Origin of the sequence: Paraburkholderia sp. Ac-20336, assembly GCF_017105025.1 — a bacterium.
Taxonomy (GTDB): Bacteria; Pseudomonadota; Gammaproteobacteria; order Burkholderiales; family Burkholderiaceae; genus Paraburkholderia.
Window position 1 is genome coordinate 1 of record NZ_JAAGPS010000061.1, and the last position, 42,602, is coordinate 42,602.

43 protein-coding genes and 2 pseudogenes are annotated in these 42,602 nt (G+C 58.9%); 29 read left to right on the forward strand and 16 right to left on the reverse strand.

Annotation, left to right across the window (positions count from 1 at the left end; genetic code table 11):
- Window positions 1-109: 109 nt before the first annotated feature.
- The 5 genes from GXB81_RS18050 to GXB81_RS18070 all read left to right on the forward strand — a co-directional run bounded on the left by GXB81_RS18050 (window position 110) and on the right by GXB81_RS18070 (window position 4,516).
- Window positions 110-1,267, forward strand: coding sequence for a VanZ family protein (locus GXB81_RS18050; RefSeq protein ID WP_205989934.1), 1,158 nt, complete (start codon window positions 110-112; stop codon window positions 1,265-1,267).
- 302 nt (window positions 1,268-1,569) lie between these two features.
- Window positions 1,570-1,890, forward strand: a complete 321-nt coding sequence (locus GXB81_RS18055) for a ferredoxin (protein ID WP_167042453.1) — start codon at window positions 1,570-1,572, stop codon at window positions 1,888-1,890.
- 49 nt (window positions 1,891-1,939) lie between these two features.
- Window positions 1,940-2,584, forward strand: coding sequence for an alpha/beta hydrolase (locus GXB81_RS18060; RefSeq protein ID WP_205989935.1), 645 nt, complete (start codon window positions 1,940-1,942; stop codon window positions 2,582-2,584).
- 332 nt (window positions 2,585-2,916) lie between these two features.
- Window positions 2,917-4,146 carry a D-alanyl-D-alanine carboxypeptidase family protein gene (locus GXB81_RS18065; protein ID WP_205989936.1) on the forward strand — a complete coding sequence of 410 codons (1,230 nt, stop codon included), beginning with the start codon at window positions 2,917-2,919 and terminating at the stop codon, window positions 4,144-4,146.
- A gap of 100 nt (window positions 4,147-4,246) precedes the next feature.
- Window positions 4,247-4,516 (forward strand): DUF493 family protein, encoded by a 270-nt coding sequence (locus tag GXB81_RS18070; protein WP_167042459.1) that lies wholly within the window; start codon window positions 4,247-4,249, stop codon window positions 4,514-4,516.
- Between the two features lie 42 nt (window positions 4,517-4,558).
- On the opposite strand, the gene GXB81_RS18075 is transcribed toward GXB81_RS18070, so the two are convergent.
- Entirely contained in the window at window positions 4,559-5,563 is a 1,005-nt protein-coding gene (locus tag GXB81_RS18075; RefSeq protein WP_205989937.1) for a transcriptional regulator GcvA, read from the reverse strand.
- Window positions 5,564-5,661: 98 nt separating this feature from the next.
- Here GXB81_RS18075 and GXB81_RS18080 point away from each other — a divergent pair, with 98 nt between their 5' ends.
- From GXB81_RS18080 to GXB81_RS18110, 7 genes are all read left to right on the forward strand, one after another.
- Window positions 5,662-5,988 (forward strand): DUF2917 domain-containing protein, encoded by a 327-nt coding sequence (locus GXB81_RS18080; protein WP_205989938.1) that lies wholly within the window; start codon window positions 5,662-5,664, stop codon window positions 5,986-5,988.
- A gap of 77 nt (window positions 5,989-6,065) precedes the next feature.
- Window positions 6,066-6,800 carry a lipoyl(octanoyl) transferase LipB gene (gene lipB / locus GXB81_RS18085; protein WP_205989939.1) on the forward strand — a complete coding sequence of 245 codons (735 nt, stop codon included), beginning with the start codon at window positions 6,066-6,068 and terminating at the stop codon, window positions 6,798-6,800.
- Between the two features lie 13 nt (window positions 6,801-6,813).
- Window positions 6,814-7,824 carry a lipoyl synthase gene (gene lipA / locus GXB81_RS18090; protein WP_205989940.1) on the forward strand — a complete coding sequence of 337 codons (1,011 nt, stop codon included), beginning with the start codon at window positions 6,814-6,816 and terminating at the stop codon, window positions 7,822-7,824.
- A 252-nt stretch (window positions 7,825-8,076) separates the two neighbouring features.
- Complete coding sequence (ugpQ, locus tag GXB81_RS18095; RefSeq protein ID WP_167042470.1) at window positions 8,077-8,844, forward strand: glycerophosphodiester phosphodiesterase; 768 nt, start codon at window positions 8,077-8,079, stop codon at window positions 8,842-8,844.
- A gap of 353 nt (window positions 8,845-9,197) precedes the next feature.
- On the forward strand, window positions 9,198-10,478 hold the full coding sequence (locus GXB81_RS18100) for a dicarboxylate/amino acid:cation symporter (RefSeq protein ID WP_167042472.1): 1,281 nt from the start codon (window positions 9,198-9,200) through the stop codon (window positions 10,476-10,478).
- 272 nt (window positions 10,479-10,750) lie between these two features.
- Window positions 10,751-12,700: an ATP-binding protein gene (locus GXB81_RS18105; protein WP_241016420.1), complete on the forward strand. Its 1,950-nt coding sequence runs from the start codon at window positions 10,751-10,753 to the stop codon at window positions 12,698-12,700.
- 30 nt (window positions 12,701-12,730) lie between these two features.
- Complete coding sequence (locus GXB81_RS18110) at window positions 12,731-14,080, forward strand: sigma-54 dependent transcriptional regulator (protein WP_167042474.1); 1,350 nt, start codon at window positions 12,731-12,733, stop codon at window positions 14,078-14,080.
- Window positions 14,081-14,221: 141 nt separating this feature from the next.
- On the opposite strand, the gene GXB81_RS18115 is transcribed toward GXB81_RS18110, so the two are convergent.
- Window positions 14,222-14,749, reverse strand: a complete 528-nt coding sequence (locus tag GXB81_RS18115) for a TlpA disulfide reductase family protein (protein WP_205989941.1) — start codon at window positions 14,747-14,749, stop codon at window positions 14,222-14,224.
- A gap of 338 nt (window positions 14,750-15,087) precedes the next feature.
- Between GXB81_RS18115 and GXB81_RS18120 the strand changes: the two genes are divergently transcribed.
- Entirely contained in the window at window positions 15,088-15,675 is a 588-nt protein-coding gene (locus tag GXB81_RS18120) for a hypothetical protein (protein ID WP_241016421.1), read from the forward strand.
- A 332-nt stretch (window positions 15,676-16,007) separates the two neighbouring features.
- Here GXB81_RS18120 and GXB81_RS18125 read toward each other — a convergent pair.
- Window positions 16,008-16,877: pseudogene (locus GXB81_RS18125) on the reverse strand (ATP-binding protein); the annotation flags it as partial.
- A 101-nt stretch (window positions 16,878-16,978) separates the two neighbouring features.
- Between GXB81_RS18125 and GXB81_RS31915 the strand changes: the two are divergent.
- Window positions 16,979-18,814, forward strand: a complete 1,836-nt coding sequence (locus GXB81_RS31915; protein WP_205989942.1) for a recombinase family protein — start codon at window positions 16,979-16,981, stop codon at window positions 18,812-18,814.
- A gap of 89 nt (window positions 18,815-18,903) precedes the next feature.
- On the opposite strand, the gene GXB81_RS18135 is transcribed toward GXB81_RS31915, so the two are convergent.
- Entirely contained in the window at window positions 18,904-19,128 is a 225-nt protein-coding gene (locus GXB81_RS18135; RefSeq protein WP_205989943.1) for a hypothetical protein, read from the reverse strand.
- 218 nt (window positions 19,129-19,346) lie between these two features.
- Between GXB81_RS18135 and GXB81_RS18140 the strand changes: the two genes are divergently transcribed.
- The 10 genes from GXB81_RS18140 (at window position 19,347) to GXB81_RS18185 (ending at window position 28,514) form a co-directional block, all read left to right on the forward strand.
- Complete coding sequence (locus GXB81_RS18140) at window positions 19,347-20,093, forward strand: hypothetical protein (RefSeq protein WP_205989944.1); 747 nt, start codon at window positions 19,347-19,349, stop codon at window positions 20,091-20,093.
- Between the two features lie 175 nt (window positions 20,094-20,268).
- Entirely contained in the window at window positions 20,269-21,009 is a 741-nt protein-coding gene (locus tag GXB81_RS18145) for an H-NS histone family protein (RefSeq protein WP_241016422.1), read from the forward strand.
- Between the two features lie 80 nt (window positions 21,010-21,089).
- Complete coding sequence (locus GXB81_RS18150) at window positions 21,090-21,560, forward strand: ribonuclease E inhibitor RraB (protein WP_205989945.1); 471 nt, start codon at window positions 21,090-21,092, stop codon at window positions 21,558-21,560.
- A gap of 23 nt (window positions 21,561-21,583) precedes the next feature.
- Window positions 21,584-22,039 (forward strand): hypothetical protein, encoded by a 456-nt coding sequence (locus GXB81_RS18155; protein WP_205989946.1) that lies wholly within the window; start codon window positions 21,584-21,586, stop codon window positions 22,037-22,039.
- Between the two features lie 181 nt (window positions 22,040-22,220).
- A complete protein-coding gene (locus tag GXB81_RS18160; protein WP_205989947.1) occupies window positions 22,221-23,189 on the forward strand; it encodes a hypothetical protein in 969 nt (322 codons plus the stop codon).
- The gene (locus GXB81_RS18165) at window positions 23,186-25,342 is read left to right on the forward strand and encodes a plasmid replication protein, CyRepA1 family (RefSeq protein ID WP_205989948.1); all 2,157 of its coding nucleotides are present in this window, start codon (window positions 23,186-23,188) and stop codon (window positions 25,340-25,342) included. Before GXB81_RS18160 ends, GXB81_RS18165 begins: the two co-directional genes overlap by 4 nt.
- Before the next feature lie 667 nt (window positions 25,343-26,009).
- Window positions 26,010-26,603: a site-specific integrase gene (locus GXB81_RS18170; protein ID WP_205989949.1), complete on the forward strand. Its 594-nt coding sequence runs from the start codon at window positions 26,010-26,012 to the stop codon at window positions 26,601-26,603.
- 42 nt (window positions 26,604-26,645) lie between these two features.
- Window positions 26,646-26,840 (forward strand): hypothetical protein, encoded by a 195-nt coding sequence (locus tag GXB81_RS18175; protein ID WP_205989950.1) that lies wholly within the window; start codon window positions 26,646-26,648, stop codon window positions 26,838-26,840.
- 94 nt (window positions 26,841-26,934) lie between these two features.
- Complete coding sequence (locus GXB81_RS18180; protein ID WP_205989951.1) at window positions 26,935-27,648, forward strand: hypothetical protein; 714 nt, start codon at window positions 26,935-26,937, stop codon at window positions 27,646-27,648.
- Between the two features lie 245 nt (window positions 27,649-27,893).
- Window positions 27,894-28,514 carry a hypothetical protein gene (locus GXB81_RS18185; protein ID WP_205989952.1) on the forward strand — a complete coding sequence of 207 codons (621 nt, stop codon included), beginning with the start codon at window positions 27,894-27,896 and terminating at the stop codon, window positions 28,512-28,514.
- Window positions 28,515-28,612: 98 nt separating this feature from the next.
- Here the strand turns inward: GXB81_RS18185 and GXB81_RS18190 are convergent, their stop codons facing one another.
- The 9 genes from GXB81_RS18190 to GXB81_RS18230 form a co-directional block, all read right to left on the reverse strand.
- A complete protein-coding gene (locus GXB81_RS18190; RefSeq protein WP_205989953.1) occupies window positions 28,613-29,530 on the reverse strand; it encodes a Kiwa anti-phage protein KwaB-like domain-containing protein in 918 nt (305 codons plus the stop codon).
- On the reverse strand, window positions 29,523-30,116 hold the full coding sequence (locus GXB81_RS18195) for a hypothetical protein (RefSeq protein ID WP_205989954.1): 594 nt from the start codon (window positions 30,114-30,116) through the stop codon (window positions 29,523-29,525). The genes GXB81_RS18190 and GXB81_RS18195 overlap by 8 nt, the downstream gene beginning before the upstream one ends.
- A 177-nt stretch (window positions 30,117-30,293) precedes the next feature.
- Window positions 30,294-31,115: a Sir2 family NAD-dependent protein deacetylase gene (locus tag GXB81_RS18200; protein ID WP_205989955.1), complete on the reverse strand. Its 822-nt coding sequence runs from the start codon at window positions 31,113-31,115 to the stop codon at window positions 30,294-30,296.
- A gap of 5 nt (window positions 31,116-31,120) precedes the next feature.
- The gene (locus tag GXB81_RS18205; RefSeq protein ID WP_205989956.1) at window positions 31,121-31,807 is read right to left on the reverse strand and encodes a hypothetical protein; all 687 of its coding nucleotides are present in this window, start codon (window positions 31,805-31,807) and stop codon (window positions 31,121-31,123) included.
- Between the two features lie 14 nt (window positions 31,808-31,821).
- Window positions 31,822-32,145 (reverse strand): hypothetical protein, encoded by a 324-nt coding sequence (locus GXB81_RS31485; RefSeq protein ID WP_241016423.1) that lies wholly within the window; start codon window positions 32,143-32,145, stop codon window positions 31,822-31,824.
- Window positions 32,146-32,249: 104 nt separating this feature from the next.
- Entirely contained in the window at window positions 32,250-32,504 is a 255-nt protein-coding gene (locus GXB81_RS18215) for a hypothetical protein (RefSeq protein ID WP_205989957.1), read from the reverse strand.
- A gap of 7 nt (window positions 32,505-32,511) precedes the next feature.
- Entirely contained in the window at window positions 32,512-33,015 is a 504-nt protein-coding gene (locus GXB81_RS18220; RefSeq protein ID WP_205989958.1) for a hypothetical protein, read from the reverse strand.
- A 60-nt stretch (window positions 33,016-33,075) separates the two neighbouring features.
- The gene (locus GXB81_RS18225) at window positions 33,076-34,668 is read right to left on the reverse strand and encodes a hypothetical protein (RefSeq protein WP_205989959.1); all 1,593 of its coding nucleotides are present in this window, start codon (window positions 34,666-34,668) and stop codon (window positions 33,076-33,078) included.
- Between the two features lie 157 nt (window positions 34,669-34,825).
- Window positions 34,826-35,209 carry a hypothetical protein gene (locus GXB81_RS18230; protein WP_205989960.1) on the reverse strand — a complete coding sequence of 128 codons (384 nt, stop codon included), beginning with the start codon at window positions 35,207-35,209 and terminating at the stop codon, window positions 34,826-34,828.
- A gap of 249 nt (window positions 35,210-35,458) precedes the next feature.
- Here GXB81_RS18230 and GXB81_RS18235 point away from each other — a divergent pair, with 249 nt between their 5' ends.
- Complete coding sequence (locus tag GXB81_RS18235; protein ID WP_205989961.1) at window positions 35,459-35,806, forward strand: helix-turn-helix transcriptional regulator; 348 nt, start codon at window positions 35,459-35,461, stop codon at window positions 35,804-35,806.
- Window positions 35,807-35,845: 39 nt separating this feature from the next.
- On the opposite strand, the gene GXB81_RS18240 is transcribed toward GXB81_RS18235, so the two are convergent.
- Window positions 35,846-36,262, reverse strand: coding sequence for a very short patch repair endonuclease (locus tag GXB81_RS18240; protein ID WP_205989962.1), 417 nt, complete (start codon window positions 36,260-36,262; stop codon window positions 35,846-35,848).
- Between the two features lie 118 nt (window positions 36,263-36,380).
- Between GXB81_RS18240 and GXB81_RS18245 the strand changes: the two genes are divergently transcribed.
- Window positions 36,381-37,238, forward strand: a complete 858-nt coding sequence (locus GXB81_RS18245) for a hypothetical protein (protein ID WP_205989963.1) — start codon at window positions 36,381-36,383, stop codon at window positions 37,236-37,238.
- A 39-nt stretch (window positions 37,239-37,277) separates the two neighbouring features.
- On the opposite strand, the gene GXB81_RS18250 is transcribed toward GXB81_RS18245, so the two are convergent.
- Both GXB81_RS18250 and GXB81_RS18255 read right to left on the reverse strand, forming a co-directional pair.
- Complete coding sequence (locus GXB81_RS18250) at window positions 37,278-38,585, reverse strand: DNA cytosine methyltransferase (RefSeq protein ID WP_205989964.1); 1,308 nt, start codon at window positions 38,583-38,585, stop codon at window positions 37,278-37,280.
- Window positions 38,586-38,819: 234 nt separating this feature from the next.
- Window positions 38,820-39,677, reverse strand: a complete 858-nt coding sequence (locus GXB81_RS18255; protein WP_205989965.1) for a DUF5677 domain-containing protein — start codon at window positions 39,675-39,677, stop codon at window positions 38,820-38,822.
- 684 nt (window positions 39,678-40,361) lie between these two features.
- Between GXB81_RS18255 and GXB81_RS18260 the strand changes: the two genes are divergently transcribed.
- The 3 genes and pseudogenes from GXB81_RS18260 to GXB81_RS18270 all read left to right on the forward strand — a co-directional run.
- Window positions 40,362-40,778 (forward strand): hypothetical protein, encoded by a 417-nt coding sequence (locus GXB81_RS18260; protein WP_205989966.1) that lies wholly within the window; start codon window positions 40,362-40,364, stop codon window positions 40,776-40,778.
- Between the two features lie 445 nt (window positions 40,779-41,223).
- Complete coding sequence (locus GXB81_RS18265) at window positions 41,224-42,267, forward strand: ParA family protein (RefSeq protein ID WP_205989967.1); 1,044 nt, start codon at window positions 41,224-41,226, stop codon at window positions 42,265-42,267.
- Window positions 42,268-42,476: 209 nt separating this feature from the next.
- Window positions 42,477-42,602, forward strand: a pseudogene (locus GXB81_RS18270) (magnesium chelatase domain-containing protein); the annotation flags it as partial.

Below are 42,602 nucleotides of genomic sequence, written 5' to 3' on the forward strand. Positions count from 1 at the left end.
TGCCAGCGACGACCTCGTCGCGCAGATCGTCGCATGGCTCGGCTCGCAGGCGCTCGCCGCCGCGCAGTGACGGGCGGGTAGCGCACGAGCGCACGGGAGGGAGCGCTGCATGAGCGAACGACCCTGGTTGCGCCGTCCGTCGGGGCTCGCCCGGCAGGCGCTGCTGCTGTATGCGGCGCTGATCGTCTACGGTTCGTGGTATCCGTTTTCCGGCTGGCGCTCGCTCGGCATCGCGCCGTTTGCCTATCTGTTCGATCCGATGCCGCAGTATCTGACGGCGTTCGACGTCGTCACCAATGTGCTCGGCTATATGCCGTTCGGCGCGCTCGTGGTGCTCGCGGTGTATCCGCGCTGGCGCGGCGCCGTGGCCGTTGCGCTGGCGTTCGGGCTCGGCGCTCTGCTGTCGGGCACGATGGAAGCGGTGCAGACTTATCTGCCGACGCGCGTCGCGTCCAATCTCGATCTCGCCGCCAACACGCTCGGCGCGCTGCTCGGCGCGGCGATGATGTCGCCCGCGACCGGCGCGCTGCTCGATCGCGGCTTGCTCAGGCGCTTGCGGCTGCTGTGGTTCGAGCGCGGCCGCGCGGCGCTCGCGTGTCTCGTCGCCACCTGGCCGTTCGCGACGATGTATCCGGCGCCGCGTCTGTTCGGCCTCGGCAACTGGCCGCGCATGCTGTGGCTGCGCGTCGATCCGGTGACCCAGGACGCGTTGCTTGCGTGGACGCCGTCCGCGTGGCACGTCGGCGCATGGCCGGCGGCCGCCGCTGCGTGGCTACCCGACGACGCCTGGGAAGCGCTGATCACGACGCTGAACCTGTTCGCCGCGCTCGTGCTCGCGTCGCTGCCGGCGCGCCGGCATGCGCCGCGCGTGCGTCTCTTGCTGGTGTTCATCGTCGTGACCTTGGGCGTGAAGGCCGGCGCGACGTTTCTGCAATCGCAATCCGGCCTTGCGTTCGACTGGGCGACGCCCGGCGCGTTGAGCGGGCTCGCGTGCGGCACGCTCGCGGCACTCGCTGCGTTGCCGTTGCGCCGCCGCGTGCGCGCGGCGCTGGCGGCCATCGCGCTCGTCGTTGCGCTCGTGTTCGTCAATCTGCTGCCGGTGAATCCGTATTTCGACGTGGTGCTGGCCGACTGGCGGCAAGGGCGGTATCTGCACTTCAACGGTCTCGCGCGCTGGCTCGCGTGGGTCTGGCCGTACGCGGCGCTGGTGTGGCTCGCGTTCGCGGTCGAGCAGGCGTGGCTGAAGCGTCGGGCGAAGCGCGCGTGAGACCGGGGAAAACGAGGCGAGGGTGCATCGGGCGGACAGGCGCAGGCAGTGCGCCCGATGGGCCGGGTTCGCATCGGCCCGGGCGAAAGAGGCTCGCACGAAATGCAGCGGGCCCGCGTCGGATACCATGCAAGCGCACGTGAAGCGCCATGCGGTGCTGCCGAAGCGCCGGCCTTTCCGGCCAGCAGACCCCGGCGGCCGCCTGGCCCGCTCGTTATAATCGTCCGCACCACGGGCGCCGCGGCATACCGTGTGCTGACAGCGCCATTGCACTCCCTTTCAGTCTCGCTCTCCCGGACATCATGGATTCCTTCTACAAGCATCACGTCTTCTTCTGTCTCAATCAACGCGAGCCCGGCGCCGAGCGTCCGAGCTGCGCCAACTGCAACGCGCAGGCGATGCAGGAATACGCGAAAAAGCGCGTGAAGCAGCTCGGCCTCGCCGGTCCCGGCCAGGTGCGCATCAACAAGGCGGGCTGCCTCGACCGCTGCGAACTCGGCCCGACGCTCGTCGTGTATCCCGAGGGCGTCTGGTACACCTACGTCGACGAGAGCGACATCGACGAGATCGTCGAGTCGCATCTCGCGAACGGCAAGGTCGTCGAACGTCTGAAGATCGATTAATAACGCGCGCCGTCAGGCGCGAATCACAAAACGATCGACAGGCACCCTCATGAACGTCAACACGAAGAAATATCTGATCGACGGCCCGGTCGGCAAGATCGAGGTCGCGCTGGACCTGCCCGACGACGTGCGCGAAAAAGGCGCCGCGCCGCGCGGCATCGCGCTTGTCGCGCATCCGCATCCGCTCTTTGGCGGCACGATGGACAACAAGGTCGCGCAGACGCTCGCGCGCACGCTCGTGCAACTGAACTACGTCACGTATCGCTCGAATTTTCGCGGCGTCGGCCAGACCCAGGGCGAGCACGACGCGGGCGTCGGCGAGCGCGACGATCTGCACGCGGTGCTCGAACACATGCGCGCCGATGCGCAGTACGGCGCTCTGCCGCTCGTGCTCGCGGGCTTTTCGTTCGGCACGGTCGTGCTCTCGCATGTGGCCGCGAAGCTGCGCGAAGAAGGCCGGGAGATCGAACGCATCGTGTTCGTCGGCACCGCGGCGAGCCGCTGGGACGTCGCGCCCGTGCCGGAGAGCACGCTCGTGATTCACGGCGAAGTCGACGAGACCGTGCCGATTCAATCCGTGTACGACTGGGCGCGGCCGCAGGAACTGCCGGTGGTCGTGATTCCGGGCGCCGAGCATTTCCTGCACCGCAAGCTGCACATCCTGAAGCGGATCATCGTCGAGGCGTGGCGGTAAAAACGCGCGCCGCGCTTCGTCCCGCGGGCCGGCATGCGCAAACGTGTGCGAATCGCCATCCTGCGACCGCTCCATGCGCGAAGCCGGCCAGGTAGCGCGCGTATAATGGGCGCTCTTTTTTTGGGCGCAGCGCCGCCCATCCGGCAGTTCGCGCGCCGCGGAGTTCCGCTTCGCGCGCAGCGCGGCCGGGCGGGAAGCGCTGCGTTCGCGAACCGATTGCGCCGCCGGAAGTCCAATGGGCGCCGTGCCGTTTTACGGCCAGATGCCCGCCGACCGGCTCCCCCAACTACGCGTGCTCTCGCGCAACGTATTTTTCTGCCTCCATCGACCCTATGCGTTTCTCCTCTTCTGGCCGTACGTCATTCCCGTCCGTCGCCTCGTTCGTTCCCGTCTCGCTGAATCGCGCCCTCACCCTCGGTCTCGTGCTGCCGGCCGCGCTCGCCGCCTCGGGCGCGTTCGCGCAGGTGCCGCCGCCGGCCGTGAATGCGCGCTCGTGGGTGCTCGTCGACGCCACCAGCAACCAGGTGCTCGCGTCCGGCAATGCCGAGGAGCGCGTCGAGCCGGCCTCGCTCACCAAGCTGATGACCGCCTATCTCGTGTTCGAGGCGCTCGACACGAAGAAGATCACGATGGATCAGACCGTCATGCCGAGCGAGGCCGTGCGCCGCGTGAAGACGGACGAATCGCGCATGTTCATCGAGGCGAACAAGCCCGTCACCGTGCACGACCTCGTGTACGGCATGATCGTGCAGTCGGGCAACGACGCGGCGATCGCGCTGGCCGAACTGGTCGGCGGCAGCGAGGCGCAGTTCGTCAACATGATGAACACCGAAGCGCAGAAGCTCGGCATGACGCACACGCATTTCGCCGACGTGAACGGCATGCCCGACCCGCAGCACTACACCACGGCGGGCGATCTCGCGGTGCTGTCGGCGCGGCTGATCCGCGATTATCCGGACTACTACAACATCTTCTCGGTCAAGGAATTCACGTACAACAAGATCAAGCAGCCGAACCGCAACCGTCTGCTGTGGATCGACCCGACCGTCGACGGCCTGAAGACCGGTCACACGCAGGCGGCGGGCTACTGCCTGATCGCGAGCGCGAAGCGTTCGCTGCCGGGCACGACCGACGCGTCGCGCCGTCTCGTCTCGGTGATGATGGGCGAGACCAAGGAGCACGACCGCGTGCAGGACAGCCTGAAGATGCTGAACTACGGCTACACCGCTTACGACACGACGCGTCTGTACAAGGCGAACCAGGTCGTGGCCACGCCGCGCGTCTACAAGGGTGCGCAGGACAGCGTGCAGGTCGGCGTGAAGAGCGACCAGTACGTCACGCTGCCGAAGGGCGCGGGCGACAAGGCGAAGCCGCAGATCGAGCTGAACGATCCGCTCGTCGCGCCGATCGCGAACGGCCAGCAGGTCGGTACTGCGAAGTTCGTTGCCGACGGCAAGGTGCTCGCGCAGTTCCCGGTGGTCGCGCTGCAGCCGGTGCCGCAGGCCGGTGTGGTCGGCCGCGTGTGGGATTCGCTGATGCTGATGTTCAACAAGAAAAAGTAAGGGCTACGTTGCAATCACCGTTGATGCCGCGGCGCGTTTCGCCGGCTGCGGCATCGGCAAGCCGAGGCCGCTGAGGCCGTGGTGCGGCAAGGAGTAAAGAATGAGTACCGAGAACGACTCGCTGTTCGAGTTTCCCTGCGATTTCCCGATCAAGATCATGGGCAAATCGCATCCAGAGTTTGCCGAGACGATCGTCGCGGTGGTACGCCAGTTCGATAACGACGTCGACGCCTCGCGCGTCGAAACGCGGCCGTCGAGCAGCGGTACCTACACGGGGCTGACCGTCCACGTGCGCGCCACGAGCCGAGCGCATCTCGACGACATCTATCGCGCGCTGACCGGCCATCCGATGGTCAAGGTCGTGCTGTAAGCGGCGCGCGATTCTTCGCCTGCTTTCTTCACACGACTCGGCTTACGGCGTGGCGCGCAATGCGTGCGCCGCCGCTTCCGGCGTCGCTTCCGTCGTCACCTCCGCAGCGAGGCGCGCGCTGGCCGCGGGACCGGTCTCGCAGGCGAGGTCGAAGCGCTGCCTGAAGCGTCCCACCTCGTCGAACACCCAGTCGCGAAACGCCTTGACCCGCGCGGTTTCGAGCATTTGCGGCGGACAGATGAAATAGTATTGCCACGGGCTCGGCCCATCCACGTCGAAGAGCCGCACGAGCCGGCCCGCCGCGATTTCGTGCATCGCGAGCGAGCGGCGCGTGAGTGCGACCCCTTGGCCGTCGATGGCCGCCTGCAGCAGATTCGACGAATCCTGATACAGCACGCCGCGCTTCGGCTCCGGCCAGTCGGTCAGGCCGGCTGCGTCGAACCACGGACGCCATAGCTCGTCGTCGGAGCGCAGCAGCGGGACTTTGGCGAGATCGGCCGGGGTTTGCGGCAGCTTGCCGCCGTTGAAGTTCGGCGAGCAGGCCGGAAAGAAAATCTCGTCGAGCAGCAGTTCCGCGTGCAGCCCCGGATATTTGCCGAAGCCGAAACGGATCGCGAGGTCGACGTCGTCGCGCGCGAAATCGGTGAGCGCGTTGGTGGACAGCAGTTCGAGGTCCCACTGCGGATGCGCCTCGATAAAGCTGCCGATGCGCGGTGTCACCCAGCGCGCCGCGAACGACGACAGCATCGACACCACGAGGCGCCGCTCGCGGTCGCCGGCACGGATCGCGCGAGTGGCGTCGGCGAGTTCCATCAGTGCGGCGCGCACCTGCGCGGCATAGCGGCGGCCGGTTTCGGTCAGGCGCACGCGCTTGCCGTCGCGCGCGAACAGCGACACGCCGAGCTCGGCTTCGAGCGCGCGGATCTGGTGGCTGACCGCGCCGTGGGTGACGAACAGCTCGTCGGCGGCGCGCGAGAAGCTCTCGTGGCGGGCGGCGGCTTCGAACGCCTTGACCGCGTTCAGGGCGGGGAGTTGCCTGAGGTCCATTGCAATATTTCTCACATAGCCGTGAAAATTGATCGTTTTGCGCAAGCCCTTGCTATGTCTACGATTTTAGCCATGAAACGATTTTTGGCGAGGGCATCATGCGAGAAATTTCCTCTAGCATTGCATACGAAGTCCGCACGGGCGAAACCTTGCCGTTGCGGGTGGCGCGCAGCACGAAGCTGACGGTGCGCGGCGGCGCGGTCTGGATCACGCGCAGCGACGACACGCTGGACTACTGGCTGCAGCCCGGCCAGACGCTGCATCTGCGGCGTGGCGAGCGGCTCTGGCTCGGCGCCGAAGGGGCTCAGCACGCGAAGGTCACGTTCTCGGTGCCGACGCGTTGCGACGAGCGCGCGCTGAACTGGCTCGCGCGCGTCGGCGAACGGCTGGTCATGCGGATGCGGGGCGGCTGGCGCACGGTTTGAGGACGGTGCGACGGGCAGGCCGCTCGGCCTTTCCCCGTCGGGCGCGGTTTCCGAGATTTCGGTAAACTGCCACGATCATGTGCGCCACCCCGGTTTCTCCGTCTCCCTTGCCCGCCGCTACGGCGCCTGCGTCGCCCACGCTGCGCTGGCTCGGCCGCGAATCCTACGAAGCCAGTTTCGACGCGATGCGCGCATTCACCGATGCTCGCACCGCCGACACCCCCGACGAAATCTGGCTCGTCGAACATCCGCCCGTCTTCACGCTCGGCCAGGCCGGCGATCCGGCCCACCTGCTCGCCGCCGACAGCGCCATCCCGCTCGTCAAGGTCGACCGGGGCGGGCAGATCACGTACCACGGGCCGGGGCAGGTGGTCGCCTATCTGCTGCTCGACCTGCGCCGGCGCAAGCTGATGGTGCGCGAGATGGTCACGCGGATCGAGCAGGCCGTGATCGACACCCTGGCGGCGTATAATCTCGCCGGAGAACGCAAGGCGGGCGCCCCCGGCATCTACGTGGCGCCCGGACCCGATGCCGGGTCGCATGCCGGTGCCAAGATCGCGGCGCTGGGCCTGAAAATCCGCAACGGCTGCAGCTATCACGGCGTGAGCCTGAACGTGAACATGGACCTGCGGCCGTTTCTCGCGATCAATCCATGCGGCTACGCGGGGCTCGAAACCGTCGACATGGCAACGCTCGGCGTTGCCGCCGGCTGGGACGACGTGGCCCGTACCCTTGCAGCACGCCTCACCGCAAACCTCGACGGCAATCCCGCGGCCGTCGCCCAACCGCAGGCCGGTGCGCTCACCGCCTGACTGGATCGAACGAATGACTGACGTAACCGCGAATCCCGCAGCAGCCACCCCCGTGCCCGAGGGCGCGCCGGTGTCCCCCGCCGCTTACGACGCTACCGCGAAGCAGAAAGCGCAAGCCAAAACCGCGCGCATTCCGATCAAGGTCGTCCCGGTCGAAAAGCTCAAGAAGCCGGACTGGATTCGCGTCAAGGCGGCCACGGGCAATTCGCGCTTCTACGAAATCAAGCAGATCCTGCGCGAACACAACCTGCACACGGTGTGCGAAGAGGCGAGCTGCCCGAACATCGGCGAATGCTTCGGCAAGGGCACCGCGACCTTCATGATCATGGGCGACAAGTGCACGCGTCGCTGCCCGTTCTGCGACGTCGGCCACGGCCGTCCCGATCCGCTCGATGCCGACGAACCGGCCAACCTCGCGCGCACCATCGCCGCGCTGAAGCTGAAGTACGTCGTGATTACGAGCGTCGACCGTGACGATCTGCGCGACGGCGGCGCGGCGCACTTCGTCGAATGTATTCGTCAGACGCGCGAGCAGTCGCCAGACACGCGCATCGAAATCCTGACGCCGGACTTCCGCGGCCGGCTCGACCGCGCGCTCGGCATCCTGAACGCCGCGCCGCCCGACGTGATGAACCACAACCTCGAAACGGTGCCGCGTCTGTACAAGGAGGCGCGCCCCGGTTCGGACTACGCGCATTCGCTGAAGCTGCTGAAGGACTTCAAGGCGCTGCATCCGCACGTCGCGACCAAGTCCGGCCTGATGGTCGGCCTCGGCGAAACCGAAGAGGAAATCCTGCAGGTCATGCGCGATCTGCGCGAACACGACGTCGACATGCTGACGATCGGCCAGTATCTGCAGCCGTCGGAGCACCATCTGCCGGTGCGCGCGTACGTGCATCCGGACACCTTCAAAATGTACGAGGAAGAGGCGTACAAGATGGGCTTCACGCATGCGGCCGTGGGCGCGATGGTTCGTTCGAGCTATCACGCCGACGTGCAGGCGCATGGAGCCGGTGTGGTCTGAGACTCGCGGTAGCGGTTGCAATCGTGGAAAAGCCCGCCTTGAGCGGGCTTTTCTTTTTGTGCCGGTCCGCAGCGCTTGGGCCGCTCGTCGTGTGACCCGCGCGACCTACCGCGGTGTTTCTTCATACGCGATACTACGCGTGGGACTTGCGCTTGCGGCCAGCGAAACCACGCGGTGGACACGCGGCAAACACACGCAGCAGGCAAGCGTCGGCCGCACACTGAACCGCTCTATCTGGAAGGGTAACGAGACGTGGCAAACGGGATCGATCGCGGGACATCCGCACAATGGCCTTATCCGCGGCTGGTTGCGCATCGCTGCGGCGGCACGCTGGCGCCCGAAAACACGCTGGCCGGCTTCGACGCATGCGTGCGCTACGGCTATCGCATGGTCGAATTCGACGCGAAGCTCTCCGCCGACAATCAGCTTTTCCTGCTGCACGACGACACGCTCGACCGTACGACCAGCGGTCACGGTCCGGCTGCCGCGCACGCGTGGCAACAACTCGCCGCGCTCGATGCCGGTGCGTGGCGCGGCGCGCAATTCGCCGGCACGCGTTTGCCGACGCTCGCCGAAGCGGCCGAACGCTGCGCGCGCGACGGCATCGCCGCCAACATCGAGATCAAGCCGTGTCCGGGCCGCGAGGCGATCACCGGCACGCTGGTCGCTCGCGGCGCGCTGAGCTTGTGGCACGGACCGACGCCGCCGCTGCTGTCGTCGTTTTCGTTCGACGCGCTCGCCGCCGCGCGCGATGCCGCTCCCTCGCTGCCGCGCGGCATGCTGTTCGAGGAACTGCCGGCGGACTGGCTGCGCATCGTGCGCGAACTCGACTGCGTGTCGCTGCACGCGAGCCACCGCTATCTGAGCGAGCCGCTCGTCGCCCAGGTCCGCGCGGCCGGACTGCGCGTACTCGCTTACACGGTGAACGACCCGGCGCGCGCGCAACGGCTCGCGCAATGGGGCGTCGACATGATCTGCACGGACCGCATCGATCTGCTCGCGCATGACATGCTGGCCTAGGCGGAAACCCCTGCGGGTTTCCCCGCAATCCCGCCCGCGCCCGATTCCGGATTCCCCGACGGCCTTCGTCCGGATTTCCGGAATCCCGGACGGCGCGCGGCCGGTATCGCCAGAAAACCCATAGAAATCAAGGCTTCCAGCCCTGCATCGATCTGGCATCGACCTTGCAATTCAGAACGCGCGGCCGCAACGGCCCGACAACTAAAGCAAGGAGACAACGATGTCCGATTTCCCTTCCCGGTATTTCTGTATTCGTCGTCTTATCGCGCCCTGATGCCGTACTCGCGCGACGACGATCCGTTCGCGCGCGGCGTGCCGCAGGTCATGAGCTCATCCCCCTCGCAGGAATCATCGTGAAGAAACCTATCCATAAAGTGCTGTACGTCCAGGTGATCGTGGCGATCATCATCGGCATCGTACTGGGGCATTTCTACCCGAACCTCGCCGTCGACATGAAGCCGCTCGGCGACGGCTTCATCAAGCTCATCAAGATGGTGATCGGGCCGATCATCTTCTGCACGGTGGTGACGGGCATCGCCGGCATGGAAGACATGAAGAAGGTCGGGCGCGTCGGCGGGAAGGCGCTGCTGTACTTCGAGATCGTCTCGACCTTCGCGCTCGTGCTCGGCCTCGCGGCCACGCACCTGCTGCGTCCGGGCGCCGGCTTCAACGTCGATCCGGCCTCGCTCGACAGCCGCGCGGTCGCGTCGTACGCGGCTAAGGCGCACGGCCAGTCGAGCGTCGACTTCCTGATGCACATCATTCCGGACACGATCTCGTCGGCGTTCGCGCAGGGTGAAATCCTGCAGATCCTGCTGGTCGCGCTGCTGTTCGGCGCGGTGCTCGCGACGGCCGGCGAGAAGGGCAAGGTCGTGACGAACTTCATCGACAGCCTCTCGCACATCCTGTTCGGCATCGTGCGCATCATCACGAAGCTCGCGCCGATCGGCGCGTTCGGCGCGATGGCCTTCACGATCGGCAAATACGGCATCGGCTCGCTGCTGCCGATGCTCAAGCTGATCGGCACGTTCTATCTGACCTCGATCGTGTTCGTGGTGGTCGTGCTCGGCATCATCGCGCGCCTCGTGGGCTTCAACATCCTGCGCTTCGTCGCGTACATCAAGGAAGAGATGCTGATCGTGCTCGGCACGAGCTCGTCCGAAGCCGCGCTGCCGCAACTGATGCAGAAGCTCGAAAATCTCGGCTGCTCGCGCTCGGTGGTGGGCCTCGTGGTGCCGACCGGCTACTCGTTCAACCTCGACGGCACCAATATCTACATGACGATGGCGGTGCTGTTCATCGCCCAGGCGACCAACACCGATCTCACGTGGACGCAGCAGCTCACGCTGCTCGCGGTGACGATGCTGACCTCGAAGGGCGCGAGCGGCGTGACCGGCGCGGGCTTCATCACGCTCGCGGCGACGCTCGCCGTCGTGCCGACGATCCCGCTCTCGGGCATGGTGCTGATTCTCGGCATCGACCGCTTCATGAGCGAATGCCGCGCGCTGACCAACATCGTCGGCAACGGTGTCGCGACGGTCGTCGTGTCGGCCTGGGAGAAGGAGCTCGACCGCAGCCGGCTCAGCGCGGTGCTGCGCGGCGACGTGGCGGTCAAAGAGCCGGCCGGCGTCTGAGCGGCGCTTGGGGCTTCGGCTGTTTCTGTCGTCATGAGCGCGGACGCCTGCGTATGAAACCGGCGTCCGCGCATTCTTCCGAAGAGCCTGCTCGCGCGTCTTCTTCGGCACATCCGGAGCATGCGGGGCATCCGGCGGGCGAAACCCGCAGCCCGGTGTGCGGCGAAATTCGCGGCGCAACTTGCAGCGCAACTCACAGCAAAGCGCGCGGCAAAGCGCCAGGCGAAACCCGCGGCCAGTCCGGCCGCGAGCCCGTGCCGCCTTATGCCACAATGTCCGATCCCTATCGATCGGACCTTGCCAACGTGACGCGCCGCCTGCTGATCTTCTTCGCGCTGCTGGCCGGGCTCGTGGCGGCATGCGGGCTCACCTACGGTATCGCGTGGCGCAGCGGCGTCGACACGCTGCGGAGCAACGCAGCGGTGCGCGCCGAGCGCACCGCGAGCGCGCTCAAAAGCACGCTCGAACGCTACGAATCGCTGCCTTATCTGCTCGCCGAGCATCCGATCGTGCAGGATGTGCTTGTCGATCCGAGCCCGGCCAACGTCAAGCGCGCCAATCTCTATCTCGAAGACCTGAACCGCCACGCGCGCGCGACGGTCACCTACATCATCTCGCTCGACGGCTATTGCGTCGCCGCCAGCAACTGGCGCGGGCCGGGCAGCTTCGTCGGCGCGGGCTACCAGTTCCGGCCGTATTTCGTCGATGCGGTCAACGGCGGCGTGGGCCGCTTCTTCGGCATCGGCACGATTTCGCAGGCGCCGGGCTATTACATTTCGCAGCCGGTGCGGCGCGACGGCAAGATCGTCGGCGTGGCGGTCGTCAAGCTCGATCTCGAATGGTTCCAGGGCGTCGATGCATCCGAGCCGCTGCTCGTGACCGACGATCATGGCGTGATCTTTCTCTCCTCGGTGCCGGCCTGGAAATACCACACGATCCGTCCGCTGCCTGGACAGGTCGCTGATTCGATCTACCAGGCGCGGCAATACGCACAGCAGCCGATCGCGCCGCTGCCGGTCACGATCGAGCGCACGCTCGAAGGCAATGCGCAGATCGTGCGCATCGGCGGCGGGCGTCTCGCGCCGCGCTATCTCGCGTCGCGGCGCGGCATGGGCGAACCCGACTGGCATCTGATTACGTTGTCGCCGGTCGATCCGGTCGACGCCGACGCGCGCAAGGCAACCATCGTCACGGGCTTCGGCTATATCTCGCTCGTGCTGCTCGCGTTCTACTGGCGCATGCGTCGCGCGCGCGTGCGCGAAGTGATGCGCAGCCGCGCGCTGCTGCAGAAGGCGTATGCGGAGCTGAACCAGCGCGTTGCCGAGCGCACCGCCGATCTGTCCGAGGCGAACGAGCAGTTGCAGAAGGAAGTGGCCGAGCGCACGCGCGCCGAACAGGAATTGCGCGCCGCCCACGACGAGCTGATCCAGGCGAGCAAGCTCGCGGCGCTCGGCCAGATGGCGGCCGGCATCACGCATGAACTGAATCAGCCGCTTGCCGCGCTGCGCAGTTTCTCGGACAACACGCGCGTGCTGCTCGAACGCGGCGATCAGGCGTCGGCGCGCGAGAATCTCGAAGCGATCGCGGCGCTGACCGAGCGAATGGGCAAGATCACGAACCAGTTGAAGCTGTTCGTGGGCCGCGCGCGGCCGCGCAGCGCACGCGCGCCGGTCGTGCGGGCCTTGCGCAACGTCGTCGCATTGCTGCAAAAGCGCTTGCAGGGCGTCGAACTCGGGTTCGTGCTGATCGATGCGGATGCAAGTGCCGATGCCGGCGCCGATGCGCTTGCCGGTTGGCGCGCACCGCTGAGTCTTGCGGACGATCATCCCGAACTGGTCGCGCATTGCGATGATCTGCGGCTCGAACAGGTGCTCATCAACCTGCTCGGCAACGCGCTCGACGCGACCGCCGGCATGAGCGCGCCGCGCATCGCGGTCGAGGTCGAAGCGAGCGACGCGAATCTGTCGATCGCGGTTGTCGACAACGGCCCCGGCATTGCCGACGACGTGCTGCCGCGCCTCTTCGAGCCGTTCTTCACGACCAAGGAAATGGGCCAGGGGCTCGGCCTCGGCCTCGCGATTTCATCGTCGATCGCACGCGACTGCGGCGGTTCGCTCGTCGCGCGCAACACGCCGCACGGCGGTGCATCATTCGTGCTGACGCTGCGCCGCGCGCGCGTGCCGACGAACGCCGGGCACGACTCGCCGGGCGCGGGCTCCTGACATCACACGAAGCCTCACACGGAACACGCCATGAACGACGGCCTGCAGGTGCTATATATCGAAGACGATGAACTGGTGCGCCGCGCGAGCGTGCAGAGCCTGCAACTGGCGGGCTTCGACGTGATCGGCCACGCGTCGGTCGAGGCGGCGGCGAAGCTTATCAGCGCGGACTTTTCCGGCGTGATCGTCAGCGATATCCGGCTGCCCGGCGCGAGCGGGCTCGATCTGCTCGCGCAATGCCACGAGCGCGCGCCCGACGTGCCGGTGATTCTCGTCACCGGTCACGGCGATATCTCGATGGCCGTGCAGGCGATGCGCGACGGCGCCTACGACTTCATCGAAAAACCGTTCGCGTCCGAGCGGCTGATCGAGACCGTGCGGCGTGCGCTGGAGCGCCGCAAGCTCGTGCTCGAAAACCTCGCGCTGCGCCGTGAGCTGGCGGAACAGAACACGGTGGCGCCGCGCATCATCGGCCGCAGTCCCGCGATCGAGCAGGTGCGGCGGCTGATCGCCAACGTTGCGCCGACCGATGCGTCGGTGCTCATCAACGGCGATACCGGCGCGGGCAAGGAACTGATCGCGCGTAGCCTGCACGAGCTGTCGCCGCGGCGTGACAAGCCGTTTATCGCGGTGAATTGCGGCGCGCTGCCCGAGCCGATGTTCGAATCGGAGATGTTCGGCTACGAGCCGGGCGCGTTCACGGGCGCGGCGAAACGGCGGATCGGCAAGCTCGAACATGCGTCGGGCGGCACGCTGTTTCTCGACGAAATCGAGAGCATGCCGCTCGCGTTGCAGGTCAAGCTGCTGCGCGTGCTGCAGGACGGCGTGCTGGAGCGGCTCGGCTCGAATCAGCCGATTCGCGTCAATTGCCGCGTGGTGGCGGCCGCGAAGGGCGACATGGCCGAGCATGTCGCGGACGGTTCGTTCCGGCGCGATCTGCTCTACCGGCTCAACGTGGTGACGATCGCGCTGCCGCCGCTTGGCGAGCGCCGCGAGGACATCGTGCCGCTGTTCGAACACTTCGTGCTCGATGCGGCCGTGCGCTATCAACGGCCGGCGCCGATTCTCACCGATCGCCAGCGCGCGAGCCTGATGCAGCGCGACTGGCCCGGCAACGTGCGCGAGTTGCGCAATGCCGCCGACCGCTTCGTGCTCGGCATCGCCGACGAACCCGCGCTGTCCTTCGCCGACGAGGACGCGGCCGCGCAACCGCTCAAGGAGCGGGTCGAGCAGTTCGAGCGGGCGATGATCGCCGAGGCGCTGGAGCAGGCGGGCGGCGTGGTCGCCGTGGCGGCCGACCGGCTGCAACTCGGCAAGGCGACGCTCTACGAGAAGATCAAGCGGTATGGCCTCGCGGCCAAAGGGGAAGGGGAGCGCTGAGAGGGCTAAAAGCAAAACGCCGGCCGCGTCAGGCGGCCGGCGTTTCGTTCGAGGCGGGGTTGATGCGGTTCCTTGATGCGGCTCTTTTTAACCCGGGCCGGGCCTGGCTTGGTGGCCTGCCCGGCGCCGCTGCGGCAGGCGTCAGGTCTTGAGCGCCTTTTCGAGCAACTGGTCGAGTTCCGCGAACTGCGGTTCGCCGACATAGCGCTTCAGAATCTTGCCGTCCTTGTCGATGACGAACGTGGTCGGCGTGAGCTGGACGTTGCCGAACTGCTTGGCGGCCGAGCCGTCGTCCATCGCGACCTTGAACGGCAGCTGACGCGTTGCCGTGTAGTTGGTCACGTACATCGGTGCGTCGTAGTTCATGGCCACCGCGACGAATTCGAGCCCCTGGCCCTTGAAGCGGTTATAGGTCTGGACCATCTGCGGCATTTCCTTCATGCAGGTGTCGCAGTTCGTCGCCCAGAAATTGACCAGATAGACCTTGCCTTTGAGATCGGCGGTCGTGAGCTTCTTGCCCGACAGCAGCGTGAAGGTCGCGTCGGGCACGCGTTGCTGGCCCGCGAACGCGAAGTAACCGGCGACGGCGAGCGCGACGACCACGATTGCCGCAATGATGTAGCGAAGCGGGTTCGTGCGCTGGGCGGCGGTTGATGAATTGGAGCTCATGAACGGAACCTCGTGAGTCGCGCGGGGCGCGCGGAACAATGGGGCAGGGTGGCACGTCGGGCCGGTGCTGAATAGCCCGGCTATTGTAGCTCCATTGGTGCCGTTGCGTCCGCGCGGCACGCCAGCGGGAGCGAAACCCGCCGTGGATCAGCGGATAATAGGGCTTTACGTTCCTGTCAGCCCGATCTTCCGTTTCCATGTCCAGAACTGCCTTTTGTTGCCGCTGGTTGCTTGTGCGTGTGTTGTGTCGTCTTGCCCCGTTGGGCCGCTTTCCGGCTCGCTTTCCAGTCTGGTTGCCGCTTTGTCTGCCTCTGCCGCAGCGCTTGCGGGAGCACAGTATGCTGCTCGGCTCCGACCGCATTCTCCCGCGCCTGCCGTACCCCCGAACCCGAACCGTGCTCGGCACGGCGGCGGCCGCGCTTGCACTCGGCGTCGCGTTGAGCGCCTGCTCGCCGACATTCGACTGGCGCACTGTCATGAACAACGACGACGGCTACACCGTCGACTTTCCGGCCAAACCGGGCAAGGACCAGCGCGCGGTGCAGATCAACGGCGCGCCGGTGCAGATGGCGATGCAGACGGCCGAAGCCGGCAACGCGGTTTTCGCGGTCGGCACGGTGATGCTGCCCGACGATAGCGACGCCACCCAGCGCGCCGCGCTCGATTTCCTGCGCGCGGGTTTGGCCCGCAACGTCGGCGCGGCACCCGATGCGCACGCGGTGCAAATTCCGCTCGCCGCGGGCGGCCATACCCCTGGCCTCGAGATGAAGGTGAGCGGCGAGGCCGGCGCACAGCACGAGACCCGCATTGTCTACGCGCGGCTCGTCGCACACGGCCGGCACGTCTATCAGGCGGCGATCATCGCCGACCAACCGCTGCCGCAGGACCAGGTCGACCAGTTTTTTTCGTCGTTCCAGCTTTATTGAGCGCGGGGCGTTTAGGCCGATGCGGCGCAAGGAGAGTGCCGCGCGAAGTGAAAGTTCCTTCGCAGCTTTGTGCGCTAATTCCCGGTTTACGTTGAAGTTTTGGCGATAAGCCCCGTTCCTGTGGATAACTCTGTTGAGAAGTCGGCCTGATTTGCCGCAAAAGCCCGTCCGGCGGGGATTTCGTCAGAATTCACTGATGTGGTGGGTTTTATAAAAATCAATTAAATCAAAGGTTTATTGGTTTATGCTTGGGCGGGCTTCGGAATTGTTTCAAAATTTGTCAAAAGCGCGAAGATGTGCATAAGTCAAGTCTTGACAGTAGATTTTTCTCCTCATAGTGAGCCCAAAGCCCTGCGATACTGGATCGCTTCGGCGATTTGCGCGGCGCTCGGCATCGCCGCGCCGGCGAGGTCGGCGATGGTCCGCGCGACCTTCAGCACGCGGTAGTAAGCACGCGCCGACCAGCCGAAACGCTCGCCCGCTTCGCGCAGTATCGCTTCGCCGGCCGGGTCCGGGCGGCAGACCTCATCCACTTCCCGGCCATCCAGTTCACGGTTGGTTTTGCTCTGGCGGATCAATTGCCGCTCGCGCGCGGCGCTGACCCGTTGCGCGATAACTGCGCTCGCTTCACCCGTGGTGGCCGCGCGGGCTCCGAGTTCGGCGGGTGTGAGCGCCGGCACTTCGAGCTGGATGTCGATCCGGTCGAGCAGCGGCCCCGAGAGCTTGCGCAGATAACGCGTCGCGATTTCCGGCGTGCAACGGCAGCGCCCGCCGGGATCGCCGCGCCAGCCGCACGGGCACGGGTTCATCGCGGCAATCAGTTGGCAGGCGGCCGGGAAATCGGCCTGCAACGCGGCGCGCGAGATCGTGATGCGGCCGGCTTCGAGCGGCTCGCGCAGCGTTTCGAGCACGACGCGATCGAATTCGGGCAACTCGTCGAGGAACAGCACACCCAGATGAGCGAGCGTGATCTCGCCCGGCTGCGGCGGATTGCGTCCGCCGACCAGCGCCGCCGCGCTCGACGAATGATGCGGCGCGCGAAACGGCCGTTGCCGCCATTGCGACGGCGTGAAGCCGATCCGGCTCGCGGACAGCAGCGCGGCGGAAGTCAGCGCTTCGTCGTCGGTCATGGGCGGCAACAGCCCGGGCAGACGCGCGGCGAGCATCGACTTGCCGGCGCCGGGCGGCCCGATCAGCAGAACCTGAGGCCAAATAAACCCAACAGGCCAATTTAACCCGGCCGGGCGGCTATAGCATATGGCCTTGTGATAGATTAGCCCTCCCTGTTTCCGCTACCTGTGCCGTGCCTCCTCCCAAGACCCCGAAGGCGTACTCGTATATCCGCTTCTCCACGCCAGAACAACAGCACGGGGATTCGTTCCGGCGGCAATCGGAACTCTCCCAGAAGTATGCGCAGGCTCACGGCCTAACGCTTGATGAAAAACTAACGTATCGCGACCTTGGGGTTTCGGCTTTCGACAAGTCGAATGTTAGGAACGGCGAACTCGGTGCGTTTCTTCGCGCCGTCGATTCGGGTGCAGTCGAACCGGGATCTTATTTGCTGGTGGAGTCCCTTGACCGGATTTCTCGCGCACAGCTTATGGATGCGCTTGAGATTTTCATGTCAATCGTCAATCGCGGAATTCGCATCGTCACGTTGGCGGATGGTAGGGAATACGGGAAGGAGGAAGACTCTGGCAAGCAGTTCACGGACTTGCTGATGTCAATCGCCATCATGTCTCGTGCACACGAAGAATCGCTGACAAAGAGTCGGCGGATCAGAGAGGCGTGGAAGGCAAAGAGAGGCAAAATCGGCGATGAAAAGCTGACCGAGATAGCCCCTGCGTGGCTGAAGCTTAATGCCGACAGGACAGCTTATTCACTCGTACCGGATCGCGTCGAACTCGTGCAGCGCATGTTCCAATGGTCGAAAGACGGGATCGGTTCGGAAACTGTTGCACGACGACTGAACCAGGAGGGCTTGCAGACTTGGGGAACGCGGTCGGCCGACCGGTGGCACGCGTCGTACATCAAAAAAATCCTCGACAACCGGGCAGTCTTGGGAGAATTCCAGCCGCATACGCTTGTAAACGGCAAGCGTGTTCCCGAGGGCGATCCGGCTTTAGACTATTTCCCGCGAATCATTTCCGACGAAGATTTCGTTCTCGCTATGACAGCGCGACAATCGCGTCGCACGAACAGTGCGGGCCGCAAAGGGCAGACTTTCTCAAATCTGTTTTCTGGCATTCTCCGCTGCGGCTACTGCAATGGATCGATGGTATACGTTAACAAAGGTCACGGTGGTCCGCGTGCGAAATTGCTGGTATGTGCGCGGGCGAAAGCGGGAAAGGGTTGCCACTACGTACCGTGGGAGTATCCGCAGTTCGAGCGTAGCGTTCTGACGTATTGCAAGGGTCTAGACTTCGACGCTTTCCTTCAGACTCGCGATACGGTCAAATCAGAACTCGCCGCTCTTGCCGCGCGTATCGCAGTGCTCGAATCGACCATCGTCGATAACGAGCAAAAGCAGACAAACATTCTCAAAGCTATCGAATCGGGAATGAGATTTCAACAGTTCGAAGCGCGCATGGTCGAATTGGAACAGGAACGGAATGCGCTCAACGCCGAACTGGCTGAGACACGGCAGAAATACGATCTCCGTGCGAATGCGACTGTTGACGTGACGGCCGTTCGCGCATCGATTGACGGATTGCTCCAGCGGCTCAGTGAACTAGAAAGAAATGAACTGTACGACGTACGTGCGCGGCTGAGCCAGCATATAAAGCGGCTCATCGTTCGAGTCGCAATGTACCCCGGCGGCTACATTGAGAAACCGCACTTCGTGGAGAAACTGCGCGCGCATCTGGTAAACATTGGAACCGATCCGAAGGCGGCAGATGAACACATCACAAGCAGACTAAAGCTGGCGCCGACCGTAAACGAGCGATTCTTCACGATGATTTCCCGAAGTGACACCATTCGCACGATTCGGCCAGATCTCGAAAACCCTGAGTTGTTGCACCTTGAAGTCCCGCGGGACGCGCATGGGTTGGCCGCATACGTAACGACGTTCGGCGCGCTGGAGCGGCTGAAGGGGCTCGCATCTACATCGCAGGGTACGGAAAGAGAGGGCGCATGACAGCACCGCATACAGTCGGTGCCCACGTCCCCCACTAATCGCTAAGCGGCTTGCTTCAACGGCTGTGCCGATCAACTCCGTTTCGCGAGCTACGATACGTCGGTCACGGCAAACACCGCTCCCGTTTCTGCGACGGCCCTCTGGAATTGCCTCCACGCAAATGCGGTGTGCCACACGTGCCATGCTTCTTCGAGCTCCCAGAACTTCTTCGTAATTGGGTGTTCTTGATCGGCAGGCGGTACGAATCCATATCGTGCCGTCCATCGTTCGTGGTATGCCTCGTCAGCTTCCTGTTGCCGCTCCAGTTCGTTCATGTTTTCTCCGCTTCGCGCTCGGGATTGTTGTTCGAGCATTAAAGTATTTATCGACGATCCTTAACCACCAAGGCGGCTGGATTGCGCCAGCCCCTTGCTGGGATTCAACACCTTACGTTAGATTCTTCGCTTTCGAGAGGCTAGCGGAGCTGCGAATCCCGAACAGATGGCGTCGATGTTCCGTATCGCCGCCCGACACGTTAACGAAGCGAAGTACGATGACCTTACAAATTGACGACGATTGGCACGATGCGATCGACTATTCGACCCTGAGTAACGCCGAAATTTACGACCGCTTGCTTCATCGCTGGTTCTCATTTTTTCGACAGAACGAGGTCTTCGAATCGTATTGCGCGTCGAAGCGCGCTGGCGACGCTGGTGCTACGGAGTGTGTCGAACGAGAGGCGAAGCATCCGTGCATCGCCGAGTTGTACGAGGATTGGGGTGACATTCACGCGCTACCAACAATCGCAGAGAACTCTGACGCATGGCACGAGTGGCTAGCGTCGAAGCGCCGCCTATTTTTCGGCGAAGGAATTCCTTCGGACGGCGCTATCGGCGACGAACCGAAGTACAGAATCGCTGCGATCAAGTCGCAGACCAACCTAAAGCTGCTGAATCGCTTGGATCGTGCTGATCTCGTCCACGATTTGCTTGACGGCTCGATAGATTATTCGGACCCGGACAGGCCGTTAGACTTCGAGTATTCACATCGTGAGATCGCTGCGCTTGTCCTGAAAATTCCGGCCATCGCCCGGGATTTCGGTTGGCATCCGTCTGATGACCTGGTTGGCCTATTGAATGCGGGTGCTGAGAACATTGCCCAGCTAGATTCATGCAAACAAACGATCCTCGAAGCTGACGCGTTCTATTGGGCGTGTGTCGAAGGCACGATAAACGGCGTTTTCCCTTCGGTCATTCCATCCGACCGGTCCGATCGGCAGTATACAAAGCGGTCGCGGTAGGAGGCTCGTCATCGAAGAAGGCCCGAAGCTGGCAATCCAGCTTCGGGCCTTTATATTTGCTGCACGTTTCCGCGTTTTACGCTGATCGAATAACGGGAAATCTACTCCCTACCTGTAGCACGATTCGTTCTGTCGCATCATTCGCCTACCGTCAATTAACCAAGGAGATGACGAAATGATGGAAACGAATATTACTGCGACTCTGGACCAGATCGACGCAGAAGAAGCCGCGCTTATGGCTCAGGTAATCGCGTTGCGAGGACGCAAGGCTGAGGCCCGCGAGCGCGAGCTTGGTTCGGCAATCGAACAAGTGCAAGCGTTGATCAATCGCTATGGGATTACCAACGAAAAGTTGACGTTCCCGGTGCCGCCTAGCATTCCGAAGTACCGCGATCCGCTTTCGGACGAAACGTGGAGCGGCAAGGGTAATGCACCGCTTTGGACAAAGGGCAAGCAGCTGGAACAATTCCTGAATCCTGAGTGGGTCGCCAAAAAGGCAAAGGACGAGCAGGCGAAAGCCGAGCACGAAGCGAAGAAGGCAGAGCGTGCAGCGAGGAAAGCCGAGAAAGAAGCCGCCACGGCGAACAAGTGCCGCGAGCAGATTGCTAATGCTGGTGGGAACGACGTAGCAGGCTATATGCACCAACCCGTTGTACGGGGAAGCTCCACTGCGACGAATGAAGCCAACGCATCGACGCTTACCAGGACTGGCCCGAGCGCGCAAACCGAAGCGACCGGACACAACGACGCTGCGCGCGTGCCGATGAACGACAACGATACGGTTCAGCAGGTCGGGAGTGTTGTCGTTGCGGATGCTACCCCGGCACCGATGGTCGCGCAGTCGGCCCACTTGGCCGCAGTCGATGTAGCGCACGCGGCTTCGAACGCCCTGAACGCGCCTATCGTTTCGAACTAAGCCAGATCCAGCAGGATTAACCAATCGGTGTACATAAGCGACAGTCGGTTAGTACACCGAATATTAGCAAGGAGAATTTCATGAATAAAGACGACTACGAGATCAAGGTGTACGCAGAGGTCAACGCTGACAAGGCCGACTATCCTGATCTTCCCGACGAGCTCTCGTATCTGAAGGAGCTGTATACGCCGGCTCAATTGACGTCCACGATTTTGACGCAAGCCTATATGGTCAGGGACGGAGATGTTTCCGAACGATTGCGCCGGGTTCGGCACTTTGCGTACTTCACCTCGAAGAAGGCCGCGCACCGTCTCGCGAAATTCGTCCACCAACAGGGGTACATCGAAACGCTTGCTATGCCCGTGAAAAACAAGCGCTGGCGAGTCGATTTCTGTTCTGGAACTCTGCCGAACATTGCCCACTGGGTAGGCGTTGTGCGAAAAATCGTAATAGATGCTGGTGGTGAGTACGACGGATGGGAGTCGCCGGTCATGCGTAAGGACGATCCTGACGATGTGAATATCGCAAAGAATTTCCACGGCGCGGCCTAACCAGATAAGAAAGGACAAAGAACATGCACCAAATTTCTGAAGCAGAGCATCATTCCGGAGAGAATTCTGAACTCCATGACTACTTTGATGGAATGCTTTTCCGCGCCAATCTGGATAACGAGGCGCCGGATGAACATGATGAATTCGTAGCAAAGCTGGCAGGAACCATCGCGGAACTCATCGAACAGAATGATGTTCCCAATCGCAATCGCTTCATTCGCCATTGTGCGCAATTCCAATCGAATCCGATTGCGAAAGACTTCGCAAAGTTCCTGATCGATGACGAAGGCTTTTTCTTTATTTCGGTCATCGCAATGGATGACGGAGCGCATTGTGTCGATTTCCATCACCTCGGACCTTCGACGTTCGGCTCCCTGATCGAGTACTGCGGATACGCCCGCCAGAAAATCATTGAGCACGGCGGCGAGTACACCGAATGGGACGTTCCGGCAGTTACTGAAGATGTGGAGCAGAAGTAGCAGATAAATAGAACTATCGCAAGCCAGCAGGGCGGTCGTCACCGCTTCGCGCCGTTACCAACGAAATGACGGCCTCCTGCTGACCTTTGCGACGGTCGATCTGGTAACTCGACCCATAACCTAGCGAAGCGGATCACCTGTGCGTGGTTCCGCGAATATCGCGTTTCTGCGAGGAATCAATGTGTCCAATTCTGCACTGCAAATCCATTACACCAATTTTAATAGCGTCTACGACAACGTAGTAAAGCCCGTGCTTGCGTCGTGGGACGAACTGGCATCGATGCTGGTCTCCAGCCATCCGGTTGTCGTTGGCGACAAGCTGGCGTTGCCTTCGTTCAGCGCATGGCGTTACAAGAGCGTTGATGATCCGGCTATCGATCACGGCACCGACAAGCATGGCAAGCCGCTCAAGTGTTTCAGCGAAACCCATGTCCGGCGTCTCAAATCGAACCTTGTCGAAATGTCGATGCTCGTTATCGACTTCGACGGCGGTTTGCCGCTTGACGAAGTGCAGCAGCGTTTCGGCGAGTACGAATACGTCTCCTTCACCTCAGTGCGTCATCGCCATGAAGACAAGGACAAGGCCCGGGTAGTGCTTCCGTTCACCGAGCCGATGCGGAAGGCCGAGTTTATGCAACGCAAATCAGCAATCGAAAGGTGGATCGGTCACGACGTAGCCGATGATGTGACGTATGAAGAAGGGCAGGTTTTTCTCCTTCCCGCCGTATATGAAAAATATGCGGCACATGCCCGCGCATGGCGAAATGAAGGGGCACTTCTGGACTGGCGCATGTTTGAATCGATTCCGCTACCGGCAGCGCAGCCGAAGACAGCGAAGGCAGCCGTCGAGCGCAACGGTCAAAGCGAGTTCCGCCTGATGCCCAACGACGTTCTGGAGACGGCGCATGGCCCGATCAAGGTAAAGGACATCGACCGGAAGATTTCGAAAGTCCGTTGCCCGTTCCCGTCTCACGGCGACGTAAAGCCGACCGAGTTCGTTGCGGTATCGAAGAGCAGGCGTCCCTATCTGGTGTGCAAGAAGTGCGGCACGGTCTATATGTGGCAGGCACAGGGCGACGGTATTGCCGAAGGACTGGCAATGATCGCAGAGCGCAAGCGCCTTCGCGAGAAATCGGAGGCGAAGCAATGAGCAAATCGCCGTTCCAGAAATACTCCGATGAAAATGTGTCGAAGTGGTGGCACGAAAACCCTGCATTGGTTCCGTACAAGCGTCCCTTTCAGCCGTTTGAAGACGCGGGGTTGTATGATGAAATGCGCGTTGATGCCCGTTACCTTGCTCAAGATGTACCAACGGATGATCGTCGCTTGCATGAGGCCAACATCATCATGGTGAAGGCCCCGAAGGGTACTGGCAAGACGCAATGGCTGGCGAAGTACCTGAAATCCATTCCGCGCCAGCGGAGCAAACTTCAGCTGTCTCACCGCCAATCGTTGGCGGCGGTTCTGTCGAACGAACTGGGGTTGCATTGCTATCTGGATGACAAGGAACCGCATTGGCGTTATTCCGTCAGTCTCGACAGTATTGAGCTGGTAGCGTACTGTGGCTATGACGTTCTTGTGATCGACGAATCTGAGCAGGTCTTCCGACATTTTATCGGCGAGACGACGGCAGCTAATCGAGAGGCGATCTTCAACGTTCTCGTCAAGCTGGCATGGCGCGCGAAGCAGATCATCTGTCTGGACGCCGATATGACCAGTGAACTCACTGGCTACGTGATATCGAAATTGCGGCGCAATTTCGAATCAGACCGGGTTGTGACCATCATCAACGAGTGGAAAACGGATCGTGCCATCGAAATCTATGAGGACAAGAATCACCTCATCGCCGAACTCATCACGGACATCGTCGATGGCAAGCGCGTGTACATTCCTGTCAGTGAACTCGGTGTTGCCAATAAGCTGAAAACCCTGTTGACCGGACTGGTTCGAACGGACGGCCAAAGGATCAACGTATTGATGCTGACCGGCGAAACGAACGGCGAGGATCGGCACCAAGCATTCTTCCAGAACCCGAACGAGGAGGCCCAAAAGTATCAGGTGCTTATTGCAACCTCTACACTCAGTACGGGCGTCAGTATCGATGTGGATTGGTTCGAAGCCGTGTACGGTGTCTTCAGCGGCAACATTTACACCTATCAGGATTGCGATCAGGCTATCAGCCGGGTTCGTAAGTGCGATACGGTGAAGGTGTGGATTCAAAGCGCCGGGCGGCGCGAACATACGTCAGAACGTGCCATTCGCAACGGAGTATTGGAGAAGGAGATTCGGACACAGAAGATCGTCTTCCCGGATGAGGAAGTGTCGATCACCAAAGCCGAGGACACATATCTTGATTTTTATGCCCGAACCACTTGGCTGAATCAGGAGTGGAAGATGCACCGCGTTGCGAAATTCCGTGATCTGAAAGCCGACGAGGGCTGGCGCGTTTCGTTGGTGGCCGTCGATAAGGCGATGAAGAAGGCCGGTAGCGAGATGCTGAAGTTCGGAGGTGATCCATACGGTACGAAAAAGGCTGACCTCATATTGGACGCAAAGAACATCGACTTCGAGGAAGCCGATGTGTTGCGTGCGAAAGATCGTGCCGATCTTTCCCGCGAACAAAATAGGTCGTTGACCAAGTGGTATGTCTGCGATTTCTTCGGCTTGACATCGCCAGCGCAGGTAACGCTGCAACAGATCCAGCAGTATCAATCCGACGAGGTGCGCGATGTATTGCGAAACGTTCGGCTTCTGCGCGATTCGAGGGGATTGGCAATCGAGCGCGACCAGTACGAACGAAAGAGTGATCGTGTTACCAAAGCTATGACCGAATATGAGCACCGCGTCGTCAAACGCGATCTGTTCAACGGTGCGCTTCAGGAGGCAGGCATCGACCGGAAAGAGGCTTTTCGACGCGCGGCGCGCTACAAGGAAGTCGAAAGCGAGTACGCGGAAGCAATGAGCGCCATCGGCGATTCAAATTCGCGTCGGGGTCGAGACGCATCGAAGCATCGGCGTGACCAATTGGCAAAGTTAGAGTGGGTTGTAACGAACGACATGGTCGATAACGTGGCGCGATACGCTTCGACGAAGATGAACGTGGTTAATGCCTACCTTGGAACCGATTTCGTCACGCCGGAAGCACCCGAGGCGAAAACGAAGGTCTTCAATGCACTACTGCGCCGTATCGGTATCGTGATCAAAAAGAATCGAAAGAAGGACTGCACCGGCTATGTCATCGATTACGAGGGCATGGCAAAGCTTTCGCCCGTGATCGATGATGCCGACGTTGCTGGCGTATAGGGCCGTCGTGTACAAAAATGTTGAGCTTTTCCGTAGAAATGTAGTAACACCTACGAATATCACCCTACTGGAAACCGCTGCAAATTTGTACACGTCCGGGCAGCGTCAAGGCATGGGCTAACGAGCGTCAGGCAAGACGATCAAGCTGGCTGTACAAAAATGTTGAGCTTTTCAGTGAAATGGTAGTAACACCAACGAATATTCATCTACTGGGGCTGGCTGCATTTTTGTACATGGTCTGGCGACGCTAGGCAAGACTGAGGCAAGGTGTGGGAGAGGCTGGGTCGAGGGTCGGGCTGGGCGCTGTACAAAAATGTTGAGCTTTCCAATGAAAAGGTAGTAACCCCTACGAATATCACTTACTGGGCTTGGCTGCATTTTTGTACATAGGCCTGACCCAGTGGACGGCGAATTCAGGGGCGGCGTCCCGGCCAGCCTGAATTGACCTGTTCGACCAGCCGCCCGACCGTCCCTGACGGCGTGCTGCGCGGCTAGCCTACCGCCCGTCCATGCCCGCCAGTTCAAACCGGCGGAATGTTTAGCAAATACAAGAAGTAAACATTCCGAATCCTGAGGCCATCCTACCAGTGTACGATCCCATCGAGGCTGGATAGAATGTTTATAAATTGTATGGATGACGAAATTTATAAACATTACGGGGTGCTCGATGCGAGAAGGGCAGGCGAAGGTTCTCTCCGATTCGGAGTTTCGTCGCGTCGTCAACGTAGTGAGGAAAGAAGCCCATGCGAAGCGAAACGTCGCACTTCTCTACTGTTCGTTCGGACTCGGACTGCGCGCGAAAGAGATGGCTTCGCTTCGCATCCGACATGTCCTCGATGACGATGGGAAGCTGCTGGACGAAATCAATCTCGATGGTTCGATGACGAAGGGCCGGAAGCAGCGGCATGTGTATCTGACGAACCCGAAGGTTGCCGATGCGATTCGCGACTACCTCGATGAACGGCGAAATGCCGAAGGCATCCTGTTCAACTACGATGCGCCGTTGTTCCGTTCGCAGAAGCGAGGACAGTTTTCGCCGAACACGTTGCAGCAGCTCTTCCAGCGCATATACTCGAAGGCTCGATTGCAGGGCGCTTCGAGCCATTCGGGCCGGCGCACGTTTGCGACGACCTTGATCGAGAAGGGCGTGGACATCAAGGCCGTATCGACGTTGATGGGCCATGCGTCGATTGCCATGACCGCGCACTACGTCGAAGACAATCCTGTTCGACTGAAACAGATCAGCGCTGACATCCTGTAAACCATTCCGCGTAATGCGGATCTCGTTCGAGGAGAGCTTGCGATGAAGATCACGAAGCGTATCAAACTCGCTAACGACGTGCGGGTTCGTCGCTATCGGCTACTGCTCAACAGAGTTGCAAGAACAAACAATAGCGGCTATCCGGACGATGTGGTGCTGGCGATCCTGAACGCAAAGCGTGGGCAGTGGTCGGAGCCAATGACAGCGGAGGAGCTGCTCGCTGACATGGGGTTGTAAACATCGCCGATTATTTCCGGAAGATAAGCTAAAGATTTGAACGTTCCGAGCCGTTATTGACGTAGCGACGAACAACTACTTTATAGACCAAGTCATGCCGGAAAATCTGATCCGATACAGTGCATATAGCTACCTCCAGCAGTGGTATCGCACCGACCGTGGGTTAATGAAAGCGCTCACCGCTATGCCCGCCGGGCGCATTGCTACCAAGGATCTGAAAGAGCTTGCGGCTAAGTACATGGTAGCCAGAAACTTCAATAGCGCAACGCTATCAGAAGCGGAAATTGCCCGTCGCTGGAACGTAGTCGCGAGGCATGTTGAAGCCGCAAAGCGTAAGGCAAACTCCGCAATAGACGACCGCATTCATGACCTTGCCGATAAACTCGGGCAGGTGTTTCCTGCATCGGATGGCAAGGCATCGCCGACGCTGTTGTCTGCTGCATCCAAATTTCTGTGGTTCAGTGGTCTGTATGACGTTCGCATCTACGATAAACGGGCGGTGAACGCCTTGCACCTATTGCAGAAAGAACGGGCGATGAGAGAGGGGCGTCGAAAGTGGCGAGTGGCTGGAAATTACACCGACTTTGCGCGGGCGTGGAAAGATGAGTACGACGCACGTGCAGAGGACATCCGTGTTGCCCTTGGAGCAATCGACGAAGTTCTCGATTGGTCGATTATCCCCAAGGGGGCTGACCGCGCTACAGCAAAAGTTGTTGCGAAGAAGCAGTGGTTTAGGGATAGAGTGTTCGATAAGTATCTCTGGACGATTGGTGAAGATGAGAACGGCGGGCTCGGCGTGTTCAGCTGAATGATGCGGCGTTGCCTGCTGGCGTATATGGCCGTGCAAAAAACGCCTGCTCCAATCTAGACGTTGTAATCCCTGACTCCTTCCAATTCAATAGTTAAAGCATGAGTCTTCACACAGAAGGTTGGCAAATTCTTGTCTCGGGGTCAGTTACACTCATCGGTATCGTGGGGGGCATTGTCATTCAGACGTTCATTGCGCGCCGAAGCCGTCAGCAAACTGACGCACAAGGACGTGAATCGCGAGACATGCAGATCCGTATCGCGGAAGAGAACCGCAAGCAACTCGTCAAGCAAAGCGGCGACACTCTCGATGTGCAGCGTCTCGTCACAAACCGGGCCACGGCCTCGTTCGTGGCGGACAAGCGCCAGAAGTGGATTGATGAACTGCGCACTGACATGGCCGCACATCTCGCGCTCTCGCAGGAAATTGCTTGGAAATGGCTAGCTCTCTATTCGGAAGCGGAGGAAGTCGCGAAACGGGCCACTGCTTCAGGGAACACGGTTAATCAAGAGTCCATCGACAAGCAGCTTAAGGAATTTTCGCAGGGTAATGGAGCTCGTGATCGCGAGCACCAAGAGCGACACATTCGACTACGCTTGCGCCTCAATGGAAAAGAGGGCACTCACATTGAGTTAATCGACGCGCTCAACGAAATCCGTATGCTGGTAACAAGGCTGGGCGCAGCCAAGTATTCAAGCGCCGCCCATGCGCTGACGAAAGAGATGGAGAAAAGGGTACTCGAAGTTACATTGCAGACAACTAGGGTGCTCAAAGACGAATGGACGCGCGTAAAGCAAGAGGTCGCTTACCCTGAACTGCTGCTTAGTACCATCATACCTCCCAACATTAACGCGCCTGAGGTTTGAGATGTGTTGCTAACGGCAACTCCGTGGGGCGACCTTTCCCGTCGCTTAAACTGTATCGTATTCGCTTTGTCGATTTCTTGGCAGACGAGACAACGCACTTATTGAACAGCCGAACTCGAAGGAACATCAAAGGTATCGAGCGACAATTGAGAGTACAAACGATGGTTCAATAGCACTTGCATAATGGCTCTCATCGATTCGCCAGTCGGTACGATACGGCCAGCATCGTCGAATTGAATGTTCCAGCCTTGTTGAGCATTAACTTCTTTTAGGCGAGTCATGTAGGCCTCGTCCGCGTAGTGCCCTTTTTGATGGATAACGGCCATTCGCCGCAGATGCATCGTGTTAGTCCCTACGTGTTCAATCAACGGCCCCATGTCCGCAAATCTAGCCGTAAAAGCGGCGTCTTGTTGCAACTCGCCGAACGAATTGGCGTACTCAATCTTGTAGCTGAGCATCGTCTCAAAAGCTCGCTTATCCATGATGAACAGATCGTTACCGTACACGACGAAGTCAAGAGACTTTGCAAGTGTGAAGCTACGATCCTCGACAAGGTCCAACTGATTCGCGCGCATCACAACGTTGATGACACTCTTGGCTTTTCTCGTTTTCCACGCGTCAGTAACCTTTTTTACGCAGTAGAGAACTTGCGTACCGGCTCGAAGACGAACCAGATATCCCGTAACATTCTGAAGATCTCTTTCTCCAGCAATCCGATGCTCTTCAGGTGGCGCATCCACGAGTGCCGCGAGGTCCGAGAAGCATGTTTCATCTGTTCCAACATGCAAGCAGCTCACTTCGTTGCGCTGTGCGATAAGTGCGTAGTCTTCGACTTCTGTATGAGCCAGAAGGGATGCGCTAACGATACGCTTCAATTCCTCGACGAGCGCGTCGGTGACCTCGATTGACCTAGCGTTAAAGCCTCCAGCCTGGCGTTTTTTGAACGTCCATAGCGATAGGTTTGCGCGTGCTACGTCGAAATTTCTGCATCCCTCTAGTGCTTGCTCTTTAGTCATTTTTTTTTGCCTTCAGAACGTAGATCCCTTGAACCAGACAGGATCTGAGTACCTGGCCTGGCACGACGTTACCCCTCGAAAGCGCTCGGAGTGTTCTACGATTGCCCTCAATGTCTGCCTGGACTTCGTAAAGCTGCCATCCAGCTGCCAGCAACAATGGATTCATCAGGATCTGACCTGAACGGTACGTAATGACGAACAACCAGATCATGAATAAGCCAAAGCCAACAACCTTACCCAAACTGCCTAGCTCGACACCCATGAATGACACAATGTAAGGAAAAGCATAGTTGATCAGATCGTTCGGGATCGACTTGCTTTCCTTTATAGTCATCTCCGTCGTGCCGTTCAGATGCTTTAGTAGCCATAGGAAAAAGACGAGGCTCACAGCGGTGACCACTATGAAGAGATATGCCATCGTCGGATGTGCAACCTGCGGGATATCGCATGACCGCCAAAACTGCAGAGATTTGCAAATCGGGCGCCCCCAACCCTCATTCGGTACATCCTGAACAGCCAAGATTAATGCTAGAGGAAAATAAGATCCCAAAAACAACAACACTGCTGGAATCAATTTGATTTGCATCTCTACCTCATGGATGCGGTTCTATATGGTCTTTCGCATGAACATTTCTTTTCAGACGCCGCATTGATCGAGAGCTCTGATCGATGCTCGTTGATTCAGTATCGCTGGTCGCACTGCTGGGTATGAAACGCGGTGCCAAATATACACCATCTGCACCCGTGCGCTTGATCCTTCAGTTCATGAGGTCAAGTTTCGAGCAATCGTGCGGAGCACGTCAAGTGGACGTCCGTGCAACTCGATACCGTTCTTCCCATCAATCGCGTGTCTTTCGAGGGCAATTCGGACGACGTGCGCCCTTGTTCGTTCGCTCATTGCTTGAACTGTCGGAATGGAAAGACCAGCGCCCAGCTCAACGACGACCATCCGTTCGACGCTTGACAGCCACGCTTCAGATCGCATCCGTCGGATTCTTGTGTGGTAATCGTTCCAGTCCGAATCGTCGAACAGCAGGATATTTGGCCGCGCAACCGAACCGCAGTTTGGGCATCGCGGCAGCGCAGATACTAGGCGGCAATGCTCTTCGTCTACCACAGGATGCAGATTGTCTGTCGACCATGTGTCGGGGGAACATGGTCGCACGCATTGCAGACGGTGAAGCGAACCGCGGCATTCGAGAATCCGCTTCTCTTGGAATCCGGCCTTCTGGAATTGTCCATCAACGTTGCTGGTGAACACGAACGCGCTGTGTTCTTTCGTGGAGGCCCATCGATGCAGAATGTCGAACCCTTCGTGCGGTACGGTACGTCGATAGACACTGAGCCAATGGCCGTAGAAACCCCACGCCCTGCCTGGATCTCGTCGGAATGCTTCGCCATTCGCAATGTCTTGAAAGCTTATGCAATCGGTTTTCAACGCAGGATAGGCACGCCAGAATCCATCTTCGCCGTGAAAATCGGGTAGGCGGGAATCGACACCCATGCCTGGGCCAGCCGTGATGAGGATGCCGGTAGCGTTTCGTATCAGTTGGGCGGCGGCTTCGATTTCTTTGGTGGTATCCATGGTATTCAAATGTTTGCGGTGGCGTCGTTGAGCAGGTGATGGATATCGATGCCGATCAGATCGTTGCCGAGGAATTCCCAAAACTCCAATAGATGTCGTTGGTTCTCAGCTTCGAGTCGTGCGATCAAGTCGAGTCGGATGAGTTCTTCCTCAGGGAGGTCAAACATCGACTCATCGGTAAGTCCAAGTTCTTCGAGGACGCTCATCTGGTCGTTACGCTGTAGGCAATGCAGGTCACACCGGACTGCAAGCTCGTACAGCGGTTTGACTTCTGCGTTGCCGAGCCATCGCAGCATTACCGCGTCGCAAATGTCGCACTCGTCTCGTATTCGTTTACGAAGCAGTCCGGGCGGCACTGGCCGTTTTTGCTCGAATGCACGGGAAATTTTGTCGCTGGAAACGTTGCGAACCAAGTAGATGAAGTCCTTCAAGTCGGCTCCTTCGAGCACTGGTTTCTCGGCGAACACTGCGAGCCAACGCAACAGCACACCGGAATAGAGTTCCCTCGCGTCTTCCAGAACGATATCGCGGGCAGGCAGATCGCAGGTAACGATACGGACCGGCAACTGAAACGGCACCGCCGACTTTAGAACATCGACGCTCTTATCGAGCGCAATCGACACGGAACGATCCGCTACCGAAAGGTCGAATTCAGCGTCAGCCAGCATATCTGCAATAAGCATCGTCGTCATCGAATCCACGCAGATCAGTATTCGCTCGGAAATAGTACACACGTCGAGGACTGGTCGCCTTCGGTGATGACCCAGACACGCTTGCCCGCGACCTCGTAGGCCGAAAACGTGCGCCCGCCGTGAATCGCTCCCAACAGGTTGGCTTCCGCATCCTTCGGCGTTACGTCACCCCAGTCGCCATGTTCGTGGCGATGCAGGTATGGATAGATATCAGCGGCTTCACGTTCGAGGTGTTCGAGTACGGCGCGAGTGATGACGACTCTTCCGAGTTCGATCAACGGAACGGCGAAGCCTGAGAACGGAATGTTGGATGATTTTTCGTTGCTATTGTCGGCCATATCAAATGGTCCTCATGAGTGTGCGTTTTCGAGAGGCTAAAAAAAAACCAGGGCGGGGTGCCCTGGTTCGTTGGTCGGTTTCGACCGTATCGTGCCGTGAACGGTCAGTGATCTGTTCTGCCATCGCCCGTTCGTTTGACGCTGACACTATTCTCGGGTTGGTTCGTGTTATTTCTGGCGAAAAACCAGAGCGCGAACGCAGTGAGGAGAAAAAGGCGCACTTCTACCATTGGCGCATCAACGAAAAGTTGAGCGAAACCCGCTAGTATCAGATATGCGCCACCGTAGTAAAACGCCCCCTTTTTACCGAGCTTGTAAGCCACGACGCCGACGCCTATCGCGAGTAAATAATCCCACATGGGCTTCTCATCCTCGAACACAAGTCATCGTTTCGTCCGTTAGACCGTGATTACTCTCACCCGAGAAAAAAACAATTAACTTCTGCTTCCCGAGATGCGTAACCTCTCCGTGATATCGTGCGTTACCGAATCCCAGTGTCAATGCTTGGCCTTTCAATAGGAAGCTGCCCCCAATTGAGCCTCCGTCAGGAAAAATCCAGTTGAGGCCATTAGATTGGAATGCAACTGTTCCGTTTTTTGTTCCAGCAGGCGGTGGAAGCGTGCTTGCACACTCCCAAGAACCGTATAGAGCAGCGTTATCGTCGTCGGAATCTGATGCAGAAGATTCGTCTCCGCTGGCTTGCATACCCACGGAGCCGATCGTAAAAGCGGCACAAACGAGCAGGAGAATTGTTGTTTTTGGACGCGACTGCTTTGGCATATTGAGACGGGCAGCCAACTCTGGTTTGATAAGCTGGAAAAGAAAGATTGCGGTACCGAGACCGAAAAATAGCGTGCCGAGAAGTTTCATCCGATCGATTTCCTTGTTGTTGTGTGAGACGCCTCCCAATGAGAGGCGTCGCAAACTTGGCTATTGATGCAAGAACGTGTGGAACGTGTTCTGGTAATAGACGTTGAACGTTCCTTCTGCAACGGCAGGAGCCCAAGTGATGGCGAGCAGGTCAGTCTTGCCAGAGCCGAAGTTTCCATACGTGAATTCGACGGGCGTATTCACGTCAATGCCGATCTGCGATGCAATCGTGTCGATGCTGGCGCCGTTGAAGATGTCCATGTACTGGAACTGACCGTTCACCCAATGCAGAACAGGACGCCACGAACCCATCTGGCTGAGCGAGACCCCGTTTATCATGCCGACGTAGAGTTCGGTGTCGCCGGTGCCGCTGATGCTGATCGCCTGTAGCGACGATGCCGGGAACGTGCCGCCGCTCCCAGGGATGCTGATTGCTGGGACATTGGCCGACGCCGTGATGTCGGTGAAGTTTCCCTGGCCATCGTTGTGAATGAGTTGCAGATATGCTGAATCAGAGCCTTCCCACATCACCGCAAGATCAGGGTGTCCGGTTCCTTCGAAGTCGCCAGCGACGATGTTCGAGACGCCGAGCATGTTGGTCGCACTTACGGTGCCGCCGGAGCCGGGAATGTTGGCGTATTGTGCCGGAATCGGAACTGTTGCATAGCGCTGATAGACACCGCTTACCATCTTGTAGATGTAGACCCCGTGAGAATTCGTAAGCGTGGTGCCGCTTCGATACGTGCCAGCGATCAAATACGGCGTGCCGCTGTTATTGAGATTTGCGAGAAGTGCCGTGCCTTGGCTAATACGGTCAACGGAGCCGAGGCCGTTGCCAACATTGGGAGCGTATTCAATCTCGGGAGGAAGTTGCGCCGTACTCGCAGTGAATACGCCGGAACCATTGTTCGTCAGGAATTCGGTACCCGCGCCAGTAACAGCCGGTCCACCGAGGCGGGTCAATACAATCGTTTGTTTGCCCGGAGAGCCGTTGTTGTAGATGGTGCTGACGTGGTTGAAATTCATTCCGTCCTGCGGCAGATTTGTAGTCGATACGTCCGTCAGCTTGCCGCTTTGGCTCAACAGCTCAGTGTTGAACGCACCAGTAAATCCGGGATTGCTGGCATTCGAGTTTTCGAGACCCTGATCGCTGAAGAAGATGCTGTCTGCGCCAGTGTTGTTGAAATCACCGATGAGCGTCGCGTCAACGAAGGCCGTCGTCGGAACGGCGCCGTTGAGCAAATTCGACGTATTCAGCGTGAAATTGCCGTGGCAGTCACTGGTCCAGATTTGAATCGGAAGAGCGGGCGTAACATCGTAATACGTCGGCGCACTGACGATGGCCGGACAGCGGTTGCCGCCGAAATTGCCGACACCGAAGCCGCGCATATTCGCGTTCGGCGATTCGTAGCTGCCACTGTTTTCTGCATTGGCAATTGGAGCGGCATATGCGGTAGTGTTGCCAGCGCTCGCAATTTGAGCTTGATAGTTGACCAACAGACCGACGGGCGACGATGCCGTAGTCGGTGTCGATGCCGGAGTCGGAGACGAGGCTGAAGTTGGCGACGATCCGCCGCCTCCACCGCCCCCGCATGCGGAAATCAGTCCTGCGCTTACCCCAATGACAAGTGCTGTTGCGACGTTCAACTTCATTATCGTTTTCATTCGAGTTGGTGCAGCGTCTTCAGAATGGTCGGCTTGTTCGCGTGATTGTTGGTCTCCTACGCGCTTGCGCGACTGCTAAAACGCCGCTCGTTATGGCCGAGCGGCATCAATTCGGTCTATCGGCTTGTGGCTGCCGAACTGAAGTTCAAATCTGCATGAGTTGGTAGGCAATGGCCTGAACGTCCTCGTTGTTGCGACGGAGAAGGAAGGCAAATCGCGACACCAGCAGGCGGTTCTTCTTCCGATCAATCTCGTTGATCTTCCGTACCGCGACCGGATCGAACGGACGTCCCGGCTTCAACTGTTCGATGGCCGACTTCGCCAGTGCCGTACGTTCCTCGTCGAGCTTCGTGAGCGTTGCCCGGAAGTTCTCGGCCGTGTCGGTAGCTTCCGTCTTCCGTGCAGGTTTCGCTTTTCCCCGTCCCCCCGCCGGTGCTGCCTCAGCCTTGACCGTCTGTTCGCCCGATACGGTTGCCGTTGTCGTCGACTCGTCCGTGCCCGTGTTCTTCGCTTCGACCTTCGTGCTCATAGATATCTCCTGTTGAAAAATCACATCGACAGAGAAATACTATCCAGCGTTTTGGGCTTCGTACACTGATTTTTGTCGATAAATCAGATGGTTATGGCTGCCCTGCGGTCGCACTCTACCGAGCCGGACCAAGACGGTTGTGGCGCGATTTGACGAATTGTAACGTTAAACATCACGGCGTGACGCGATGCTTCATGGGATTTGATGATCGTTCCGCCGACCATTACGGCCGTACGTAAAAGGTCACATATGGACGAGCAACAGAAGGCGGCGCTTGTTAGGGCAGTGGGACGAGCGATAGCTTCGAGGCGCGTTGCCGCTGGGTTATCTCAAGAGCGGGTCGCTGAGGAACTGGGAATCACACGTGAAGCCGTGTCCCGTATGGAAACTGGCGTAGCGGTTCCTTCGGTGGTTCGCGTTGCCGAACTGGCGGAGGTCTTCAACTGCGGACTAGATGAACTGCTGACCGGGGTGTCCAGCAGGGAGATAGATCAAGTGCGGGATGTCGTCGACCTGTTCGACGGACTATCCGATGAGAAGCGTCAGTTACTCGTGAACATTGCGAGGCAGATTGCGAGGGGCTTCGCAACCGCGTAACGGGCGACGGCACCCGCCTTGTAGCTTATCTATCGAAGGCTACGACCGTGGATGCCCCAAAAACGCTGTGAGCCGCTCGGTCAGCGAATCGATATCTTTCAACTCGCATTGCCAAATCACCAACGATTGCCAGCCTTCCGCTTCCAGCGCAGAGACCGTCTCTTGGTCCCGTGTACGTGTGCGTTCGATTTTAGGAGCCCAGAAATCTAGGTTGCTCTGTGGTAGTCGGCCAAGCCGACAACCTACATGGCCATGCCAGAAGCACCCGTGGACGAAGACAACTTTTCTCTTTTTCGAGAAAACTATGTCGGGTTTGCCGCGAAGGCCACGCCCATGCAGTCGAAATCTGTACCCCAATCGATGCAACAGCACGCGAACCATGAGTTCAGGGCTCGTATTCTTTGACGTTACCCTAGACATCAACCAACTGCGTTTCTCGGGCGATAGTCTGTCCATTGCTACTGCTTTGCGACGTTTCGAGAGGGTCACGCTTGCTCTGCGACGAAGTCTGCCCGAAGTTTGCGCGAGTTTGATATGCTGATTGGTCTTCGCAAGAATACTACGCTACGCGGGCATGGCCAAAAGTCAAAAAACGATTGTCATCGAGCACATATTCGATCAACTGTACGACGCCGCGTCGGGGACGCTATCAAGAGCGGTCGTGACGGCAACCGATGTGCAGGACGCAAAGCGCTTCTGCAATGAGCATCGCGGCACCACTTTTAAGCCCGACAGCAATCCTTTCAATTTTATGAAGGATATCGTTCGAGGGAAAGGCGCGGCCAAAATTTGGCCGGACCGCGTGCGGCAACTGGGCTACGTGGGTGAGCAGATCACTGGGGACGGGAAGGTCTTTGAGTTCGTGCCTGTGGTGGCTGGAGCGTCTGAAGGGTTTGCTGTCGACTTCCGCCCGACGAACAGTACGCCGGTAGTTCCGATTCAAAGTCTTAGTCTGCCCATCGCGTCTAAGGCGTTGGGTAGGACGGACGAGTCATGGCTTTTGCAGGTAGCTGTGAATCTTCGCATTATCGAGAGCCACTTTGCGATTGGTGACAATCGGCAGATCGAACCGGTCGAGCTGAACCATTTGCAAATGGACATCAAACTCAGGCGGGTTCAAATCGACGCATTGTTCCTCGCATTGCGCGAGCCGCGAGTCGATGATCCTTCCGGGCGAGTGCTGATCACGGTGGAAGCGAAGCAGGGCAACCAACGGATCCTAACTGAGCAAATTGCTAGGCAAGTAAAGGCCGCCTTCGAATCGACCGACAACGATGTCGTCGTTCCCGTTGCGATTGCTGCAATTAGGGGAAAGGGCGTTTACGTAGTGGAATTCCGAGCGGTCCACCGTGCGGAAAGCGCCACTTTCGATTCACCCGAGTTTCACCGCGACGCTATGTACATGCTCTTGCCTGCAGTCAACGGTATTTGAGTCGTCAACCATTGCGGGGTTGACGGCCAACCAACGACGTTAAGAGGGCGCTAGCTCGAACGGCGCCTCGATGTCTTCGTCCGCAACCTCGGATACGGGCTCCGTTGACCTCTTATCAATGGTCTTTCTGTTGCGTTGAGCGATCACGTTCCGCGAGACCGAGAAAAAGGCAGCAGCTTCTCCCATATTCATTGAGAGCAACGACTCGTCGCCTAGTGCCATAACCTCTTCCGGCTTCGTCGCAATCTCACCCAAAGCGTCCATTATGGCTGACGCGACAGCCCTTCCTAAGAGGGGCGGAACACTGTTGCCGATCTGCCGGAAGCCATGCCACTTCGTCACATGCATCCGAAACCAATCCGGGTACGAGTGAAGTCGTGCTGCTTCTCTTACGGTCAGTACGCGAGGGTACACAGGGTGAATCGGCCTCGGCGAAGTATGGGCGCCGCGTGCGCTATCGGTGCCGGCACGCAGGGTGTTGCACAACCCCTCCGGATCGAGTCGCAAGAATCGGCTAACTTTTTCCGTCTGACCGGGAGGTGTCGCCAGAAAGCGAGTCTTCGATAGCTCTGTGTGCTCGGTAATGAGGCTGCACGTGAGAACATTCGGGTCGAACGCGCGTGAATAGCTATAGTCGGTGTTATCGACTTCGATGCCGCGCAGACGGCGAGCGTAGGTAGATTCCGTAATCCATTCGACGCGAACTGAATCGCTTGAACAAAGCTCGTCAAATTGGTCGGCATCGGGCAAGTCGGCGATCGCTTGGCGCACGGTCACTCTGCCTTCTATTCCAATGGGATACACAGGCATCGTCTGGTCATTTCGAGCAGCGATCAGAAAAAGTCGCTGCCTTGACTGGGGCACGCCGTAGTTAGACGCGTTCAACACCTGATATGGGAGGACGACGTTGTAGCCTGCATCTCCCAGGGCGTCGATCAGTTCGGTCAGAAATTGGGCGTGTTTCCCTAGTGTTAGCCCTTTGACGTTCTCGAAAACGCAATATTTCGGCCGAAGTTCGCTAACCAGTCGGACGTAGTGGAAGACCAACTGGTTCCGGTGGTCGTCCAGCGCGCGCTTCCCGATCATTGAAAAACCTTGGCACGGTGCGCCGCCAAACACGACATCAATTTCAGTGTCGTCGATTCCACTCAGGCGCCGGATTTCGTCGCCGGTTAGGTCGACCACGCTGGCACATATCGTTTTCGTCCTAGGAAAGTTGTACTCGTGCGTTGCACAATGAATCGGGTCGATCTCAACCGCTGCTGCGATGTCGAAACCTGCTTGTTCAAAACCTAGCGACAACCCGCCCGCCCCCGCGAACAGGTCGATCCCGATAGGACGAGCCATAAATTCTCCACTTATATACGAGCATGAATACTAGGCGCATTCTATCTTGACGATCAGCCGTTGTCGATCGTTTTTTTGGGGGCGGACCACCCTCCGTCCGTCGGCCTAGGCGCAGCAGCGACAATGGATTGGTAGGGCGTAATTGGTCTCAAGATAGCCATATTTAGCCCGCCAAAACCCGGGTTTTGGCGGGCTTTGTCGGTCCAACAGCGTGTTCGAACGGCGCGCGCCGCGTTACGTTTTACCGCGGTACTCGACCTCATTGAAGTACCGGTTTGCAGACGTTAGCTTTTCAGTGAGATCCGCGTACTTGACGTCAATGTCACTGAGCACCTTCTTGGGTTCGCCGCATGCGCGTAGCAATGAGAGTAGGCGCAGCCTTGCAAACGCGCATGCGTCTGAGATTACGCGCGCCGAATGTCCAAGGCTGGCAGCAGTCTGGCGCGCCTCGTCCCTAGTTGAGCGCTCCCAGATCATTCCGATGCTGTCCGCATCTTTGTGGATCAGGTGGCTGCTCATTGAGTAGCCGTGCGCAAGATGTACGAAATGTCGAAGCCCTGGTTCTTCGGTTCGCGCAAAGAACCTGCAAATGCCAGCAAACGACCACCTCTCTTCAATCTCTTGTCGTGCGCGTTTGGAGTAGCTTTCCCGGATTAAGCTCACCTCCTCAGGTTCGACGAGCAACTCTTTAAACGAATGCCATTCGGGCGCATCGGCATCAGGTACGGCGTCAAGAAATTGCCTTGCATGTTCAGCGTGTCGGATGGCAAAGAAAAGCGGTAACACGTGCCAGTACTCTCCGACCTTCGACTCGATCTCCGATGATGACCCGTACAACATGTACGCGAGCTTGACCGAGCCCTCCATGACGGAGCGGGAAATAAGGTCGGCGTCCCACTCCTTGCCCGACTGGATTAGGAGGAGAGAGCTTTCACTGGAAAGATGACAGTCGATGAATAGCTGTGCAGCGACGAATCGGACGAGAGGCGGAAGGCCTTCATACGCTTGATCCAAATATGGCTTAGCTTGGTCGAAGCAGTCGAAAATTAGGCGGCTTGCCTCGGCGGCCCAAACTGCTGGCGATGCAGGCATAGTCGGTTCCTTGAAACCTAGCGTGTTGTAGGTGGGTCGTAATCGATGCTTGTATTGCAATCATGCGACATCAGACATCACGTCCGCCTCCACAGCTGAACTAGCCAGAAGCGGACGCTGAGCAGCAGCAGTTTTTGGCTGTGCCAGACCGGATCGTGTTGGTAAACAATGAATGTAGCTGTAGTTGCGAAACCGATTAAACCCCATCAGGAACCGATTCAGCGCGTGGTTTGACAATACGTCAGTAAATTTCGGCTGATAGATGCAGAGATGATTCCGGAAATGGGGTTTAATTGGCCACAAGGTAAGCATGTTAAGCGCACCGAAACCGAGGGCGGTGTTCGTTGTATCGATCCCAACGGCCGTTCGAACGATGTCTCAGCCTCTTTGAGTTCGTTATGTATGGACGGCTCGTTCGAAACGGGTTCGATTCGAATTGGTGTGGCGCGGAGAGGCACCGCTTCGATTGCCATCGACTTCACTGAGATTTGTGTGACGTGCAGCGGCCGGTCCTGGAAGGCATTGCGCGCATTAGGCATCGCGCTATTCCCTGAAACGTATGCGCACGCGGGTTGAATCAAATTCGCATTTTCAGAAATCGTTATAAAACAATGGCTTGCGGATATCTTGCGTTGGTTGAATCCGACTGCACAATGGCGGTTCACTAACTAAAGGAGAAGGCGAATGACAAACGAGTACGGGGAAAAGGACGCCGCATTCCAGAAGGAGATCATCGACGCTCTGGTGCTGCGCCACACGATCAACCTGAACCGCGAAGTTGGTACTGCGTACCTCCAAGCGGAATGGGAAGACAAAATCAATCCGTGCGTTACGGTTACGCGCGACGCGATCCGCACTGCAACCGGCCGTGACAAGATGCGCGACAAAGTGATCGAGCAGTATGAAGTCGCTCTGCGCCGCCCTGGTTTCGATGTCGCGCGTCTGGACGAAGACACGCTGAAAATCTGCATCTCGCCGATCCGTTCGCCCAAGAACGAATTCAAGTCGGTAACGGAGCTGCGTCGCAAGAACGAGGATGAAATCGAAGCAGCAAAGGACGCCGATCCGGACTGCGACCTCGCAGCGCCGCCCCTCTATTGATTGTCGGTTCGGTGGCCGTACCCGGACGAGTCGATTCGTCCGGGTAGTTCAGATTGGGATTGTGGACACAATAGAAAAATAACCTGCTCGGCCCGCTAAAACCCGGGTTTTGCCGCGCTAATCGGTCCGACCGCGTGTTCGAACGGCGACCGGAGATACATCAAGCGATTATGCACGTTACGAATAGAGGGTCGCACTCAAAAATATCTCCCGCGCATCTGCCGTCGGATCGGGTTCGACCCACACGAGACATCGGCGATTCTCGATCACAGACATTCGTTGCAGGGGCAGATGATCATGACGCCAGGGTGTTCGTTCGGTCCAGCAGTCGCGGCACCAGCGTAGTTCGCAAGAGTTTAAACCTCCATTCTTTAAATTAGTTCCACCGATTTCGTTGACTATCGGCGGTTACGCTGTCAGAATTGACGGAACTAATGGAGGGCACATGGCTCATTTTTTAAGTGACGCAATAATTGCGCGTCAAAATGCGATTTCGGAAGGGAATGGTGCACCGCTGGGACTTCCGATCTTTGATCGATATGCGATCTGCAATCTTCGCGGCGGCATCGGCAAGACCTCTTTGGCGTTCAATCTGTCGTACCTTACGAACGACCTTCTCGCAGTCGACACATGCCCGCAGGGCAACCTGTCGTATTTTTACGACAACAACTACTACCAAAATGTCTCCACGACGGTGAACGATATGTTGCTGCCGTACTTCTTTCCTGGGTTGGGGAGAGCGAGTCGCGTAGCGCAGTACATTGGCGCGACAAACCGGTTTTTCAGCAATAAGAACAGCTATTTCATGCCATCGTCGGCAGAGCTCTACACATTACCGTCACAGATGGCGAATGCACTGGCGGCGGCTAACCAGTTGCCAGGTCCACAGCGAGTCACCGTAATCGACTCACTGCTCTACTCGTTGAAGACGGAAATCGACCGGGAGATGCAAGAAACTGGTACGAATAAGGTGTTGATCGACACATCGCCCTTCTTTGCCGGTTGTACCCACTTGGCGTGGCACGCAGTTGATGCGCTAGTTGTCCCCGTTCGGACAGACAAGCAGTCGGTGAATTCGCTCTCTTTAATGCTGCGGACGTTGTCGAACCCGTCCAGCGAATTTCGTCGTTCGATGCCGTCGGACAATCACTCGCCGAAGATTCAGATGATCGTATTGACAGGATGCGGTTGGACCACGCGCGCAGGTGCGCGCAACGAACCCAACCAGCAAACGAAAGTATTTCTTGAAGAGGTCCGCGATATTGTTGGACGCAACATTGCGCACTTCACCACCAATGATCCGGACCGACACATTGTGTTGACCGACGACTTCCTTGGCTCTGGCCGCGTATCGTCAGCCTTGTCCAAACCCATTGAACTGATGAACGCGGGCGATTCGACGCGGATCAACCGAATCAAGACAGATGTCAACGGCTCTGTCGAAAAGATCAAGAACCAACTGAGATTCATTAGCAGCAACCTCTGGTGAGGTGGAAGACGACTTGCCTGGATCAGCAGCCCTTACGGCGAGCTAAATCGTGCAGCATCGCCTGATTGACAGGCGCATTTAGTCCGCCAAACAAGGTTTGGCTTGCTTTATCGATCCAGCCGCGTGTTCGATCGGCGGGCTGCGCTCCGAGCGGGTTTAATTGGCCACAAGTTAAGCACGTGATGGCCGCCGGCCGCGGCGACTTCCAGCGCGCGGCGCTGCAGAACTGCGGCTTCGACTTCCCCGTGAGACGCATCACCGTCAATCTCGCGCCGGCCGATCTGCCGAAAGAATCGGGCCGCTTCGATCTGCCGATCGCGCTCGGCATCCTCGCC

Bases quoted from the DNA above. Each gene is read 5' to 3' on its own strand.
- GXB81_RS18050 (WP_205989934.1), top strand. From the start codon at position 110: ATGAGCGAACGACCCTGGTTGCGCCGTCCGTCGGGGCTCGCCCGGCAG.
- GXB81_RS18055 (WP_167042453.1), top strand. From the start codon at position 1,570: ATGGATTCCTTCTACAAGCATCACGTCTTCTTCTGTCTCAATCAACGC.
- GXB81_RS18060 (WP_205989935.1), top strand. From the start codon at position 1,940: ATGAACGTCAACACGAAGAAATATCTGATCGACGGCCCGGTCGGCAAG.
- GXB81_RS18065 (WP_205989936.1), top strand. From the start codon at position 2,917: ATGCGTTTCTCCTCTTCTGGCCGTACGTCATTCCCGTCCGTCGCCTCG.
- GXB81_RS18070 (WP_167042459.1), top strand. From the start codon at position 4,247: ATGAGTACCGAGAACGACTCGCTGTTCGAGTTTCCCTGCGATTTCCCG.
- GXB81_RS18075 (WP_205989937.1), bottom strand. From the start codon at position 5,563: ATGGACCTCAGGCAACTCCCCGCCCTGAACGCGGTCAAGGCGTTCGAA.
- GXB81_RS18080 (WP_205989938.1), top strand. From the start codon at position 5,662: ATGCGAGAAATTTCCTCTAGCATTGCATACGAAGTCCGCACGGGCGAA.
- lipB (WP_205989939.1), top strand. From the start codon at position 6,066: ATGTGCGCCACCCCGGTTTCTCCGTCTCCCTTGCCCGCCGCTACGGCG.
- lipA (WP_205989940.1), top strand. From the start codon at position 6,814: ATGACTGACGTAACCGCGAATCCCGCAGCAGCCACCCCCGTGCCCGAG.
- GXB81_RS18105 (WP_241016420.1), top strand. From the start codon at position 10,751: ATGTCCGATCCCTATCGATCGGACCTTGCCAACGTGACGCGCCGCCTG.
- GXB81_RS18110 (WP_167042474.1), top strand. From the start codon at position 12,731: ATGAACGACGGCCTGCAGGTGCTATATATCGAAGACGATGAACTGGTG.
- GXB81_RS18115 (WP_205989941.1), bottom strand. From the start codon at position 14,749: ATGAGCTCCAATTCATCAACCGCCGCCCAGCGCACGAACCCGCTTCGC.
- GXB81_RS18120 (WP_241016421.1), top strand. From the start codon at position 15,088: ATGCTGCTCGGCTCCGACCGCATTCTCCCGCGCCTGCCGTACCCCCGA.
- GXB81_RS18135 (WP_205989943.1), bottom strand. From the start codon at position 19,128: ATGAACGAACTGGAGCGGCAACAGGAAGCTGACGAGGCATACCACGAA.
- GXB81_RS18140 (WP_205989944.1), top strand. From the start codon at position 19,347: ATGACCTTACAAATTGACGACGATTGGCACGATGCGATCGACTATTCG.
- GXB81_RS18145 (WP_241016422.1), top strand. From the start codon at position 20,269: ATGATGGAAACGAATATTACTGCGACTCTGGACCAGATCGACGCAGAA.
- GXB81_RS18150 (WP_205989945.1), top strand. From the start codon at position 21,090: ATGAATAAAGACGACTACGAGATCAAGGTGTACGCAGAGGTCAACGCT.
- GXB81_RS18155 (WP_205989946.1), top strand. From the start codon at position 21,584: ATGCACCAAATTTCTGAAGCAGAGCATCATTCCGGAGAGAATTCTGAA.
- GXB81_RS18165 (WP_205989948.1), top strand. From the start codon at position 23,186: ATGAGCAAATCGCCGTTCCAGAAATACTCCGATGAAAATGTGTCGAAG.
- GXB81_RS18170 (WP_205989949.1), top strand. From the start codon at position 26,010: ATGCGAGAAGGGCAGGCGAAGGTTCTCTCCGATTCGGAGTTTCGTCGC.
- GXB81_RS18175 (WP_205989950.1), top strand. From the start codon at position 26,646: ATGAAGATCACGAAGCGTATCAAACTCGCTAACGACGTGCGGGTTCGT.
- GXB81_RS18180 (WP_205989951.1), top strand. From the start codon at position 26,935: ATGCCGGAAAATCTGATCCGATACAGTGCATATAGCTACCTCCAGCAG.
- GXB81_RS18185 (WP_205989952.1), top strand. From the start codon at position 27,894: ATGCAGATCCGTATCGCGGAAGAGAACCGCAAGCAACTCGTCAAGCAA.
- GXB81_RS18190 (WP_205989953.1), bottom strand. From the start codon at position 29,530: ATGACTAAAGAGCAAGCACTAGAGGGATGCAGAAATTTCGACGTAGCA.
- GXB81_RS18195 (WP_205989954.1), bottom strand. From the start codon at position 30,116: ATGCAAATCAAATTGATTCCAGCAGTGTTGTTGTTTTTGGGATCTTAT.
- GXB81_RS18200 (WP_205989955.1), bottom strand. From the start codon at position 31,115: ATGGATACCACCAAAGAAATCGAAGCCGCCGCCCAACTGATACGAAAC.
- GXB81_RS18205 (WP_205989956.1), bottom strand. From the start codon at position 31,807: ATGACGACGATGCTTATTGCAGATATGCTGGCTGACGCTGAATTCGAC.
- GXB81_RS31485 (WP_241016423.1), bottom strand. From the start codon at position 32,145: ATGGCCGACAATAGCAACGAAAAATCATCCAACATTCCGTTCTCAGGC.
- GXB81_RS18215 (WP_205989957.1), bottom strand. From the start codon at position 32,504: ATGTGGGATTATTTACTCGCGATAGGCGTCGGCGTCGTGGCTTACAAG.
- GXB81_RS18220 (WP_205989958.1), bottom strand. From the start codon at position 33,015: ATGAAACTTCTCGGCACGCTATTTTTCGGTCTCGGTACCGCAATCTTT.
- GXB81_RS18225 (WP_205989959.1), bottom strand. From the start codon at position 34,668: ATGAAGTTGAACGTCGCAACAGCACTTGTCATTGGGGTAAGCGCAGGA.
- GXB81_RS18230 (WP_205989960.1), bottom strand. From the start codon at position 35,209: ATGAGCACGAAGGTCGAAGCGAAGAACACGGGCACGGACGAGTCGACG.
- GXB81_RS18235 (WP_205989961.1), top strand. From the start codon at position 35,459: ATGGACGAGCAACAGAAGGCGGCGCTTGTTAGGGCAGTGGGACGAGCG.
- GXB81_RS18240 (WP_205989962.1), bottom strand. From the start codon at position 36,262: ATGGACAGACTATCGCCCGAGAAACGCAGTTGGTTGATGTCTAGGGTA.
- GXB81_RS18245 (WP_205989963.1), top strand. From the start codon at position 36,381: ATGGCCAAAAGTCAAAAAACGATTGTCATCGAGCACATATTCGATCAA.
- GXB81_RS18250 (WP_205989964.1), bottom strand. From the start codon at position 38,585: ATGGCTCGTCCTATCGGGATCGACCTGTTCGCGGGGGCGGGCGGGTTG.
- GXB81_RS18255 (WP_205989965.1), bottom strand. From the start codon at position 39,677: ATGCCTGCATCGCCAGCAGTTTGGGCCGCCGAGGCAAGCCGCCTAATT.
- GXB81_RS18260 (WP_205989966.1), top strand. From the start codon at position 40,362: ATGACAAACGAGTACGGGGAAAAGGACGCCGCATTCCAGAAGGAGATC.
- GXB81_RS18265 (WP_205989967.1), top strand. From the start codon at position 41,224: ATGGCTCATTTTTTAAGTGACGCAATAATTGCGCGTCAAAATGCGATT.